The following is a 54,404-nucleotide window of genomic DNA, read 5'->3' on the forward strand; positions in this document are numbered from 1 at the left end:
CCGCGGCCAGGGAGAGGACGGTCAGCTCGCGTCTGGTGAGGGGGATCTCCGACGCCTGGAGGAAGCCGAAGCCGAGGGACTCGTCGATGTAGCGTTCGCCCTTCGCCACATGCCTTATTCCTTCCACCAGCCGGTCAGGGGAAGCGTTTTTGCTCAAGTACCCCAGGACCCGCTCCTCGTACGCCCGGCGCAGGGGCCCCGGGCGTTCGGCGGAGGCCAGGGCGAGCAGGGCGGGCGTGCCGCCGCCGTCGCCGGGGTCGTCGGACAGCCGTCGCAGGCCGTGCGGGCCGTCGGACGCGGGGCTGTCCATGTCGACCACGCAGACGTGCGGCAGTACCGCGCGGGACATGGTCGCCGCACGGGGCCAGGAGGATGCCGAGACCTCCAGATCGGGCTCTCTCGCGATCAGCGCCGCCAGGGCCGCGCGCAGCAGATGGATGTCGTGCACCAGTAGAACCCGGATCACGGTGTCTGCCCTCGCCCTCCCGCTCTCCCCGGACAGCGGGCGCTGTGCCGGGCGTCCACAAATTCATACCGGCGTGTGCCGCTGTCACGGGCGTGGATGACCGGGCTGCGGGGGGCGTAAGGGCGCACGTTTCTCGCCACGCGCGCCCCAAGTTCACTCGAACGCGCCCTCCGGAATCCCTTGCTGCCGGTGGGCGCGGGCGGGCATCAAGGGCGAAGCGGGGCAAGGTGGTTGACCGGCGCCGGGTTTGCGCTTGGCCTGCGGCTGCTCTGCGGCTGTTCTGCCGTTGCTCTGTGGTTGGTCAGTGGCGAGTGGTGGGGTTCGTGAGGCTGATGAGTCGGCAGACCGTCTCGATGTCGATCTTCACCTGGGCGATGGAGGCCCGCCCGGACAGCCAGGTGATCAGCGCCGAGTGCCAGGTGTGCTCGATGACGCGCACCGCGGAGAGCTGTTCGGGAGTGGCCGGGGCGGGAGGTCCGGCGGCCCCCGCCGGGCCCATCGCGTCCAGGATGATCGCCGTGGTCAGCCGGGAGACCGTGTCGACCTCGGAGCTCACCGACCGGTCGGCGAAGGTGAGGGCGCGCACCATCGCGTCCGCCAGGTGCGGCTCGCGCTGCATCGCGCGGAAGGCCCGCATCAGGGTCTGCGCCACGCGCGCCGCCGGGTCCTCGTCCGTCAACGGGCGCTTGCGCAGGGTCTCGTGGAGCTGCTGGAGCTGGTCCTGCATGGTGGCCACCAGCAGGTGGATCTTGGAGGGGAAGTAGCGGTAGAGCGTGCCGAGCGCGACGTCCGCCGACTCGGCGACCTCCCGCATCTGCACCGCGTCGAAGCCGCCGCGGGTCGCCAGCCGGGTGGTGGCCGTCAGGATGCGGCGCCGCCGGGCCTCCTGGCGTTCCGTCAGGACGGGCCCGGAAGGCCCCGACGGCGCGGACAGGCCGGCCGGCGCCGGCGAGCCCGCCGACTTGGAGTCCGTAGTCATATGTCCCATTCCGTGGCAATCCATCCAGCGGTGTCTGTACGGCCCGGACGGCACAGCATGGCAGGGGTCGGGCCGTGGCGCGAATCACCCGATCCGGCCCGCCCGACCGGCTGTCCGGCCGGTAGATTCGAGGCTTCCGGACAACCCAGTCTGAAACTTGTTCTAGATTAGCGCGACCGGTTACGCTCCGGCGGGACAGCAGCGAGAAGGAGGCCGGGAGTGACCGCTGAGGCCACGGAGGCAGCGCTCGCGTACGACAGCACCCTCGTGGACGGGGGCGGTGACCGCCCTCTGCGGATCGCACTGCTCACCTATAAGGGGAACCCGTTCTGCGGCGGCCAGGGTGTGTACGTCCGCCACCTCTCGCGGGAGCTCGCCCGCCTCGGGCACCACGTCGAGGTCATCGGCTCGCAGCCGTATCCCGTGCTCGACGGACTCGACGGTGCCGGCGGATTCGACGGTGCCGGTGGTGCCGGCGGCGCGGACGGCCGGGTGGGCGCGGGCCGGGTGAGTCTCACCGAGCTGCCCAGCCTCGACCTCTACCGCCAGCCCGACCCCTTCCGCACGCCCGGCCGCGACGAGTACCGCGACTGGATCGACGCGCTGGAGGTGGCCACCATGTGGACGGGCGGCTTCCCCGAGCCGCTCACCTTCAGCCTCCGGGCGCGCCGTCATCTCGCCGCGCAGCGCGGCCGGTTCGACGTCGTGCACGACAACCAGACCCTCGGCTACGGACTGCTGGGCGGGCCCGCGGTGCTCGGTGCGCCGCTGGTGACCACCATTCACCACCCCATCACCGTCGACCGGCAGCTCGACCTCGACGCCGCCGCCGACTGGAAGCGCCGGGCGTCCGTGCGCCGTTGGTACGGCTTCACCCGGATGCAGAAGCGGGTGGCGCGGCGGCTGCCGTCCGTGCTGACCGTCTCCGGCTCCTCGCGGCAGGAGATCGTCTCGCACCTGGGGGTGTCCCCGAGCCGGGTGCACGTCGTCCATATCGGCGCCGACACCGACCTGTTCTCGCCGGACCCGTCCGTCGCCGAGATCCCCGGCCGGATCGTCACCACCTCCAGCGCGGACGTCCCCCTCAAGGGCCTCATCCACCTCGTCGAGGCGCTGGCGGTGCTCCGCGCGCAGAACCCGGCCGCCCACCTCGTGGTCGTCGGCAAGCGCCCGGAGAGCGGACCGATCGCCACGGCCATCCGGCGGTGCGGGCTGGAGGGCGCCGTCGAGTTCGTCAAGGGCATCAGCGACGCGGAGCTCGTCGACCTGGTGCGCTCGGCGCAGATCTCCTGCGTCCCCTCGCTGTACGAAGGCTTCTCGCTGCCCGCGGCCGAGGCGATGGCCACGGGCACGCCGTTGGTGGCCACCACGGGCGGGGCGATCCCGGAGGTCGCCGGGCCCGACGGGGAGACCTGCCTGGCCGTGCCGCCGGGCGACCCCGGCGCGCTGGCCTCCGCCCTCAACCGGCTGCTCGGCGACGCCGAGTTGCGGCGCAAGCTGGGCGCGGCGGGGCGCGAGCGGGTGCTCGCCCGCTTCACCTGGCGGCAGGCGGCGATCGGCACGGCGGACCACTACCGCGCCGTGATCGCCACCGGCACGGCGGCCCGGACGGCCGGACGGCGAACCTGATGCCCCGCCCGGCCACCCCCGGGGCACAGCCCCGCACGGCCCCGCCCACTGACGGGGCCACGCCCCGTGCGCACCGAACGACGGGTGGAACCGCGCCCCGTACGGGGACTCCCGGGCCGTCGGGCCGGCGGGGCATCCGTGCCGACGGGGGTTCTTCCGGGGCCGTGCCCTGTACGGGCCTGGCTGTTGACAGGGTCAGGGCCCGTGCGGGCCTGGCTGTTCACGGGGCCGCGCCCCGTACGGGGGTTCCCGGGCTGTCGGCCCGGTGTGGCATCCGTGCCGACGGACGTTCTCCCGGGGCCGCGTCCTGCGTGTGCCCGGCCGCCGACGGGGCCGGGTCGCGTGCGGGCCGGGGCGTTCACGAGGCACCGCCCCGTCCGTGCCCGGCCGTTCACGGGGCGCCGACCCGTACGGGGACCTCCGGGCCGTCGGCCCGGCACCGTACCCCCGGGGCCGCGCCCCGTACCCGGTCTTCCGGGCCCCGGGCCCGGACCCGGTGGCGCGTCCACAGACCTTTCCCCGGGCGGCAGCCCGCCCGCTTCGACCCTCCTGTCCCGCCGGACGAAAGCAAATATTCGTGCTGACCGTCGATTTCTCCCGCTTTCCCCTCGCCGCAGGCGACCGCGTCCTCGATCTGGGCTGCGGCGCGGGCCGGCACGCCTTCGAGTGCTACCGGCGCGGTGCTCAGGTCGTCGCCCTCGACCGCAACGCCGAGGAGATACGCGAGGTCGCCAAGTGGTTCGCCGCCATGAAGGAGGCGGGTGAGGCGCCCGCGGGGGCGACCGCCACCGCCATGGAGGGGGACGCCCTGGCGCTGCCCTTCCCCGACGACAGCTTCGACGTCGTCATCATCTCCGAGGTCATGGAGCACATCCCCGACGACAAGGGAGTGCTCGCGGAGATGGTCCGCGTCCTCAGGCCCGGCGGCCGGATCGCCGTCACCGTGCCCCGCTACGGCCCGGAGAAGGTCTGCTGGACGCTCTCCGACGCCTACCACGAGGTCGAGGGCGGACACATCCGCATCTACCGCGCCGACGAACTCCTCGCCAAGATGCGCGAGGCGGGCCTGGTGCCGTACGGCACCCACCACGCGCACGGACTGCACAGCCCCTACTGGTGGCTCAAGTGCGCCTTCGGTGTGGACAACGACAAGGTGCTGCCCGTCCGCGCCTACCACAAGCTGCTGGTCTGGGACATCATGAAGAAGCCCAAGGCCACCCGGGTCGCCGAGCAGCTCCTCAACCCCGTCATCGGCAAGAGCTTCGTGGCGTACGCGACGAAGCCGCACGCGCCCGCCGGGGAGCACGCGTGACCAGAGCTGGCCGCAGGCCGGACCGTACCGAGCGCCTCGTCCTGCCCGGCGTGCTCACCGCCGAACAGGCCGCCCGCACGGTGGCGGGCATCGCCGCCGCGCAGCGCGAGGACGGCGCCATACCCTGGTTCCGGGGTCACCACCTCGACCCCTGGGACCACGTCGAGGCCGCCATGGCCCTGGACGCCGCCGGGGAACATGCCCGCGCCGAGGCGGCCTACCGCTGGCTCGCGGACCACCAGAACACCGACGGCTCCTGGTACGCCGCCTACGCGGACGGCGACGCCGCCGACCCCACCGACCGCGGCCGGGAGACCAACTTCGTCGCCTACGTCGCTGTCGGCGTCTGGCACCACTACCTCTCCACCGGCGACGACGCCTTCCTCGACCGCATGTGGCCGACCGTCTTCGCCGCGATCGAGTTCGTCCTCCGGCTCCAGCAGCCGGGCGGCCAGATCGGCTGGAAGCGGGAGGAGGACGGCACGGACGTCACCGATGCCCTCCTGACCGGCTCCTCCTCCGTCCACCAGGCGCTGCGCTGCGCCCTCGCGATCGCCGAGCACCGCGAGGAGCCGCAGCCGGACTGGGAACTGGCGGCCGGGCTGCTGGCGCACGCGATACGCAGGCACCCGGAGCGGTTCCTCGACAAGAGCCGCTACTCCATGGACTGGTACTACCCGGTGCTCGGCGGCGCGCTCACCGGCCCCGCCGCCAAGGAGCGCATCGAGGAGGGCTGGGACCGCTTCGTGGTGCCGGGCCTCGGCGTCCGCTGCGTGCTGCCCAACCCCTGGGTGACCGGCGGCGAGAGCTGCGAACTGGCCCTGGCCCTCTGGGTGATGGGGGAGTCCGACCGCGCGGTGCAGATCCTGCAGTGGATCCGGCACCTGCGGGCGGACAACGGCCTGTACTGGACCGGCTACGTCTTCGACGACGACGCGATCTGGCCGGAGGAACAGACGACGTGGACCGCCGGCTCCCTGCTGCTGGCCGTGGCGGCCCTCGGCGGGGACGAGGCCACGACGGCGGTCTTCGGCGGCGAGCGTCTGCCGACGGGCCTGGAGCCGGACTGCTGCTAGCCGGCGGCCCGCGGCGCCGGGTCCGGGTCCGGGGCCGGGGACTCGAACGGGTGCGCCCGGTGGCGAGCGGCAGGGGGGAGCGGTCAGGCTTGGCGGAGGAACACCGCGCCCCCACCGGAGGTCACCGTGCAGCGCCGTGCCGTCATCGCCGTCCCCCTTGTCTGTGGGCTCCTCCTCGTCGGTACGGGCTGCGGCGGGGGCGGCAAGAAGAAGGAGACGGAGGGCAGCGGCGCGTCGCCGACCAGTTCCGCCGAGAAGCAGAAGTTCGCGAAGACGCGGTTCGTCGCCAACGCAGGGCTCGCCTCGGGCGCGGCCTACCAGTGGATCATCAAGCCGTACCGGAACGGAGCCTTCAAGAAGGGCGCCGACGGCCGGACGGTCGCCCTGGTGAAGGCGGGCCTCGCGGGCACGTTCTCGTACAACCGGTTCAAGGCCGCGGTGAACAACGCGAAGGGCGACCCGACCCTGTCCAAGGCCGTCGCCCCGCTCAGCGCGGGCATCGACTCGCTCAAGGGGCTGACCACCAAGTTCCGCAAGGGCGACGCGACCGACAACGACGCCAACGCCTTCGACAAGGTCATCGGCAATGTGAAGGACGCGGGCAAGAGCGCGGGCGCCCCGGTCACCGACCAGGTGCCCTCGTACTCCGACATCCAGAAGGGCTGACCTCCGGAAGGGCTGACATCCGGAAGGATCGACGCCGTCCGGAAGGGCCGCCGCGCCGCTACGCGTTCAGGTCCGCCAGGACGCGCAGCGTCTCCCCGTCCGGCGCGATGACCAGCAGGTCGGTGACGGGGCCCGCGCGCCACAGCGCCAGGCGTTTCGCGATGCGGGACCGCGGTCCGACCAGGGAGATCTCGTCGGCGAACTCGTCCGGCACCGCGGCCACGGCCTCCTCCCGGCGTCCCGCGAGGAAGAGCCGGCGCACCCGCAGGGCGGCGTCGCCGAAGCCCATGCGGGCCATGAGGTCGGCGTGGAAGTTGCGGCGCGCGTGTCCCATCCCGCCGATGTAGAAGCCGAGCATCTCCTTCACCGGACGCAGTCCTTCCGCCACATCGGCGCAGACGCGCGCCTGGGCCAGCGGGGCCACCATGAAGCCCTCGGGCGCCTCGGCGAGCGCGGCCGCGTGCACGTCCGTACGCAGGGGCGACCAGTACAGCGGCAGCCAGCCGTCGGCGATGCGCACGGTCTGGGCGACGTTGCGGGGACCCTCGGCGCCGAGCAGCACCGGCACATCGGGGCGCAGGGGATGGGTGAGGGACTTGAGGGGTCTGCCGAGTCCGGTGGCGTCGGGGCCGTCGTAGGGGAGCGGGTGGTAGCGGCCGTCGAGGGTCACGGGCGCCCGGCGGCGCAGGACCCGCCGGACGATCTCCACGTACTCGCGGGTCGCCGTCAGCGGGCTCTCCGGGAAGGGCCGCCCGTACCAGCCCTCCACGACCTGTGGCCCCGACAGCCCCAGCCCGAGCAGCAGCCGGCCGCCGGAGAGGTGGTCGAGCGTGAGCGCGTGCATCGCCGTCGCCGTCGGGGCGCGGGCCGCCATCTGCGCCACCGCCGTGCCGAGCCGGATCCGCCGGGTGCGCGCGGCGATCCAGGTGAGCGGGGTGAAGGCGTCGGAGCCCCAGGACTCGGCGGTCCACACCGAGTCGTAGCCCAGCCGCTCGGCCTCGACGGCCAGTTCGGCGTGGCGGGGGTCGGGGCCGCGCCCCCAGTAGCCGAGCGCGATGCCGAGCCGCATGGCCACCCCCAGCCCGTAACTGACGAAGTGTCAGATCCGATCCAGGGGGACTGTACGGCCCCGCCCCGCGCCCGGCAAGACGAACGGCCCGCCGGGGAGAACCCGGCGGGCCGTCGGAGGAGCGGACAGCGCGTCAGCCGCGCTGGATGCCCGTGGTGTCCTGGAGCACGCCGCGGCGGCCGTCCTGCGTCTGCGCGACGAGCGCCTGACCGCGCTGGTCCACGGCCAGGTACCAGGTGCCGGGCGCGAGCTCGGCGACCGGCGTCGGCGAACCGTCCTCCGCGAACAGCGGGCGCGCCACCGGCACCGCGAACCAGAACGGGGCGAAGTCCCCGGCCGGAGCGGCGGGCTGGGCGGCGGCCTGCGGAGCGGCACCGCCCATGCCGTGGTCCTGCTGGGGCTGCTGCGGCTGGCCGCCGTACGACGGCTGGGCACCGTACGGGCCCGCGGCACCGGGCTGCATGCCGCCCGGACCGGGGTAGCCGTAGCCCGGGTTCGGGCCGGCGCCGTACGGACCCGGGGCCTGCGGACCCGGCGCGCCCATCAGCGGGGCCTTGAGGGCCGGGGTGCGCGGGGTGAGGATCACGGTCGCGGCGAGCGCCAGGTTGGCGATCAGACCCAGGATCTGGCCGACACCCGCGGACACCCCGGAGCCACCGCCGACGATCGTCCACAGCGAGGACCACGCGGCGAACACGGCGAGCGCCGTGCCCCACTGGTCCAGGCCCAGACCGGCGAGCTTGCGTCCCTCGGGCTGGAAGCGGGCGGCGACGGTGAACCCGGCGGCGATGATCCCGGCGAGGAAGATCGACGGCAGCACGGGGAACAGACCGGACTTCCAGCCGTTCGGCTCCGGCGGGCAGCCGATGGCCGACTGGCCGCAGTCGTACGAGTAGAAGCTCAGGAACGAGGCGATGAACAGCAGCACCGCTGCTCCGATCACCACGCCGTCGCCTCGAGTGAGGGAGCGGATGTTCACCTAAAATCCTTTGTCAGTGTTGATCGACGTTGATTGACGCTGATCGACGTCGTCGCTGTCGCCGGTGCACGGGATGCGAGGGGGGCGTCGGGCGGCCCCCATCGTACGGGTGAACCTATCGCCTGAGCGGTCGGGGCGTCTCCTTCGTATCACCCTCGTGACATGCCCGTGGCCTGGCAGTACTTACCCCCGCGCTTACCCCCGCGCTTACCTCCGCAGGAAGTCCGCGACGCCGTTCGCGATCCCCTGCGCCGCCTTCTCGCGCCATGCCCCGTCGGTCAGCAGGGCGGCGTCCTGGGGGTCGCGCATGTTGCCGCACTCGATGAACACCTTCGGGATCGTCGAGAGGTTGAGGCCGCCGAGGTCCCCGCGGGTGTCCAGTCCGGTGCCGCCGCCGATGTAGTTGGAAGGCGCGCTTCCGGTCGTCCGTACGAAGTTCCCCGCGATCCGCGCGCCCAGTTCCTTCGACGGCCCGACGATCGGGCCGGTGTCCGCCCGGCCGCCCTTCACCGAAGCGGGCAGGATCACATGGAAGCCGCGGTCGCCGACGGCCGCGCCGTCCGCGTGCACGGAGACGGCGGCGTCCGCGTGCGCCTCGTTGCCGATCCGGGCGCGCTCGTCCACGCACGGCCCGTACGGGCGGTCGCCGTCGTGGGTCAGCCGCACCGTGGCGCCCTGCTCCTGGAGGATTCTGCGGATCCGGTGCGAGACGTCGAGGCTGAACGCCGCCTCCGCGTAACCCGCGTCCGTGGACGTGCCGGTGGTGTCGCACTCCTTGCGGCCCGTGCCGATGTCGACGGAACGGTCGATCTCCGCGGTGTGCTCGCTGTTGTGGATGTTGTGGCCCGGGTCGATGACGACGACCTTGCCCTTGAGCGGGCCGTCGGCGCGCGGGGTGCCGTCGTCGGCCGGGGCCGGGGCCGCGGACGACGGCCGCTCCGGGGAGGGGGACACCGGGACGCCGGGCCCGGGGGACGGGCTCGTACGGGCGTCCGGCGTCCGGGAGGCGGACCGCGACGCGGCCGCGGGCCCCGCCGTGGCGGCCGCGGGGCGCTTGCCGTCGTCCCCCGAACCGCCGCCCCCGTCCCACAGCAGCCAGCCCAGAAGACCGGCGGGCAGTACCGCTGCCGCGGCTATCAGGAGCGGGGTGCCGCCCGGGAGGTGGCGCAGACGGCCGCCGCCCAGGGGGCCGGGCGTGCGGGGAAAGCTGCCTTTGGACACCCGGCGATGCTAACCCCGTGGCTCAGATCCCGGGGCCCGTCCGCCGCAGAACGTGCAGCGAGCGCGTTACCGAGACCTCGGTGAACGCGCCGGACTCCAGTGCCCTGCGATACACGCGGTACGGGGCCTGGCCGCCGTCCGCCGGGTCGGCGAACACGTCGTGGATGACGAGCAGTCCGCCCTCGGCGACGTGCGGCGCCCAGCCCTCGTAGTCGGCCGTGGCGTGCTCGTCCGTGTGCCCGCCGTCGATGAACACCAGCCCGAGCGGCGTCCCCCAGACCGCGGCGACCCGCGGCGACCGGCCGACGACCGCGATGACGTGGTCCTCCAGACCCGCCCGGTGGAGCGTGCGCCGGAAGGTCGGCAGCGTGTCCATCCGGCCCACCTCCGGGTCCACGACGGACGGGTCGTGGTACTCCCAGCCGGGCTGCTGCTCCTCGCTGCCGCGGTGGTGGTCGACGGTCACGGCCGTCGTACCGGCCTCGCGCGCGGCGGCGGCGAGCAGGATGGTGGAACGGCCGCAGTACGTGCCCACTTCGAGGAGCGGCAGCTTCCGGGACGCGGTGGCCTGCTCGGCGGCGGCGTACAGGGCGAGCCCTTCGTCGAGCGGCATGAATCCCTTCGCCGCTTCGAACGCGGCGAGGACGTCGGGCTTGGGGGGCATGTGTCGCTCCTGGCGGTGGGCTCGGGTACTGCGGGGTCATGCTGCCGCATGGGGGTGACGGTGGTGCGGGCGGGTGGCGCCGGGCGGCGGGCTTGTTCCCCAGCCCCGCCCCTTCCCGAACTGGGGGAGACCCCCAGACCCCCAAAGCGGCTGCGCCGCTTGTCCTCAATCGCCGGACGGGCTGAATTTGCGGGCGTAGTCCGCAGCCTGCGGGCCGCAGGCCAAAGAACCACGGTCCGCAAACTCAGCCCGTCCGGCGATTGAGGACGCGCCCGCAGGGCGCCCCCGCCGCTGGGGGCACCTCCCGGACGGAGTCTGGGGGAGGCAACGGACCCGCACCCAGCAGCCGCTACAACCATCCGTTCTGCCGCGCAGCCCGCACCGCTTCCATCCGGTTGCGGGTCGCGGTCTTGCCGATCGCCGCCGACAGGTAGTTGCGGACCGTCGCGGGCGACAGATGGACCTTCGCCGCGATGTCGGCGACCGTGGCGCCGTCGACGGCCGCGGCGAGGACGTCCTGTTCGCGTTGGGTGAGCGGGTTCGGGCCCGCGCTGAGCGCCGCCGCGGCGAGGGCGGGGTCGATGACGCGCTCGCCCGCGAGGATGCGCCGGATCGCCGCGGCGAGCTCCTCGACGGGGCCGTCCTTCACCAGGAACCCGGAGGCCCCGGCCTCCATCGCGCGGCGCAGATAGCCGGGTCTGCCGAAGGTGGTGAGGATCAGCACCCGGCACTCCGGCAGCCGCGCCCGCAGGTCCGCGGCCGCGTCCAGGCCGCTGCGGCCCGGGAGTTCGATGTCGAGGAGGGCGATGTCGGGGCGCGTCTCCAGCGCCTTCGGCAGGATCTCGTCGCCGTTGCCGACCTGGGCGACGATCTCGATGTCCTCCTCCAGACCGAGCAGCAGCGCGAGCGCGCCCCGCATCATGCCCTGGTCCTCGGCGAGCAGCAGTTTGATCATGATGTGCGGTCCTCCTCGGACTCCGAGTCCACCGGCAGTTCTGCGACGAGCCGGAAGCCCCGGCGCCCGTCCGGGCCGGTCGTCAGGGAACCGCCCGCGGCCGCGAGCCGTTCGGTCAGCCCCCGCAGCCCCGTACCGCCCCCCGCACCCGTACCGGCGCCGGACGAGGCCGAGCCTACGCCGCGGCCGTTGTCCGTGATCTCCAGGCGGACCTGGTCGGTCTCGCCGCGCACCTCGACCGTGCAGCGGTCGGCGCCGCTGTGCCGTACGACGTTGGTGATGCCCTCGCGCACCACCCAGCCGAGCAGCGCCGCGGTCTGCGGCGGCAGCGGCGGGCCCGACTGCCGGAACTCCGGAGCGATGGCGGAGGCCTCGAGGAGGGAACGCGCGCGGTCGAGCTCGGTGGTGAGGCTGCCCTCGCGGTAGCCGGTGACGGCCTCGCGTATCTCGGTGAGCGCCTGCCTGCCGACCGCCTCGATGTCGGAGGCGTGCCCGAGGGCCGCGTCCAGGTCGCGGGGCGCGAGGCGGCGTACGGCCTCCGCCTTGACCACGATCACGGACATGGTGTGCCCGAGCAGGTCGTGCAGATCCCGCGAGAAGCGCAGCCGTTCACGCTCGACCGCGGCACGGGCCAGCTCGTCGCGGGTGGCGCGGAGCTTGGCGACGGTCTCGAAGAGGGTGAGGATCGCGGCCGTGACGAAGCCGGAGAGCAAGGTGCCGTACCCGAGGGTCTGCGCGGCCGAGGCGCCGTCGGCGACACCGGCGATCACGCCCGCCGAGCCCGCGAAGAACAGTACGGCGGCGCCCAGTCGGCGGCCGTCGCCGTCGCTGCTCCGGAGCACGATCCCGGTGGCCAGGGACAGCGTCGGGAAGCACATCAGCCAGTCCGCGTGGGAGCCGTCGGCACACAGGCCGTAACCGATGGTCAGCGCGTAGGTCACGGCCGCGAGACCGGCGAGCGCGAGGAGCGGCGCTAGGGTGCCGCGCCGTCGCTCGTCGAACCCGAGGAAGACCGCCGCGGTGTACAGCGCCGCGAAGGCCAGCACTCCCGCCCCGCCCAGCCAGGGCAGCGGCATGCCCTGCTTGAACAGCCCCTGGACGTCCCCGGTGAGCATGAAGAGCCAGGGCAGGAAGGCGAATTTCCCCGGTGGCTTGTGCCGTTTGTCCCGCGGGTCCGGGTAGGTGCTGTCGGTCATGTCCAGACCCTATGAAAAACCCCGGTGACCTGGGCAGATGTAAATGTGTACGGCTTCCCGTGACATTCGTCCCAGTCGCCTGACGCGGCGTCAGTTCTACGGTCCGCGGCCTTCCCGTCCCCACGGCCTTCGGCTATACATGGGTGCCTACGGATCGACTGGAACGTGTTCTACGTCGCCGCGAAGGAGCCCTGCCCCGATGCCCATCGACGCAGCGCAGGCGGTCGCCGCCGAGCCCCGTACCACCGGGCTCACCTGGGACCACAAGGACGTCCAGCTCTACCACTTGGGCCTCGGCGCGGGCACCCCCGCGACCGACCCCGGCGAGCTCCGCTACACCCTGGAGAGCAGGCTCCATGTGCTCCCCAGCTTCGCGACCGTCGCCGGCGGCGGCATGGCCCTGGCGGGCGGCCTGTCCGCGCCCGGCATCGACGTCGACCTCGCGCGGGTCCTGCACGGCGGACAGCGCGTCGAACTGCACCGGCCCATCCCGGTCCGCGGCTCCGCCACCCACACGTCCCGCGTCGCCGCCGTCCACGACAAGGGCAAGGCCGCCGTCATCGTGCTGCGTTCGGACGTCGCGGACGCCGACGGACCGCTGTGGGCGAGCGAGAGCGAGATCTATGTGAAGGGCGAGGGCGGCTTCGGCGGCGAACGCGGCACGACCACCCGGCTCGACCTGCCGGACGCTCCCCCCTCCCACACCGTCGAACGCCCCGTACGCGAGGACCAGGCCCTCCTCTACCGCCTCTCCGGCGACTGGAACCCCCTGCACGCGGACCCCGAGTTCGCGGCACTGGCGGGCTTCGACCGGCCGATCCTGCACGGCCTGTGCTCCTACGGCATGGCGCTCAAGGCCGTCGTCGACACGGTGCTGGACGGTGACGTCGGCCGGGTGCGGTCGTACGCGACCCGCTTTGCCGGGGTCTGCTACCCCGGGGAGACGCTGCGCGTACGGATGTGGGCGACGGCGCTGCCGGGCCGGATCCAGGTGTCGGTGACGGCGGTCGAACGGGGGGATGCGGCCGTGCTGGCCGACACGGTTGTGGCTTACGCCTAGCCGTCATGGTGCGGGCCGGTTCGCCGCCTGCGGCGGGGGCGTCCCCCAGACTCCGTCCGGGGGTGCCCCCAGCGGCCGCGTCCTCAATCGCCGGACGGGCTGAATTTGCCCGCAGGCCGTGGACTACGATCCGCGAAGGGAGCCCGATAAAGATGCGCGCAGCCGTGCTGCGAGAGACCGGCCAGGACAAGCTCGAAGTCCTCGACGGAGTCGAGACGGCGGAAGCGACCCCCGGCAAAGTGCGAATCCGCCTGCGCGCCGCAGGCGTATGCCATTCCGACCTCTCCGCCATGTCCGGCGTCCTGCCGCAGCCCGCCCCCTTCGTCCCGGGGCACGAAGGCGCGGGGGACGTCGTCGACGTCGGCGAGGGCGTCACCGGGCTCCGGCCCGGCGACCGCGTCCTCGTCTGCTGGCTGCCGCCCTGCGGCGGCTGCCCGGCCTGCCGGCGCGGCCAGCCCCAGCTGTGCCTGGCGGGCTTCATGAACTCCGGCACCCCCAACTTCCGGCACGGGAACACCGACGTCTTCGGATTCGCGGGCACCGGCACCTTCGCCGAGGAACTCGTGGTCGACGCGGGCTGCGCCGTCCCCATCCCCGACGACCTGCCCTACGACATCGCCGCGCTCATCGGCTGCGGTGTCACCACCGGCCTCGGCGCGGTCCTCAACACGGCCCGGGTGACGGCGGGTTCGACGGTCGCCGTCCTCGGCTGCGGCGGCGTCGGGATCTGCGCCGTGCAGGGCGCCCGGCTCTCCGGGGCCGCGCGGATCGTCGCCGTCGACCCCGTCGAGTCCCGGCGCGAGGCCGCGCTGCGCTTCGGCGCGACCGAGGCGGTCCACCCGGACGCCCTCGGCGAGGCCGTCGTCCGGAACGCCGGCGGCGAGGGCTTCGACTACGTCTTCGAGGTCGTCGGCAAGTCCGCCACCGCCCGCGCCGCGTACGGGGCGACACGGCGCGGTGGCACGCTCTGCGTCGTCGGGGCGGGCGCGACGGACGACCACTTCCGGCTCAACATGTTCGAGCTGTTCTTCGACGAGAAGCGGATCCTGCCGTCCCTGTACGGCGGCGGCGACGTCCTGCGCGCCTACGAACGGGCCGTCACCCTCTGGCGGGCGGGCCGGATCGACCTCGCCGGACTGATCACCCACCGGGTCCCGCTCGCCGGGATCAACGACGCCGTCGACCTGATGCGCACCGGCGAGGCGCTGCGCACCTGCGTGGAGATCTGAGGGCCGTACAGAGGGACCGTACAGAGGGAGGGGAACCGTGCCGATATCCCTGGCGGGCAGGACCGCGGTCGTCACCGGCGCCGGGCGCGGCCTGGGCCGCGCCGAGGCCCTCGAACTGGCCCGGCTCGGCGCGCACGTCATCGTCAACGACTACGGACAGCCGGGCCGCGACGGCTCCGGCGCGGCGTCCCCCGGGCCCGCGGCGGAGGTCGTCGCCGAGATCCGGGCGGCCGGCGGCCTGGCCACCGCCCACGCCGGCGACGTGGCCGACTTCGAGCAGGCCCGGGAGCTGATCCGGCTGGCCGTCGACACCGGCGGCTCGCTCGACATCCTCGTCAACAACGCGGGCATCCTCCGCGACCGGATGGTCTTCTCCATGACCGAGGACGAGTGGGACTCCGTCATCAGGGTGCATCTCAAAGGCCACTTCAACACCACGCGCTTTGCCGCCGCGCACTGGCGGGAACGCTCGAAGACCGCCGGCCGCGCGGTGTACGGACGGATCGTCAACACCTCCTCGGAGGCGTTCCTCGCCGGGTCGGCGGGACAGCCGAACTACGCGGCCGCGAAGGGCGGCATCGTCGGCCTCACCACCTCGACGGCGGAGGCGCTCCGCAAGTACGGGGTCACCGTCAACGCCATCTGCCCGCGGGCCAGGACCCGGATGACGGAGGAAGTCTTCCCCGGGGCGCCGGAGGAGGGCGGGCCCGACGCGCTCGCCCCCGGGCACGTCTCACCGCTCGTCGCCTACCTCGCCTCCCCGGCGGCCGCGGGGGTGAACGGGCAGGTGTTCGTGGTGCACGGCGGGATGGTGGCGGTCGTCGAGCGGCCCCGGATCGCGGTGAAGTTCGACGCCTCGGGGGTGGAGGAGGTGGACGGCGCGCTCACTCCGTACTTCGCGGGGCGGCCGCTGGGCGAGACGTTCGCCGCGCCGGAGGTGCTGGGCCTGAAGCGAGGGTCGTGAAGCACGCCGGGCGGGCTGCGTCGCGCAGCCCGCCCGGCGGGTCAGGAAGCAGAGCGGTTACGGCCTCTCGGGGCGGCGGTGCTTGCCATGGGTGGGGGCGCTGTTCTCGTCCGGGGATTCCGGACCGCGGTGCCTGCCGGAGCCGGTGGCTGCGGCCTGGGCGGACACCTCAAGGGGGCGCGCCTCGGTCGTGTCGGTTCGGGCGTCGGGCATGGAAAAAGTCACTCCGTCGGATGGGATTGCGGTGCCTGCGCTCGGGGGCGTGGCAGCGGCGCGCGACGTCGACGGAAGTCAACACGCTATCCGCGCACGACCGTCCGGCTCACCTTGATGCCCGTCCAGTACGGCTGCGCAGCCCCCGCCCGATACTAACGGGACCTTGATCCACCGGGCCACCCGATCCGACGGCGAGTCGCCCGGCTCAGGGATGCGGATTCCCTCCGAACGGCGCTTGCTGCAGGGGCACCGGCCGGGAGGCGTCGGGCGGCTGCGCGTGCCCCTGGACGGGGTGCGCGGTCCGCGCGGCGGCGGACCACGCGTCCGGCATCGCCGCCGGGCGCCCGGGACAGTCGGAGGGCGGCACCGCCGTCCAGACCCCGGAGGTCCGGTCGTCGGCCTCCACCATCGGCACCGACCCGAGCACGGGCCCCTGCGGCGCACAACGGGAGGGCGCCGACGCCTGCGGCGGTACGGGCGTGAGCACTTGGGCGGGCTGCGGGGACGTCTGCGGCGGCGGGTACGACGTGTGCGGGTGGGGGTGCACCGGGGGCTGCGTGGTGGCGTGGAGCGGCGCGTGCGCCTCCGGCGGTTGCGCGGCGGCGCGGGGCGGCGACGTCCGCGCCGGGGGCGGTGCCTGCGGGGGTACGGAGGCGCGGGGGGCGGCCGGTGCCGGAGCGGGGGCCTGGCCCCGTACGGGTTCCGGCGCCGGGCCGGAAGCCTGTGCGTCAGGGACCGCCCATACGGCGCCGGAATTCTGGGCGCCCGGCACCGTCCGGCCAGGCGCCGGCGCCTGGCCGGAGGCCTGGGGGACCGGGGGCGTCCACGCGGGTCCGGGCGTCCGTCCGTCCGGGGCTGTCCGGCCGGGTGTTGGCGGTGCGGTGGGTGTCACCCGTACCGGGCCGGAAGCCCGAGCGTCCGGGGCCGTCCACGTGATGCCGGACGCCGGAGCGACCGGTGCCGCCTGCACCGGGCCGGAGACCTGGGCGTGCGGGGCGGCCCAGGGGGCGCCGCAACTCTGGGTGCCCGGGGCCGGCCGGTCGGGTGTTGGGGCGGGGGGTGGCGCTTGTGCCGGGCTGGAGGTCTGGGTGACCGGGGTTGTCCATGTGGGTCCGGGTGTCTGCTGGCTCGGGGTTGCTCTGCTGGGTGTTGGGGCGGGGGGTGGCGCTTGTGCCGGGCTGGAGGTCTGGGTGACCGGGGTTGTCCATGTGGGTCCGGGTGTCTGCTGGCCCGGGGTTGCCCTGCTGGGTGTCGGGGCGGGGGGTGGCGCTTGCGCCGGGTCGGAAACCCGAGCGTTCGGGACCGTCCACGCGGGTCCGGGCGTCCGTACGTCTGGTGCTGGCCGGTCGGGTGTTGTGGCAGTGGGTGGCGCTTGGGCCTGGCCGGAGGCTTGGGGGGCCGGGGTTGTCCATGCGGGTCCGGGTGTCTGCTCGTTCGGGGCTGCCCTACCGGGGGCCGGGGCGGTGGGTGGCGCTTGCGCCGGGTCGGAAACCCGAGCGTTCGGGACCGTCCACGCGGGTCCGGGCGTCCGTACATCTGACGCTGGCCGGTCGGGCGTTGCGGCGGTGGGTGTCGCCTGTGCGGGGGCGGGAGGCCGAGTGTTCGGGGGTGTCCATGCGGGGGCGGGACTCCGGGCGTCCGGCGTGGTTCTGCCGGATTCCGGGGTAGCGGGTGCCACCCGTACGGGGTCGGGAGTCCGGGCCTCCGGTGCCGTTCGCGCGGGGGCGGGTGGCGGATCCGCCGGAGCGACCCGCGCAGGGGCGGGAGCCGGGCCGCTCGGTGGCGTCCCTGCCGGGCCGGGTGTCGGAGCGACCGCCGTCACCCGCTCCGGGCCTGAGGCCGCTACCGGCCGCGCCGGGCCCGGGGGTTGTGCCCGTACGGGATCCGGTGGGGCCGGGGGGATGCGCAGTTGCCCCCCGGAGGGCGTCGCTTCCGTGCGGTCCGGGTCGGCGAGAGGCCGCCGTGCCGGAGGCGCCGTCACCGGTGCAGCGGCCGGCCGCTGTGGTGAGGCGTCCGGCATCGGCCCCGTATCCCGGCCCTCGCCCCGTTCCCGGTCGCGGTCCGAGTCGGGGAGGCGCAGCCGGGCCAGCCCGCAGCGGACGTACGGCGTCACGTACGGCAGGCGCAGCTCGCCGCCGGTGGTCCACAGGCCCGCGCCGACCAGCCAGCCCGCAGGGGCGGGGAACTGCTGGAGCCTGCGCTCGGCGGCCCGCCACACCCCCACCCAGCTGCCGGTCGGCCCCTCGATGCGGAACGCCACCGCGCACCCCTCGGGCACCAGCTCCTGGCCGGGCTGCGCGGCGAAGGGCGTCAGCCTGGCGTTGGGCAGCCGCAGGCACTCGGGGAAGCGCACCGGCCGGGTCGAACCCAGCACCCCCCACCCCAGCCGGTCCTCGCCGGGGGCGTCCGACCGGACGAGCAGCAGACCGCTGTAGGGGTCGGCCAGCAGCAGCCGGTCGTTGCTCTCCTCGGTGATCTGGAGCAGCGGGCTGGTCTCGCCGCCGCGCCCCAGGTCGACGACCACGGTCTTCGTACGGCCCTCCAGCTCGCGGTCGAGGGCCAGCAGCCGCCCCGTGCGGTCCAGCCAGGCGCCGCCCGCGCAGTGCCCCGCCACCTCCACGATCTGCTCCGGGCCGAACGCGCCGCCGTGCAGCAGCCACAGCGCGGTGGACCGCTCGCGGTGCACCAGCCCGTAGGCCACCGAGCCGCCGGGTGCCGGGGGCAGCAGGGACAGCCGGGCGCACTCCACCGAGCCGACCTGCAGTTCGCCCGTGCTGGGGCCGGTGGGGTAGAGCAGCGCGAGCGCGTGCCGGTCGGCGACCCGGCGCCGGATCAGGACCCGGCCGTCGGCCATCGGCAGCACTTCGCTGTCGGGCTCCTCGGGCTGGGTGCCGGGCAGCGGCACGGCGTACGGTTCGGGGCCGTCGAGCGTCCAGCGCTCCGGAAACCAGCCACCCGTTCCCGCGTCGAGAGCCAGCCGCGCGGCGTAGGAACCGCCCGCCGTGACCGTGAACGCCGCGCGTCTCATGTCCATCGGGGCGCTCCGCGGGGTGCTCTGTGGAGTGCTCTGGGGGGCACAGACCGTCATGAGAAACGTCACCTCCGGCACTGAACGTAGTTATCGCACTACCTGCCGAACAATGAGAGCGGGTCCGCTTCACGCGTAAGGGTGGCGGATGTCCGATTCGCCTGAGCGATGAGGGGTGGGTGTGCTTCGCTCACTCCCGTCCGATTAAGGTAAGGCGAGCCTAAGTGGCCTGGCGGGCCCCCTTGACCGCCGCCGCTCGACGTGCGTCCCCACCTCTCTTCCTCCCAGGAGTACGCGATGTCCCTCCGCCGCCGCGGCACCGCCGCCGTCACCCTGTCCCTCGCCGCCGCCCTGTCCCTCGCGGCCTGCGGCTCCTCCGACGGCGGCGGGGACAAGGCGGGCAAGGACGGCGGGAACGGCTCCAAGGCCGTCGCCGAGGGCGGCAAGGACTTCGGCAAGGCGGGCGAGCAGACGAAGAAGATGGGCACCGACGCCGCGCCCGGACAGTTCCCGCGCACCGTCACCCACGCCCTCGGCACCACGGAGATCAAGGAGCGGCCCAAGCGGGTCGTCGTCCTCGACGTCGGCGAGCTCGACAACGTCGTGTCCCTCGGGCTGCAGCCGGTCGGCTGGGCGCCCACCGAAGGCAGCCAGGAGATACCCGGCTACCTCAAGAAGGACGCCGGGGAGCCCAAGAACGTCGGCACGGTCAACAACCTGAACATGGAGGCCATCAACGACCTCCACCCCGACCTGATCCTCGGCAGCAAGCTCCGCGCGGAGAAGAGCTACAAGGACCTGTCGAAGATCGCCCCGACCGTGTTCTCCGTCCGCCCCGGCTTCACCTGGAAGGAGAACTACCTCCTCAACGCGGCCGCCCTGGACCGCACCGCCGAGGCGAAGAAGAACCTCGACGCCTACGAGGCCAAGGCGAAGAAGCTCGGCGAGGACGTCGGCGGGAAGAAGCCGACGATCACCATGCTCCGCTACATGCCGCAGTTCACCCGCCTCTACGCGGGCCAGTCGTTCATCGGCACCATCCTCAAGGACGCCGGGCTGCCGCGCCCGAAGAACCAGCAGGGCGACAAGCTCGCCGAGCAGATCAGCCCCGAGAACATCGACCAGGCCGACGCCGACTGGATCTTCACCGGTGTCTACGGCGACCCCGACAGGACCAAGCGCGACAGCGCCCAGGACAACCCGCTCTGGAAGAACCTGAAGGCGGTCAAGGACGGCCACGCCAAGGACGTCAAGGACGAGACCTGGTACCTCGGGCTCGGCGTGACCGCCGCGAACAGCGTCCTCGACGATCTCCGCGGCTTCCTCGTGAAGTAGGCCCCGGCCCGCACGATGGCCGCTAGGGCACGGCAGGAAGGTAGCCTTTCCCCCGTGCCCGCACTGTCTGAAGTCATCGCCGCCCTCGACGCCCTGTGGCCCCCGGAGCGGGCCGAGCAGTGGGACGCCGTCGGCACGGTCTGCGGCGACCCCGGAGCCACCGTCGGCCGGGTCCTGTTCGCCGTCGACCCCGTACAGGAGGTCGTCGACGAGGCCGTGCAGCTCGGCGCCGACCTGCTGGTCACCCACCACCCGCTCTACCTGCGGGGGACGACCACGGTCGCCGCCTCCACCTTCAAGGGCCGGGCCGTGCACACCCTCATCAAGCACGACATCGCCCTGCACGTCGCGCACACCAACGCCGACCGCGCCGACCCCGGCGTCTCCGACGCCCTCGCCGGCGCCCTCGACCTGCGGGTCACGGGCCCCCTGGTGCCCGACCCGACCGACCCCGCGGGCCGCCGCGGCCTCGGGCGGATCTGCGAGCTCGACCCGCCGGTGAAGCTCGCCGAATTCGCCGAGCGCGCCGCCAAGCGGCTGCCTGCCACCGCGCAGGGCATCCGCGTCGCGGGCGACCCGGACCGCACCATCCGCACGGTCGCCGTCTGCGGCGGCTCCGGCGACTCCCTCTTCGACGAGGTACGGGCCGCGGGCGTGGACGCCTACGTCACCGCCGACCTGCGCCACCACCCCGCGTCCGAGGCGCAGCAGCACAGCCCGCTCGCCCTGGTCGACGCCGCGCACTGGGCCACCGAGTGGCCCTGGACCGAGCAGGCCGCCGCCCAGCTCGACGAGATCTCCGACCGCCACGGGTGGGACCTGCGCACCCACGTCTCCCGTACGGTCACCGACCCCTGGACCGCCCACGCGGCGTCCGCCTTCCCGCACAAGTAACCCAACAGGAGCCCCCAACTGAACGCCGCGCCCGCCGACCAGATCCGCCTCCTCGACCTCCAGGCCCTGGACATCCGCCTCGGACAGCTCGCGCACAAGCGCAGGAGCCTGCCCGAGCACGCCGAGATCGCCGCCCTGGAGGCCGACCTCACCCAGCACCGCGACCTGCTCGTCGCCGCGCAGACCGAGGAGAGCGACACCGCCCGCGAGCAGACCAAGGCGGAGCAGGACGTCGACCAGGTGCGCCAGCGCGCCGCCCGCGACCAGCAGCGCCTGGACACCGGCGTCGGCCTGTCCGCCAAGGACCTGGAGAACCTCCAGCGCGAGGTCGCCTCGCTCGCCAAGCGCCAGGGCGACCTGGAGGACGTCGTCCTCGAGGTCATGGAGCGCCGCGAGTCCGCGCAGGAGCGGGCCACCGAGCTCACCGCCCGCGTCGGGTCCGTCCAGGCCAAGGTCGACGACGCCGTCGCGCGCCGCGACGCCGCCACCGCGGAGCTCGACGCCGAGACCGCCTCCGTCACCAAGGAGCGCGAGATCGTCGCCGGCTCCGTCCCGGCGGACCTGCTCAAGCTCTACGACAAGCTGCGGATCAAGGAGGGCGGCGTCGGCGCGGCCCGCCTCTACCAGCGCCGCTGCGAGGGCTGCCGCGTGGAGCTCGACATCACCGCGTTCAACGAGGTGCGGGCCGCCGCCCCGGACACGGTCGTCCGCTGCGAGAACTGCACCCGCATCCTGGTCCGCACCTCCGAGTCGGGCCTGTAGCACCCATGGCGAATCGCTTCGTCGTCGAGGCGGACGGCGGCTCCCGGGGCAACCCGGGGCCCGCCGGCTACGGCGCCGTCGTCCTGGACCCGGCGACGGGCGAGGCGCTCGCCGAGGCCGCCGAGTACATCGGCACGGCCACCAACAACGTCGCCGAGTACAAGGGCCTCATCGCGGGCCTCAAGGCGGCCAGGGCCCTCGACCCGGAAGCGGCCGTCCTGGTCCGGATGGACTCCAAGCTCGTCGTGGAGCAGATGTCCGGCCGCTGGAAGATCAAGCACCCGGACATGAAGCCGCTGGCCGCCGAGGCCCGTACGGTCCTCCCGGCCGGCCGGGTCGACTACGAGTGGATCCCGCGCGAGCAGAACAAGCACGCGGACCGGCTCGCCAACGAGGCCATGGACGCGGGCCGTCAGGGCAGGCAGTGGGAGCCCGGCGCCTCCACCGCGGCCGTACGCTCCGCCTCCCGGCCCGCCCCGCGGAGCACCGCGGCCGACGGGGCCCCGCTCGCGGAGCCGAAGGCCGCGCCCGTCGGCTGGGCGGCACCGGCCGACCTCGGCACCCCCACCACCTTCGTCCTGCTACGGCACGGCGAGACCGCGCTGACCCCGCAGAAGCGGTTCTCCGGCAGCGCCGGCGCCGACCCCGAACTCTCGCCCGCCGGGCGCCGCCAGGCGGAGGCCGCCGCGGCCGCCCTCGCCGCGCGCGGCACGATCCAGGCCGTCGTGACCTCGCCGCTGCGCCGCTGCCGCGAGACGGCCGCCGCCGTGGCCGCGCGCCTCGGCCTGGAGGTCCGCGTCGAGGAAGGGCTGCGCGAGACCGACTTCGGCGCCTGGGAGGGCCTGACCTTCGCCGAGGTCAAGGAGCGCTGGCCCGACGACCTCGACGCCTGGCTCGCCTCCTCCAAGGCCGCCCCGACCGGCGGCGGCGAGAGCTTCGCCACGGTCGCCCGCCGCGTCGCCCAGACCCGCGACCGCCTCCTCACCCGGTACGCGGGCCGGACGGTCCTGCTCGTCACCCATGTGACCCCCGTCAAGACCCTCGTCCGCCTCGCGCTGGGCGCCCCGCCGGAGTCCCTCTTCCGCATGGAACTCTCCGCGGCGTCGCTCTCCGCGGTGGCGTACTACGCGGACGGCAACGCGTCGCTGCGCCTGCTGAACGAGACGTCCCACTTGCGGTAGCCGTTCGGCGGGAGCGTCCCCCAGTGGGGTGGGGGTCACTGCTCCGCCGCGCGCAGCGCCATGGCATCGTCCAGGGCCGCCAGGGCGGCCATCCGCTGGCGTTCGCGGTCCTCGATGTCCTGGGCGCTCTCACCGGTGGCCGCGACCCGCGGACACGTCGGGCACTGCCAGCGGTCCGGCGCGCCCATCGGCGGCGGGGTCATGGCGACATCGCAGTGGGGACACTTCACGACTACTCCTTCCACATGGCCGCACGACGCGCAGACCCATACGGGCCCCTCGGTGTCGTGCTGCCGCCACGCGGTCCTGAGACAGCGCGGGCAACCGGTGGTGACGATCCCGGCGCGGCTCATGACGGGCGGCTCCGGGGTGGTGTCCGCGTATTCGATGATCCGCGCCCTGATCCGGGCGTCCGTGGTGTTGGCCATCCTGAGCAGGTGTGCGACTCGCGAGCGGGCCTCGTCAACGAAATCGTTCATGGCGAGCAGCAGATTACGCGGAAGGGGTGCGGGTCAGAGCCGGAAATCCCGGCGGACGGCGGCCGGTTCGAGCCCGCCGTCGTCCGCCGATGCAGGTACGGCGGGGGGAGTGGCGTTCGATGGCGTTCCATGGCGCGTTTCGCAGATTGACCCTTTCGGACGACACGACATCGGTGGGGTGAGATGACCGCTGAGTGACGGCATGGACGGCATGGGCGCACGGACGGCACGGGGTCAGCCGCGCAGGGCCGCCGCGCCGCGCGCGAGTCCGGTCACCCGCGCCCAGTCCCGGCGCGCGACCGCGTCGGCGGGCAGCATCCACGTACCGCCCACGCAGCCCACGTTGGGCAGGGCGAGGTAGGCCGGGGCGGAGCCGGGGCCGATGCCGCCCGTGGGGCAGAAACGGGCCGACGGCAGGGGCCCGGCGAGGGACTTCAGGAAGGCCACCCCGCCCGCCGCCTCCGCCGGGAAGAACTTCATCTCGCGTACGTCCCGCTCCAGGAGCGTCATGACCTCCGACGCGGTGGACACCCCCGGCAGGAACGGCACGCCCGTGCCGCGCACCGTCCCCAGCAGCCGCTCGGTCCACCCGGGACTCACCAGGAACCGGGCCCCGGCGTCCACGGCCGTCACGGCCTGATGAGGCGTCAGTACAGTGCCGGCGCCGACGACCGCCTCCGGCACCTCCGCCGCGATGGCCCGTATCGCCTCCAGCGCCCCTGCGCTCCGCAACGTCACCTCGACCGCACGCAGCCCCCCGGCGACCAGCGCCCGCGCGAGCGGCACGGCGTCGGCGACATCGGACACCACGACGACGGGAAGCACGGGGGCGAGGTCCAGCGGGGATTCCGGCGGGGATTCCAGCGGTGAGGGGGTCACGCGGGCATCCTGTCGCGGGGGAGCGGGGTACGCAATGGTCGTTGCGCGGTGTGCAACGGGGCGGGGTTCCGCGGTTCTCTCCGCCGGGCGGGGGTGCGTGATTAGTGTGGGGTGGGCACGGTCGGATGCCAGTTACGGTCTTGAGAGGAAGGGCGCCACATGACCGCACAACCCGCCGAACCACCTGCCGGTGGGGAACTCATCCCGCGGCCCGCCGCCACTTTTCCCGCGCTACGCACCGCTCTCGCTCGCGTCGCCCCCACGCGTCTGCCCGAGTTCCTGGCCGACCGCGACATGGTGTTCACCAAAGCCACCGAGTCCGGGGCGTTCGGCCCGATCAAGGGCTTCCAGCTGAAATGGGCAACGGTCATCGAGATCGAACGGCGCCCCGACCTCGCTCACCGCATGCGGCAGGCGCAGCACCGCATCCATACCCTCGACCGCGACGACCCCGAGTGGCGCGCGGCAATGGACGAAAGCCTCGCGGTCCACAACGAGGCCCGCGCGGCGGTGACCGGTGGCTGATTGGAGCTGGGAATACGATCCGGATGCCCAGCACGTCATCGGCGGTCTCGACGACCTCGCTTTCATCGCCTGTGTCGAGGAGCGAGCCGACGAACTGGTGCGCGCCGCGGCTACCCATTACCTGGACGGCACCACTTATCAGGGGCAGTCACCCGCCATGCGCGAAGAAGTCGTCGACGACGGGATGTTCGTCTACCAGGTGGTGCCCCGGCATGAACGCGTCTACATCCGGCAGGTCACTCCGTGGTGAGCCTGTGACCCGGTCGGCCGGTTCGGCCCCGTCCGCGCACGCGGTGGACGGCGGTGATGAGTCGGTCATCGAACGCCCGGAGAGAACCGTGTCCGCACTCAGAGAAGCCCTCGCACGTGTGGCCCCGTCGCTGCTTCCCCGGATGGAGTCCGAGCGGGACGAGGTGCTCACCCTGGCAGCGGCGACCCAGTCCGTCGGGCCTGTCGACGGATTCCTGCTGCGCTGGGCAGTGGCGGTCGAGATCGAACGTCACCCCGCAACGGCCCGCCGCCTGCGCGAAGCCGAGGCCCGGGTCCGGGCGGCCTCGGACGAGGAGCCGATGCGGACCGCGGCACGCGAGGTGGCACGCATCAAGGCGGCGGCGCGGCGGGCGGTCGAAGAGTGAGCGATGGCTGGGCCTGGGAGTACTGGTGGCCGGAGACGGAGCCTTTTGCGCCGGCGCGTTGACCGGACGCCCTAGCCCAGCGGGCAGGGCAGTTCGGGTTCGGCACGGTTCGGGGAGCACGTCACCAGTGCCAATGACAGGAACAAGGTCCCTCTCAGGTAGAACCCGAGCGAGACATCTCCACCGAGCGTCAGACGTTCAGCGGTGGAGGCGACGAGGGCGACCATCCTCGTCGTGCCTTGGTCGTACTCCGAGGTGAACCGGGGCGCGTGCTCGGCGAGTTGCTGACCCAGCCAGTCGGCTGCCTCCTTCGGCTCGTCCCAGGTGCCTCGGATCAGACGGGCTGGCTTCAGCAACCAGTGGGCCGTTTCGATCGGCGGGACATTCGTGGTCTTCCACTCCGTGACGGCTTCCCGGTACCGCTCCGCCACGTCGGCGGGGCTCGTGGAAGTCGGCGCTACCGACGGCGGCGGGCGACGGATGCTCTCCTTGTCGAACGCCGCCTTGTCGCCGGTCCAGAGGTACCCGTGAACGTGCAACTGGATCCTTCCCGTTCCAGAGCAAAGGAAAGGCGGCCTCCGTCCTCTCCGGGGAGCGGAGGCCGCCAGTCGACGAGCGGCCGGTGTGGCCGTGGGTCAGCCCGTGAGGCCGAAGCGGGCCGGGTCGATACCGGCCGCGTCCAGCTCGGCCGTGGTGAACCTCAGCGGCTCGGCGCCGGGCCGCTTGCTGTCGCCCATGGCCCAGACGTTGTCATCGATGCGGGCGAGGGTCACGCATGCTTCGCCGTCGGGGTGAGTGTTGCCTCCGCACGCCTTGGAGAACTGGGCGCCGTCGAGGGTGAGGTTGTACAGGTCGGTCATGACGATCCTTCCTGATGGGCGGGTAGGGACACCTCTCGTCAGCCGTCGTGGTCACGGCCGACGTCACGATCCCGCCGGCACCGCTTCTCCAACTCCGCGTGGATCAGGGCGTCGATCAGCTTGCGGGCCGTCGGCAACGGCACCGTCCCCAGGAACACGGACGGCTCACCACTGAGGGACGCGCGGCCCTTCAACAGCGGCCACGAGTCCGTGTCCCCGACCCTGATGCCCATCTCCGCCAGCACTCGACCCAGCATGAAAGCCACGTCGTCGGCTTTCTTCTTGCCTGCCAGGAAGGCGTCGGCTTGCTGTGCGGCTGCTTCGATGTCCGTGGTCATGCCCAAGACGCTAGAGACGGGCGCTTCCGGGGCTCAACAGAGTTCTATGAAGTTGCGGACCCTACTCCAGGGAATCGATCGCAGAGGTGATGCGCGTCCGCGCGTTGGACCCGTACACGGCCAGGCGTTGCAGCCCTTTGAAGGCTCGCAGATACATCCGGACCTCGCTCGGGGAGGTCACGGTGACCCGGGCCGTCAGCAGCTCGACCCCCACTTGCCGGTCGTCGTAGACGCTGAACGTCTCGACCGCCCACATGTCCCGCTCTCCCCGAAATGGGATGACGCCTAGAGATATGGACGGCAACGACATGACCTCCAGCAGGTAGCCGAGTTGTCCAGCCATGACCGCCGAGTCTCCGACCTGGTGGTACAGCGCGGCTTCTTCGACGAGGAGCACGGCGCGGCGTCGTGGTTCGCGGATCACGTGTGACCGGCGTACACGAGCCGCTGCGGCCTCTTCGAAGTCTGGCTTCGTCTTGTGGAAGCCGCCGTACATCTTCAGCATGGCCGCCGCGTAGCTGTGGGTCTGGAGGAGACCGGGCACGAGATGCGAGCAGTACACACGGAACAGCTGGGTCTGCTCGAAGAGCGGGGCGATTTCCTCTTGGAGCTGCCGCAGACCGCTGCGCTGGAGCCGCTTCCACTCCACGTACATGGACTCGACGGTCCTGGTGGCCGCGATCAGGTCGTCAGTGTGTTCTTCGGCGCCGCAGGCTTGACACCACTTGCGGATGGCGTCATCCGATGGAGGCGTGCGAGCGTTCTCCAGCCGGGACACCTTGGACTTGTGCCAGCCGCAGAGATCGGCCACCTCACGCGACTGGAGACCGGCGTTCTTGCGGATATCGACCAGACGCTCCGCGAGGGCTTCGCGGGCGGCCTGTACGGCAGACGACGGCGTATTCGTGGGCATGAGGTGGCTCTTGTACGTCAGACCTTGAACTCCTTGTGCGGGACTGCCCGGTCCCACACCGTCTCGAACGCGGTTGTGCAGAGCCGTGCCACGGCGGGGTCTTCGGAGTACTGCCCTTCCAGGCCTGCGCCGTCACCGGAGAACAGGTTGAAGCGAACCGCCTTGTTGTCGAGCAGCCAGAAGTCGTTGCCGGGGAGCGCGATGTCCGACGCTTCGCTCCGAGGCAGCCAACGCGATTCCTCGCCGGCTTGATCGGTCAGGTAGGTGCTGGCGTGTTCGAAGCGGATGTAGTCGGTGACCGGTTCGGAGACGATTCGGACCCGCCTTACCGCGACACCCCGGGCCACGGTCTCACGGATGAGGTCGAGCCAGGGCTTCCAGTGGTCGGACTCGGGGTCGAGGTTCTGAACCCCGGTCGCCCGCCACCGCTCGAAGTCGGCAGCCTCCTCAGCGACACCGTAGGAGTCGCGCATTTCCAGGTGGACAGCCGACTGCCGTGCCGACCTCAGCAGCTCACTGAAGTCGGGCACGTTGTTCTGCCACATCGCATGCCTTCCTGATCGCTGGCACCATGCGTGCCGGAATACGGATCACTGTCTCGTGGTCAGGGATGGGTCCCGTTTCCTGGCACTCGTCCTGGGTCGTCTCATCGGCCTTCCACCCCTGGAACACCATGTCGGCGTTGTCCTCGTCCACCCATGCCGTCGGGCTCTGTCCTGTCTGGGTGTTTGGATCTTTCGCGATGAACCGTAGTGCCATGACTGCCTCCCGTGCCGAGCCAGTTGCGCTTGGTTGCACGACCCTCGTCCTTGGGGCGCCACGGCGTCAAGAGGGCCTGCAGCAGGGGCTGTCAGAGGCCCGGCCGGCGGCTTCCGTCGCCGCCACGACATCGCCACATGACACCCGGAAAGAGGCCGGAACAGCTATGACCACTCCGAGACGGCGAGGACGGTGATCTGACGGCAAAAAGCCCCCTGGCCTGCCGTTTTGGCAGATCAGAGGGCCTTGCTTCAGATGGTCGACGGACGAGTCGGCCTGTACGCCGGGTTCTGTCTCCCGGAAGCCTCGCGGCCTTCGGGGAGGCGGCCATCCATCTAGGCCTGCCGTTGCCGGCAGGCTCGTGCGGTCTACCCGCGGACTCGGGCGGGCAGCCCTCGGTCGTCCGCGCAGGGTCGCCGTGCGGCGGCCCCTCTTGACCTTGCTCCGGGTGGGGTTTACCTAGCCGTCCAGGTCACCCTGGACGCTGGTGGTCTCTTACACCACCGTTTCACCCTTACCGGAAGCCTCGCGGCCTCCGGCGGTCTGTTTTCTGTGGCACTGTCCCGCGGGTCACCCCGGGTGGGCGTTACCCACCACCCTGCCGTGTGGAGCCCGGACGTTCCTCGGGGGATCCGAAGATCCCACGCGGCCGCCCGGCCGGCTCGTCCGCCGTGCTGACCATGCTACCTGCCGTGCACGCGGGCCCTTGACCTTGTCCAGGGGGCGACGTTTCTACTGGTCCCATGAGGCTCTTACGCGCGTGGTCCGTGCACGAGGCGAGGACGTGGACCGGTCTCGCGCTGTGGCTGACGCGGCGCCGCGACGGGGTCGGCGACGGTGTGCGGGGCTTCGGGTACGCCCGTGCCCAGGCGTCGACGATGTACGCCCTGGTCTTCGTGTGCCTGGTCGAGACCGTGGGGATGACCTTCTGGACGGCGGCCATGGGGATACCCGTCCTGCACTGGACGGTGCTGGCGGCGGATGTCTACACCGTGCTGCTCGCCCTCGGCTACCACGCCGGGAACGTCGTCCGCCCGCACACGGTCGGCCCGGACGGGCTGCGCGTCCGCCACGGCGGTGCGCTGGACGTACGGATACCGGCCCGTCTCCTCGTGGACGCCCGCCCCGAACTGCGGTTCCCCAGTGGCGGCGAGACGCCCGACGGCGTCCTGGACCTCCCCGTCGCGGGGCAGACCTCGCTCACGGTGGAGCTGTCGGGGCCCGCCACCGTCACGCGGCCGCTCGGGCGGCGCCGGGAGGTCCGTACGGTCCACTGCCACGCCGACGACCCGCGGGCCGCCGTGGCCGCGATCCGGGAGCTGATCGCGGGGGCCGGGCTCACGCCGGGGCGAACCACACCTTGTCCCGGCCCGGATCGGCCTCGATGACGCGGACGCGCATGCGGTGCCCGAGCGGCAGCGGCGGGCCGTCGGCGTCGCCCTCGACGTGGCCGACCACCGCGGGCTCGTAGAGGTGGACCGTGCCCGCGGTGGGCCGCTGTTCCTGGACGTCCACGACGTAGGCGTCGAAGACCTGGCCGATGCGGTCCCGCAGCAGCGCCGCCTCGACGAGGTCCACGCACTCCCGCTCGATCCGGGCGGCCCGCCGGGTACCCGTCGCCATCTCGTCCGGCAGCGCGTCGAGGGCGACCCGCACCCACTCCGGGGGTTCGGTGCCCGCGGCCGCCGCCAGGCACAGCTCGCCCGCGTAGCGGTCGACGAGACGGCGCAGCGGGGCCGTGCAGTGGGCGTACGGGGCGGCGAGCGCGGCGTGGGTGACGGCGGCCGGGTCGGCGGGGACGGGGAGGGCGGCCGGGCGGTCGCGGTCGAAGGCGGTGTAGCCCGCGCCGCGCAGGAGGGCGGTGCACTCCTGGAGGAAGGCCGCGTGCTGGGTGTGGGTGGGGTCGAGGGCGCGGACGACGACGGCGTACGGCATGTTCTCGGGCCAGTTGACGCCGAGGGCGCGGGCGACCCGGCGCAGCCTGGTGACCGCGGGCTCGGGCGCGGCCGGGAGGGTGCGCAGGATGCCGGTGCCCGCGCGGAGCATCAGGTCGGCGGCGGCCATGCCGGTCATCAGGGATATCTGGGCGTTCCAGCCGTCGGCGGGCAGCGGGGCGCGGTATTCGAGCGCGTAGTGGCGGCCGCGGTGGATGATCTCCTGCTCGGGCACGTGCAGCGAGACGCCGCCGCGGGTGCGCTCCAGTTCCTCGCGGCGCAGGCCGATCTCGCGCAGCAGCGACAGCGGTTCCTCGGCGGTGCCGGAGTCGACGGCGCGCTGGACGCCCGCGTAGTCGAGCTTGGCGCGGCTGCGGACGAGGGCGCGGCGCACGTCCGTCCGGACGACCCGGCCGTCCGTGTCGAGGTCGAACTCCCAGAGCAGCGCGGGCCGGGTGTGGTCGGGCAGCAGGCTGGCGGCGCCCTCGCCGAGCACGTCGGGGTGCAGGGGGACGCGCCCGTCGGGGTAGTAGAGGGTCATCACGCGCCGGTGTGCCTCGGCGTCCAGGGCGAGGCCGGGGCGGACGAAGGCGGACACGTCGGCGATCGCGTAGTGCACGCGGAAGCCGCCCGTGGCGCGGCGGGCGAGGAACATGGCCTGGTCGAGGTCCATCGACGCGGGCGGGTCGATGGTGAAGAGCGGCAGGTCGGTGGCGTCGTGGGCGGGCGGCCGGGGCGGGCGGCGCGCGGCGGCCTCCGCCTCCGCGAGGACGTCGGGCGGGAACGCCGGGGGCGCGCCCGTCCGTACCCGCAACTCGCGCAGGGCGGCCCGCAAGGGCGTGCCGTCCGCGTCGGTGACGTGCAGTTCCCGGCGGGGCATGGTTCCGAGCGTAGGCGCGCCGGGGGCGGGCGGCGCGGTGAGCGTGCCCGCCGGGGGCCGGGTCCGGCGCGGTTTCGGCATAGGCTGCCACGGGCCCGTACCGCAGAACCGCTGGAGGAGATCGACCGTGCTCGTGCTGTTGCCGCCGTCCGAGGGGAAGGCCACGGCCGTCGAAGGCGGGGCCGCGCTGGACGTCGGCGCGCTCTCGCTGCCGGGGCTGACCGGAGCCCGGGAAGCCGTGCTCGCGGAGCTGGTGGAGCTGTGCGCGGGCGACGAGGAGAAGGCCGCGGAGGTCCTCGGGCTGTCGCAGGGGCTGCGCGGCGAGATCGCGAAGAACGCGGGCCTGCGGACGGCGGGCACGCGCCCGGCCGGCGAGGTCTACACGGGCGTGCTGTACGACGCACTGGGGCTCGCGACCCTGGACGCGGCGGCGCGGCGCCGGGCGGAGCGCTCGCTGCTGGTCTTCTCGGGCCTGTGGGGCGCGGTGCGGGTGGGCGACCCGATCCCGTCGTACCGCTGCTCGATGGGTGTGCGGCTGCCGGGGCTCGGCGCGCTCGGCGCGTACTGGCGCGGCGCGATGGAGGCGCACCTGCCCGAGGCGGCGGGGGACGGGCTGGTGCTCGACCTGCGCTCGGCGGCCTACGCGACGGCGTGGAAGCCGAAGGGGGCCGTCGCGGAGCGGACGGCGACGGTCCGGGTGCTCCACTCGAAGGTCGTGGACGGGGTCGAGAAGCGGTCCGTGGTGAGCCACTTCAACAAGGCGACCAAGGGGCGCCTGGTCCGCGACCTGCTGACGGCGGGCGCCGACCCGGCGGACCCGGCGGAACTGACGGCGGCGCTGCGCGACCTGGGGTACGCGGTGGAGGACACGGCACCGGCGAAGGCGGGCCGGGCGTGGGCGCTGGACGTCGTGGTGACGGATCTCTGAGCGGACTTTCGACCGGCGGGCTTCCGTCACATCGGGTAAGGCCGGCCCGGGTAAGGCCGATCGTCCGCGACGGTCATGACAACATGGTTGATCCGACAACAACCGTGGAGCGCGACCCATGACGGACCCCGGCAGCGGCATCGCCGAACCCCAGACGGACCGGCCGGCCCCCGTCGTCGACCGGATGGCCGGGGCCCGGCGCACGGGCCTGCTCGTCACCCTCGTGCTCGGCGGGCTCACCGCCCTGCCGCCGCTCTCCATGGACATGTACCTCCCGGCCCTGCCGGAGGTCACCGACGCGCTGCACCGCCCGGCCGCGACCGTCCAGCTCACCCTCACCGCCTGCCTGCTGGGCATGGCGCTCGGACAGCTCGTCGTCGGCCCCATGAGCGACAAGTGGGGGCGCCGCCGCCCGCTCCTCGCGGGCATGGTGGTCTACGTCCTCGCCACCGCGGTGTGCGCCCTCGCGCCCACCGCCGAGCTGCTGGTCGGCTTCCGGCTGCTGCAGGGTCTCGCGGGCGCGGCGGGCATCGTCATCGCGCGGGCCGTGGTCCGCGACCTCTACGACGGCGTCGCCATGGCCCGCTTCTTCTCCACCCTCATGCTGATCTCCGGGGTCGCCCCGGTGGTCGCCCCGCTGATAGGCGGGCAGGTGCTGCGGCTCACCGACTGGCGCGGCGTCTTCGTCGTCCTGACCGTCGTCGGGCTGCTCCTCACGCTCCTGGTGTGGCGCGTCCTCGACGAGACGCTGCCGCCCGGCCGACGGCAGCCGGGCGGGCTCGGCGCGGCCCTGCGCGCGATGGGCGCCCTGCTGGGCGACCGGGTCTTCACCGGCTACATGCTCTCCGGCGGCTTCGCCTTCGCCGCGCTCTTCGCGTACATCTCGGCGTCGCCCTTCGTGATCCAGGACATCTACGGGGCGTCCCCGCAGACCTTCAGCCTGCTCTTCGGGCTCAACTCGGTCGGCCTGGTCCTGGTCGGCCAGCTCAACGGCAAGTTCCTCATCGGGCGCGTCAGCCTCGACAAGGTCCTCGGCGCAGGGCTGGTCGTCGTCCTCCTCGCGGCCGCGGCCCTGCTGGTGCTGACCTCCGGGGCCCTCGGCGAGCCGGGCCTGGCGCCCGTCGCCGCCGGGCTCTTCGTCCTGATGTCCGCCATGGGCCTCGCCATGCCGAACACCAACGCGCAGGCCCTGATGCGCTCGAAGGACGCGGCGGGCTCGGCGTCCGCCCTGCTGGGCACGACGACGTTCGCCCTCGGGGCCCTGGTGTCACCACTGGTGGGCATCGCGGGGGAACGGACGGCCGTGCCGATGGCGGTGGTCCAGCTCGGGTGCGCGGCGCTGGCGCTGGTGTGCTTCCTGGGGCTGTGCAGGCCGTGGCGGCGCTAGCGGGCCGCGGGGGCACAGGGGACGCATAGGCCCCTGGCACGGGCGAATAAACTTCGCTCCATGCACGCCCCCCACTCCTTCTCCACCGGCGAGAACCTGCGCGCCTCGCTCGCCGCGGTCCTCGACGGGCTGCCGCCGCGGCAGGCGAGCCAGGCCGTCGAGCGGCTGATCGCCAACTACCGGGGGCGCACCCCGACGCACACGCCGGTGCTGCGCGACCGCTCCGACGTGGTCGCGTACGCCGCGTACCGGATGCCCGCGACCTTCGAGGCCGTGCGGTCCGTGCTGGAGGCGTTCCGGGACCGGCTGCCGGAGTGGGTGCCCGCCACGCACGTGGATGTCGGCGGCGGCACGGGCGCCGCGAGCTGGGCGGTGGCCGCCGCCTGGGCGGGGCACGAGCGGCGGACCACCGTGTTCGACTGGGCGGAGCCCGCCCTCGCGCTCGGTGCCGAGCTGGCCCGGGGCGCGGAGGACGAGGCGCTGCGCGCCGCCGAGTGGCGGCGGCAGACCATCGGCGGTGCGCTCACGATCCCCGACGGCACGGACCTGGTGACCGTCTCCTACGTGCTGGGCGAGCTCACCGACGCGGACCGCCGGGCCGTGACGGACGAGGCGGCCCGCGCCGCCCGCGCCGTCGTCCTGATCGAACCGGGCACCCCGGACGGCTACCTCCGCGTCATCGAGGCCCGCGACCGGCTGGTCGCGGCCGGCTTCCGGGTGGTCGCCCCCTGCCCGCACAGCGCCGCCTGCCCGATCGAACCGGGCGCGGACTGGTGCCACTTCTCCGCCCGGGTGAGCCGCTCCTCGCTGCACCGGCAGGTCAAGGGCGGCTCACTGCCGTACGAGGACGAGAAGTTCTCGTACGTGGCCGCGGTGCGCGACGCCGACGTGCCGGCCGCGCCCGCCCGGGTCGTGCGCAAGCCGCAGATCCGCAAGGGGCAGGTCCTCCTGGACCTGTGTGTCCCCGAGGGCGGACTGACCCGCGAGACGGTGACCAAGCGGCACGGCCCGCTCTACCGGACGGCGCGCGACACGGACTGGGGCGACACCTGGCCGCCCGAGGAGGGCTGACCCCCCTAACTCGGGGGATTCCCCGGCCGGTTCAGCGCAGCTCCTGGGTGCAGCACTTCACGCTGCCGCCCCCCTTGAGCAGCTCCCCGAGGTCCAGCCCGACCGGCTCGAAGCCCCGGGCCCGCAGCGGCGCGAAGAGGCCCACGGCCGCCTGCGGCAGCAGCACATGGCGGCCGTCGGACACCGCGTTCAGCCCCAGCGCCGAGGCGTCCTCCTCGGTGGCGACGAGCGCGTCCGGGAAGAGCCGTTCCAGCACGGCCCGGCTGCCGGGGGAGAAGGCGCCGGGGTAGTACATGACCTCGTCGCCGTCGAGCACGGACAGGGCGGTGTCCAGGTGGTAGTAGCGGGGGTCGACGAGATCGAGCCCGATCACCGGGCGCCCGAAGAACTCCTGGGCCTCGGGGTGCGAGAGCGGGCTGCTGCGGAAGCCGCGCCCGGCGAGCAGCCAGGAGGCGGTGACGGCGAAGTCCCCCTCGCCCTCGTTGATGTGCTCCGGTTCGAGCACGTCCCGGTAGCCGTGCGCGCGGAACCACTCCGCGTGGACGGCGGCCTCGGCGGCCCGCTCGGGATGCGCGAACCGGGCGCCCAGCACCCGGCCGCCGACGACGGTGGCGCCGTTCGCCGCGTAGACCATGTCGGGGAGGCCGGGCCGTGGGTCCAGCACCTCGACGGTGTGCCCGAGGGCGAGGTACCGGTCGCGCAGATCCTCCCACTGGGCGAGGGCGAGGGGCAGGTCGACCGGCTTGGCGGGATCCATCCAGGGGTTGATGGAGTAGGTGACCCTGAAGTGCACCGGCGGGCACATCAGATAGCGCCGCGGGGTGACGGTCCGCCGCGCGACGGCAGCGGCAGGTGGTGCGGTACGCAAGGAAGGCTCCTCACGGTGGAGAAGGGCACGTGCGGGGTACCGCACGTGCCCAAATCGTCCTCGCTCCAAGGGGGTTGGCGCATGAACCGTACGGGTGGTTTACCCGTGACCCTCTGCAGCGCCGGTGGCCCGGGGCCGTCCCTCGGTCCCCTCACGCGCCGTTGGTCCCGCTCCGTCCTTCGCGCAACTTCCGCAGCAGTTCCCGCTTCTGGGCGTTCGGGTCCGTGCCGCTTCCGGCGCGGCCCGCGCGGTCGCCGCGGAGGGCGGCGCGGGAGAGGTTGCTGCGGGTGCCGCCGACCCCGAGCATGCCGCCCGTATTGCCTCGGCTCATGGGGTTCTCCTCCCGATTTGGCGAGACGCTGCGTCTCGCTTCACTCGTAAGGCTGAACGAGACGCGACGTCTTGTCAAGACGATACGTCTCGCCTTGTTCCTCGCTAGGATGCGGCCATGTCCCAGCAGACACCCGCCCCGAAGAGCCCCGACGTCAGCCGCCGCAGCGAGCGCTCCCGCCGCGCGATCCTCGACGCGGCCCTCGAACTGGTCGGGGAAGTCGGATTCGGCAAGCTCACCATCGAGGCCATCGCCGCCCGCGCGGGCGTCGGCAAGCAGACGATCTACCGCTGGTGGCCCTCCAAGGCGGCGGTGCTTTTCGAGGCCTGCGTGCCCGACGGCGTCGACAGCGCCGACGAGGTCGAACTCCCCGACACCGGCGACCTCGAAGCCGACCTCAAGACCGTGCTGCGGGCCACCGTGGACGAACTCGTCGACGAGCGCCTCGCCGCCGCGACCCGCGCCCTGTCCGCCGAGACGCAGAACGACCCCGAACTCGGCCGGGCGCTCGTCGAGAAGGTCCTCGAACCCCAGCTCCAGGCGTACGTCCGCAGGCTGCGGGCGGCACAGCGGGCCGGGCAGGTCGCCGAGGACGTCGACCTCCGCATCGCCCTCGAACTCCTCGTCGGCCCCCTCTTCCACCGCTGGCACAACCGCACCCTGCCGCTCACCCACGCCTATGCGGACACCGTGGTCGAGCTCGCGCTGCGCGGCCTCGCCCCGCGCTGAACGCGCAGGACACGGCGCCGCCGACAGCGTGAGCGGCCCGTCTCACACCACCTGGATAGGTCCGACGGTCACACCAGGCGCAGGATGGTGGCAGCATTGAGCGGAGACCGCGGTCGAAGTGAGGGGATAGATGGAACGCAAGAGCAGGTTCTCCCAGTGGCTGCGTCGCCCCAGGAGCGGAGCGGGCGGCGATACGGGTACCGGAGCGGCCTCGGCGGCCGCCCGCGAAGAACTGCTCCTGGCCGCGGCTGCGGCGGGCTTCCCGCTGGCCCCGGCCGCGCACCCCTCGGGGTACGGCTGTTCCTGTGAGCGCATCGGCTGTCCGACGCCGGCCCGCCACCCCATCTCCTTCGCCTGGCAGACCCTCGCCACCACCGACGCGGAACAGGTCACCAAGTGGCTGCGCGCCCAGCCTGAGGCCAACTTCATCACCGCCACCGGCATCGCGCACGACGTCCTCGACGTACCGGCGGAAGCGGGCCGCAAGGCCCTGGACCGGCTGGAGGCGGCCGGGGTCGAGGTCGGCCCGGTCGCCACGGTCACCCCCGACCGCATGCTCTTCTTCACGGCCACGCGCGGCACGCCCGACGACGAGGACGAGTGGTGGCCGTGCGAGCTGGACTGCCACCCCGAGACGCTGGACGAGCATCCCGGGCTGCGGTGGCACTGCCGCGGCAGCTATGTACTGCTGCCGCCGGCGCGGCTGCCCGCCGACGGGCAGGTGGCCTGGCTGTACGGGGCGGAGCGGGCGTTGCCGGATCCGCTGTCGCTGCTTGAAGCTCTTACGGATGCGTGTGCGCAGGTTGCGCACCATGAGTCGGAGGCGTGGCCGATCGGCCGCTGACCGCGTCGCCTGCGGCGGGCTTGTTCCCCTCCCCGCCCCTTCCCGAACTGGGGGCAAGCCCCCAGCCCCCCTGTTCGGGGCTGCGCCCCGGACCCCGCAACACGGCTTCGCCGCGTTGTCCTCAAACGCCGGACGGGCTGAATTTCGCGGACCGTGGTTCTTTGTCCTGCGGCCCGCAGGCTTGCGGCCCGCAGGTTGCGGGCTACGCCTGCAAATCCAGCCCGTCCGGCGTTTGAGGACGCGGCCGCAGGCCGCCCCCGCCGCTGGGGGTCCCCCCGGCCGAAGGCTGGGGGAGGCCACGGGCCCGCACCCATAGGGGTGGGATCAATCGGCCTTCACGGCCGTCACGCTCTCGATGCGGTTGAGGAAGACGACCCGGTCGTCCGACGTGGCGGGCGGTATGCGGACCGCCGACTCCGAGACCTTCGTGTACGTCACCGACCGGTTGAGGTCGCCCGTCAGCAGGGCCTTCATCCGGGGGTCCGTGACGGCGGGCCGCAGGCCCTGTGCCATCGTGCGCCGTTCGCGGTGGTGCGCGGAGAAGAACGCCAGCGCGCCACCGCCCTCGACGCGCAGCGCCACCGCGGGGAAGCCGTCGGCCGGCTCGGGGGTGTCGATGAACTCCGTCCAGAACGTCGGCGTCCGCTTGAGCTTGTCGCGCTCCTCGCGCATCCCCGTGGTCCGGGGACCCGGCGCGAAGGCCGAACCGCCGCCGGTCCGCAGGAAGTCGGTGTACGCGGCGCTCACCGCGTCCGGCGCCAGGGCCAGTTCAGGGTCCTGGCCCTTGCCCTTGGCGGCCGGCACGGCCTCCGCGTAGCCGTCCTTGTCGGTGACGAACGCCGGCACCTTGTCGGGGCTGAGGATCGACAGATAGCCCGCCCGCCAGGGCTCCTTCACCCCGTCCCGCAGGAACACCACGAACCAGCGGTTGCCGTCGCGGTTGCTGCGGGTGTCGGCCACGAAGAACTTGGGCCAGCCCGCCTGCTTGGGGATGGTGAACCGGGCGTCGTCGAGAACGAGCGGCGGATACTTCGGGTTGCCGCCCGGCGTCACCGCGTTCTGCGTGGTCATGTCGGCGTTGCCGATCTCGGCGAGCGGACCGCTCTCGACCTTGGCGATGACGCCCCGGTCGAGCTTGCGGTACGCCTCGTTGTAGCCCTCCGTGAACTTCCGGAGGACCTTGGGGGCCTCAGCCCTGTCCACCGACGGGATGATCTCCCGTTCCCCGTGCACCGTCATGCACCCGGTCGCCGTCAGCAGCAGCGCGGACACCGTCAGCACTGCCGGAACGGTCGGCGGCCGATGGGACTGCCGGCGTCTCATGGGGCTTCGACTCCTTGGTGGCTGCTCGGTTCGGCGCCACCCTACCCGGGGCGAAGAAGACCAGGAGGGTGGGTACCAGATACAGCGCCCACACCGCGACCTGGAGCCAGGTCGGGTCCGGCTGGAAGTTGAACACGCCCTTGAGCAGGGTGCCGTACCAGCTGTCGACCGGGATCTGCTCGCTGACGTCGAACGCCTTGTTCCCCAGACCGGGCAGGACGTCGGCCTCCTGCAGGTCGTGGAAGCCGTACGCGAGCACGCCCGCCGCCACCACGATCAGCATGCCGCCGGTCCAGGTGAAGAACTTCGCCAGGTTGATCTTCAGTGCGCCCCGGTAGAACAGCCAGCCGAGGACCACCGCGGTGAGCAGCCCGAGGAGCGCCCCGACCAGCGGTCGCACCCCGTCGTCGGTGGCCTGCACGGCCGTCCAGATGAACAGCGCGGTCTCCAGGCCCTCCCGGCCCACCGCCAGGAACGCCGTGACGACCAGGGCCGTCGTGCCCATGGCGAGGGCCGCGTCGAGCTTGCCGTGCAGCTCCGTCCTCAGGTGCCGTGCGGTGCGCCGCATCCAGAAGACCATCCACGTCACCAGGCCGACGGCGATGACGGACAGCGAGCCGCCCAGCATCTCCTGCGACTTGAACGTCATGCTCCGCGAGCCGAACTGCAGCAGCGCGCCGAAGCCCATGCTCAGCAGGACGGCCACGGCGATGCCGAGCCACACGGGGCGCAGCGCGTCCCGGCGCCCCGTCTTGACCAGATAGGCGACGAGGATGCAGACGACCAGGCTGGCCTCCAGCCCCTCGCGCAGGCCGATCAGGTAGTTGCCGAACATACGGCGTCCCCTCCTGTGTCTGTTTCTGTCTCTGCCGAAACGTCGATCACGCGAAGAGCGCCTTGCCCCACCAGTCGTCCTTGCCGCGGACGCCCGGAGGGACGGCGAAGACCGCCGAACCCACGTGCTGGATGTACTCGTTGAGGGCGTCCTTGCCCGCGAGCCGCGTCTGGAGCGGCACGAAGCCGTCCCGTACGTCCTTCTGGTACGCGATGAAGAACAGGCCCGCGTCCAGCCGGCCCAGGCCGTCCGTGCCGTCCGTGAAGGAGTAGCCGCGGCGCAGGATCGTCACGCCGTTGTTGCTGTCCGGGTGGGCCAGCCGCACATGGGCGGTGTCCTTCATGGCCCTGAGGTCGGGCTCGTCGTGCTCGCGCTGCTTGCCCTGCGGCGCGCCCTCCGCCTTGTCGCGGCCGAAGACGTCCTCCTGCTCCTTGAGCGAGGTGCGGTCCCAGGTCTCGATGTGCATGCGGATGCGGCGGGCGACGAGGTAGGAGCCGCCGACCATCCAGTCGGGGCCGTCCTTCTCGCCGACCCAGACGTACTTGCCGAGCCGGTCGGTCTCGGTGCCCGCGATGTTCCGGGTGCCGTCCTTGAAGCCCAGCATGTTGCGCGGTGTCTGGGCGTCGGGCGTCGTCGAGGACGTCTTGCCGAAGCCGAGCTGCGACCAGCGGATCGCGACCCGGCCCATGCCGATGCGGGCGAGGTTGCGGATCGCGTGCACGGCGACCTGGGGGTCGTCCGCGCAGGCCTGGACGCAGAGGTCGCCGCCGCTGCGGGCCGGGTCGAGGTTGTCGCCGGGGAAGGCGGGCAGGTCGATCAGGGCCTTGGGGCGGCGGGACTTGAGGCCGAAGCGGTCCTTGCCGTCCTTCTCGAAGAGGCCGGGGCCGACGCCGAAGGTCAGGGTCAGCCGGGAGGGCTTGAGCCCGAGGGCCTCGCCGGTGTCGTCCGGCGGCAGCTCGTCGTTGTCGCCGATCGCGCCGTCGCCGACCTCGTGGCCCGCGGTCATCCGCGCGGCGGCGGCCGTCCACTCCTGGAGCAGCTTGACCAGCGCGGCACGGTCGGTGGTGGTCACGTCGAAGGACGCGAAGTGCAGCCGGTCCTGCACGGCGGTGGAGATGCCCGCCTGGTGGTCGCCGTGGAACGGCACCGCGTCGCCCGCGGCGGCCGCCGGAGCGGCGTCGTCCTTGCGCATCACGGCCGCGGTGGTGCCACCGGCCACGGCCGCGCCGAGCGCGAGCCCGGCACCGCCCCAGCCCAGCACGGACCGGCGCGAGGGCGCGGCGGCCTTCTGCTCGTCCGGGGTCTTCAGCTCTTCGGTCTTCTTGTCTTCCATGGATCTTTCCCCGGTTACTTCGCGACGGCCGCGGCGAGCTTGGACAGCGGCTCGGAGAGGGCGTTGACGACGTCGGACAGCTTCTTGCGGTCGTCCTTGCCGACGGTGTCGTACGACTTGAAGCCGTCGCCCTCGCGGTAGTCGCCGAGCGTCTTCTTGACCGCCTCGAACTGCTTGTCCAGCTCCTTGACGAGCTCCGGGTCGTGCTTGGCGGCGACCGGCTTCAGCAGGCCGTACGCCTTCTCGGCGCCGTCGACGTTGCCCTCGAAGTCGACCAGGTCGGTGTGGCTGTAGCGCTCCTCCTCACCGGTGATCTTGTTCCGGTACACCTCGTCGAGCAGTTCCTTGGCGCCGTTGGCCATGCTGGTCGGGGTGATCTCGGCGGTGCCGACGCGCTTCTGCCAGTCCTTCAGGTCGGTCATCAGCTGGTCGGCCAGCTTCTTGTCGTCATCGGTGATCTTCTTGTCGTCCCAGAGGGACTTCTCCAGCTTGTGCCAGCCGGTCCACTTCTGGTCCTTCTCCAGGCCGTCCTCGCGGACGTCCACCTTCGGGTCGATGTCACCGAAGGACTCCGCGACCGGCTCGGTGCGCTCCCAGCCGACGCGGGAGGCGGCGTAGGTCTTCTTGGCCTCGTCGAGGTCGCCGCTCTTCACCGCGTCCGCGAACTTCTGCGCCGCCGGGATCGTCTCGTCGGCCTGCTGCTGCGCGTACTTGCGGTACTCGGCGACCGCCTTGTCGAGCTCCGGGTCGCTCTTCTTCTCCGCGCCGCCGCCGGTCACGGTGATCTTCTGCCGGATGCCGTCGCCCTTCATGCCGGGCTTGCAGGCGATCTCGTAGGAACCGGCCTTGATGGTGGCGGTGATCTCCGCCTTGGTGCCGGGGCCTATGTTCTCGCGCTCCGTCACGATCCGGTCGTCCGGGGTGTAGACGTACACCTCGGTGACCTTGGAGCCCTTGTTCTGGACGTTGATCTTGACGTGCCCGGCCGGGAAGGACGTCCTGGAGACCTCGCACTTGTCGTCGGAGGCGGTGACGTTGACGGCGTCCGAGCCCTTGCTGTCCGACTTCTCGGCACAGCCGGACACGGCGGTCAGGGCTGCTGCCGCCGCGACGGCGGTGACGGCGGAGGAGCGGAGGACTCGCATACGGGGCTCCAGGCTTACGGAGGGGACGGAACGGGACGTGGCCCAATATGGCCGAAACATTTCGGTTAATTAGGCCGCCCTAACTTATCTGAGGCTTGCCTACCCTGTTCCCCAACCGGTGCGTGATTCTGCTCTCACAGGGACTCACAGGGACTCATAGGGAAAACCCGTGGCCCTCCCGTCTCGGGATCACCAGAGGCTCTCCCGTGCGCGGATGGTCGATGACCTCCACCGGCTGCAGGTAGACGCGGCTGAGCAGTTCCGCGTCGAAGACCCGGTCCGGCGGACCCTCCGCCGCGATCCGCCCCTCGTGCAGCACGGCGACCCGGTCCGCGTACGCGCCGGCGAGCCCCAGGTCGTGCAGGACGACCACGACCGCGTCGCCCGCCGCGGCGCGCTGCCGGCAGATCCGCAGCACCAGTTCCTGGTGGCGCAGGTCCAGTGCGGCGGTCGGCTCGTCGAGCAGCAGCAGCGAAGTGCGCTGCGCGAGGACGCGGGCCAGCGCGACCCGGGCCCGCTCGCCGCCGGACAGCGCGGCGAACGGCCGGGCGGCGAACCCGGACACCTCGGTGGCGGCCATGGCGGCCCGTACGGCCTCGTCGTCCTCGTCCTCCGCGTCGGTCCCGGCCCAGGGCGCGCGCCCCATCCGGACGACGTCCTCGACGGGAAAGGGGAACGACAGCTCCGCCGACTGCGGCAGCACGGCCCGGCGCAGCGCGAGTTCGCCGGGCGTCCAGGCGGCGGCCGGGCGCCCGTCGATCCACACCTCGCCGGACTCGGCGGGCAGGTCGCAGGCGAGCGCGGCGAGCAGGGTGGACTTCCCGGCGCCGTTCGGCCCGACGAGCGCGAGCACTTCGCCCCCGGCGACGGACAGCTCCACCTCGGACAGGACGGTACGGGCCCCGAGCCGCACCCGCAGGGCACGGGCCTCGGCACGCACGGTCCCGATGGGCGAGGGCAACGGCAGATGCCGCGTACGCGACCGGAACAACGACCACATCAGGCCCAACCTCCTTGCTTGCGGCGGGTCCTGCGCAGCAACCAGAAGAAGAACGGACTGCCGAAGAGTGCCGTCAGCACGCCCAGGGGGAGTTCCGCGGGCTGGGCGACCGTGCGGGCGGCGAGGTCGGCGGCGACCAGGACGAGCGCGCCGCCCAGGGCGCTGCCCGGTACGAGGAAGCGGTGCCCCGGACCCGCGGCCATGCGCAGCAGATGCGGTACCAGCAGCCCCACGAAGGTGATGATCCCGGCGACGGCCACCGCGGCCGCCGTCAGCAGGGCGACCACCAGCACCAGCGTGCCGCGCAACCGCTCGACGTCCACCCCGAGATGGCGCGCGGGGCGCTCGCCGAGGGCGAGCAGGTCCAGCTGCCGGGCGTACCAGGGCGCGACGGCCAGCCCGGCCAGGGCGCACGGCAGGACGGCGATCACTTTCGGCCACGTCGCCTGGGAGAGCGAGCCGAGCTGCCAGAAGGTGATCTGGGTGATCTGCGCGTTGTCGGCGAAGAAGATGCACAGACCGATGAGGGCACCGGCGAACGCGTTCACGGCGATGCCGGTGAGGATGAGGGTGACCACCTCGGTACGGCCGCCGGACCGCGACAGCAGATAGACCAGCAGAACGGTCAGCAGCCCGCCCGCGAACGCGCCGACGGTGACCGTCCAGTTGCCGAGGAAGCTCAGCCCGAAGGCGATCGAGGCGACCGCCCCGACGGCCGCGCCCGCCGAGATGCCGATGACGCCGGGCTCGGCGAGCGGGTTGCCGAACACGCCCTGCATCAGCGCGCCCGCGCAGCCCAGCGACGCGCCGACGAGCAGCGCGAGCACGACGCGCGGCAGCCGTACGTTCCACAGCACGCTCTCGCCGACCCGGTCCAGCGCGCTGCCGCCGAGGCCGGCGCGGTGGAGCACCGAGCCCAGGACGTCCCCGATCGGGATGTCGTACGCGCCGATGCCAGCCGAGAGCAGGCACAGGACGAGGAGGGCCGCGGCCATGCCGACGGTGAGGAGCGCGCCGGCGCGGCGCCGGGGCGCGGGCCGCTCCTCGGCGGCGGACCGGAGCCCGGGGGGCTTGGTCAACAGCGCCATGTCACGCGCCCTTCGGGTGGATCTGCTCGATCAGGGAGGCGAGCACGGTGTCGGTGCGCGGCCCGAAGTTCAGCAGGACGCCGTCGTCGACGGAAGCGATCCGGCGGTCCAGCCCGGCGGGGGTCTGGGCGACGCCCGGGATCTTCAGCAGGCCGTCCACGCCGCCGACCGAGTCGAGGCCCTTGCTCATCACGAGGACGACGTCCGGCGCGGCCTTCGCCAGTGCCTCGCTGGTGATGGGCGTGAAGTCCTTCTTCAGCCCGGACTCCTCGCCCGCGTCGACGCCGCCCGCCGCCTCCATCAGGGAATCGGCCCCGGAGCCCGCGCCGCCGAGGAGATAAACGGACGCCGAGCCGCGCAGGTAGAGGAAGGCGACCCGCGGCTTCTTCCCGTCCTGCGGGATGCCCTTCTCGGCTGTGATGACGCGCTGTTCGGTACGGCGGCGCAGCTCGTCACCGGCTGCGCGGACGCCGAGGGCGGCGGCCACCTTGTCGATGCGCGGGCCGACGTCGGCCAGCTTCTTCGCCGGGTCGAGCACGACGAGGGGGATCCCGGCGGCCCGTATCTGGTCGATCGCCGTGGCGGGCCCGGTGGTGGTCTCCGCGAGGACGAGGGTGGGCTTGAGCGAGAGCACGCTCTCCGCCGAGACGTCGTGCGCGCGGGTCACGACGGGGAGTTTCCGTGCCTGCTCGAAGGTGGCCGTGATGTCCCGCGCGACGACGCGCTCGCCGAGCCCGAGGGTGAACACGATCTCGGACAGCGCCCCGGTGAGCGGAACGATCCGGTCCGTGGCGTTCACGGTCACGTCACGGCCGTCGGCCGACCGTACGGTGACGGGGAGTTGGGGGCGGGGCGTGCCGGTGAGGGGTTCGACGCGGTCGGGAGCCGAAGGCTTCGGCGGGGTGCCGCCGCCGTCCTTCGAGCAAGCGGTGAGGCCCGTGAGAACGGCGAAAAGTGTGAGCAGGGCGACGAGTACGCCCACGCGGCGCGGGGTACGTATCGACCTGCCCGCCGACTGCCGTTGAAGCACGGTTCCGCCTTTCGCTCCGGCCGGGGGTTTCCGACCTGATGGGATGTAGCTTAGGTTAGCCTTACCTAAATCGCCATGCGTTGCTGTCTGTGCGCGGCGAAATGTGCCGACCTGCCCGGAAGGGGCCCCTCCATGCTGCCGCCCAGAACTGCCCGCGCCCCGGTCGCCGCCCTCCTCGCGACGCTGCTGGCAGCCCTGATCCCGACGGCTGTGGCACACGCGGCAGAGACCCGCGAGGTATCCGGGGGACGGCTGGACTGGGGCATCAAGTCCTCCTTCCAGAGCTATGTCACCGGGCCGATCGCGCAGGGCAGTTGGGAGCTCCAGGGCGGGGCCGCCACGGTGGGAGGAAGCCAGTTCCGCTTCCACTCCGCCAAGGGCTCGTACGACTCCGGCAGCGGTGCCTTCGACGCGGCGTTCCAGGGCGGGGTGCACTTCGTCGGGCACAAGAAGCCCGACGGCTCCCACGAACTCGACCTCACCTTCAGCCGCCCGGCCGTCCGCGTCTCCGGCGGCAGCGGCACGCTCTACGCCGATGTGTTCAGCAAGGCCAAGGGCACGGGCGAGGTCACCGACGCCAAGCAGGTGCCCTTCGCGTCCCTGAACCTCGCGGGAATCGACCTGCGCGGCGGCGGCAGCGCCGTCACGCTCAACAACATCCCCGCCACGCTCACCGCCCAGGGCGAGAAGGCGTTCGCCGGCTACTACAAGGCCGGTACGGCTCTCGACCCCCTGAGCCTGGCGGCCGACGTGGTGTCCGCGGCCGGCCCCTCGCCCAGCGCCACGCCCTCTGTGAAGGCGGAGGAATCGTCCCCACCCAAGGGCGAGTTCACGGAGGCCGCCGTCGACTGGGGCGTGCGGCGCACCTTCCGGGAGTACGTCACCGGCTCGATCGCCCAGGGCTCCTGGAAACTGACCGACGGCGCCCAGGACGGCGGCGCACTCTTCCGCTTCCCCAAGGGCAAGGGCGCCTACGACGCGGAGAAGAAGGCGCTTGACGCGTCCTTCGAGGGCACCCTCCGCTTCACCGGCAAGGACCTCGACCTCGCGCTCGGCGCGGTCAAGGTGGCGGTGAAGGACGGCAAGGGCACGCTGTCGGCCGATGTGACCGGCAACGGGAACGGCACGGGCAAGGGCCTCCCCCTCGTCACCTTCGATGCGTCCGGCCTGACCGAGAAGGACGGCCTCGCCGCCGTCACCGAGGCCCCGACGAAGCTGACCGCCGAGGGCGCGAAGGCGTTCGGCGGCGTCTATCAGGAGGGCGCGGACATGGACCCGGTCTCGCTCGCGGTCCCTCTCGACGGCAAGGCCAAGTTGCCGCCGCTGCCGGACCTGGGCAAGGCCGCCCCGTCGGCGGCCCCGTCGGCCGCGTCCGAGTCGGCCGCCCCCGTTGCCTCTCCGTCGGACTCGTCGGGATCCTTCCCGGTGCTTCCGGTTGCCGCCACGGGTGTTGCTGTCCTGGTGGCCGCGGCCGCCGCGCTCCTGGTGCTCCGCAAGCGGCGGGCGGCGGGCGCGACTTCCGAATCTGATTCCATTTCAGCGGACTGACCGCCCGCCTCGGCGTCATCCGTGCCGTACCCCCACGCGGCACGGCCGACCCGGCCCTTTCCTGGCTCCCTGCCACCTGATGTCATGGATGCCGCACTCTCATCCCAGTTACCTCAATTTCCACTAGGAGAACCCACATGACCGTCACCGCACGCCGGGCCGCACTCGCGGCACTGGCCACGGCGACTGCCCTCGGGGCGACGGCGCTGTCCGCTCCCGCGTTCGCGGTGGAGGCACCGCAGACGGAGGGGGCGCAGCAACTGGTAGTCAAGAGCGGCACTCTCAAGTGGGGTGTGAAGGAATCGTTCCGGAGCTACGTCGGCAAGTCCGGCGGAGAGATCAAGGTGGACGATGGCGCCAAGCAGGCCCCCAAGAACGGCCCCTTCACCTTCGTGAAGGGCGAGGGATCGTACGACACCGCTCACCACGCCGCCTCCACGACGTTCAAGGGAAGCGTGCGCTTCCTTGGGCACGGAGGGGAGCTCGACCTCAAGTTCTCCGACTTGAAGGTCAAGATTGCGGAGGGCGGCGAGAAGGGCAGCATCACCGCCGACGTCACGTCCGGGGACGAGACCCGGGACGACGTCGCGATCGCGGCAATCGACATGAAGGGTGTCCGGGCCACCGATAAGGCTGGCACGATGACCTTCGCGAAGATACCTGTGAAGGTGACCGCCGAGGGCGCGAAGGTCTTCTCGTACAAGGGCAGCTCCTTCTACAAGGAGGGCGAGCAGTTCGACGACGCGACCCTCGCGCTGAAGACGGCCCCGGCCGAGCCGAAGAAGGACGAAGGCAAGGAGACGAAGGATCAGGGCACCCAGACCGACGGGGACACGAGCACGAAGGACCAGGGCACCCAGACCAGCGGGGGTGCGGGCGGGAAGGACCAGGGCACTGGCCAGACCGGCGGGGACGCGACGGGTGGCGCCCAGCAGCCCGCCCCCGGCAAGCTCGTCGACGGCAATCTCGACTGGGGCCTGAAGGAGTCCTTCCGCAAGTACATCGACCGGACGAGCGGAAAAGCCGAGGTCTCCGACGGCGCGAAGTCCTTCAAGGGGGGCTACCGCTTCCCGAAGGGGAAGGGCGAGTACAACGCCGAGAAGTCGTCGCTCGACGTCAAGTTCGAGGGCGCGGTCCGCTTCACGGCCCACGGGGGCGACCTGGACCTGAAGTTCTCCGCTTTCCACGTCAATGTGGCCAGCAGGACCGGAAAGATCATCGCCGACGTCACGTCCAACGGCAAGCTCACCTCGAACGTCGAGCTCGCCACCTTTGAGGTCACCGATTCCCTGAAGCCCAAGGACAGCGTGGTGGCGCTGTCGGCTGCCCCGGCGAAGCTGACGGAGGCCGGTACGAAGGCATTCGTCTACAAGCAGGACTCGTTCTACAAGGCGGGCGACAGCCTGGACCCGGTGACGGTCGCCGTCGCCACCGATGACAAGGCCAAGCTCCCTGACGTCCCGTCGGACGCCGGTTCTGAGACGGGCACGACGGGCGGCACCACCAGCACGACCACGACTGCCACCAACACCGCGGCCTCCACGGGGGGTTCCACCACGGGTGGGTCCACCACCGGCGGCACGGCCACCGACACCACCGCCTCCGGCTCGCTGGCCTCCACCGGCGCCGACGTGCCCACCGGCCCGATCCTGGGCGGGGCTGCCGCCCTCGTCGTCGCGGGCGGCGCGGCCGTCTACGCGACGCGCCGCCGCCGGACGGCGACGGCTCAGAACTGACGCATGCACAAAAAGCGCCGGGCGAGCTGAAGTTCAGCCCGCCCGGCGCTCTCTTGCGCAGATCGGCCCGCGCAATCCAGCCCGTCCGGCGATTGAGGACGCGGCCGCAGGCCGCTCCCGCCGTAGGCGGCAACGGACCCACGCGTACGCACACCGTACGCACCCGCACCCGGCAACGACTACGCGCTCAGCGGGAACTCCCGCCCCAGCGCATGGAACACCTCGGTGTTCAGCGCGAAAGCGCGCTTGCATTCATCAATCACCCGCTGCTTCTCCAGATCATCGACCGGCAGCGCATCCAGCAACTCGCGATACTCCCGCTTGAACGCGGCCGGGTTCCCGATGCCCTCGAAGACATAGAAACGCACGCCGTCGCCCTTGCGGGCGAAGCCCCAGGTCTTTTCGGCGGTACCGCGGATGATCTGGCCGCCGGAGAGGTCGCCCAGGTAGCGGGTGTAGTGGTGGGCGACGTAGCCGGCGGGCCAGTCGCGGGCGCACTCCTCGACGCGGGCGGCGTACGCGGCGGTCGCGGGCAGCGGCGCGAGGCCCGTACGCCAGTCGGGGCCGCCGATGTGGGCGAGGTCGCGCTCCAGCTCGGCGGTGCGGGCCAGCTCGGGGCGTATGAAGGGGCCCGCCACCGGGTCGTCCGCCAGGGCGGCGGAGGCGGACTCCAAGGCGCTGTAGACGAACCAGAGCTGCTCGGTGTAGCGGCGGTAGGCGTTCACGCCGAGCCTGCCACCGAGCATGTCGCTCATGAACGAAGAGCTCTCGGCCTCCGTGTGCTGTTCGTGCGAGGCGGTGCGGATCAGCGTGGAGAACGGAGTGGTGGCGGGCGCGTCCAAAACGGACCTCCGGAGACCGAGGGGCGGGGGAGCGATGGGGAACGGGGACGCGGAGGCGTGCCGCCGTGCCCCGATTCTCTCTAGTTAGGCTTACCTAAGTCAATTGGTTCCCGACGTGCTGTCGGTAAAACCTTACCGCTCCGGACCGGCCTCCGTTCGATCGAAAAAGAAAATCCCCCTGCTCATGCAGGGGGATTCGTGATCACGATCGCGGTCACGGGGTCACGGGGTCACAGGGTCACGGACTACGGCAGGGTCAGGATCTCCGCCCCGCTGTCCGTCACCACCAGCGTGTGCTCGAACTGCGCGGTCCGCTTCCGGTCCTTGGTGACGACCGTCCAGCCGTCCTCCCACATGTCGTACTCGTGGGTCCCCAGGGTCAGCATCGGCTCGATGGTGAAGGTCATGCCGGGCTGGATCAGGGTGTCGTGGTGCGGGCTGTCGTAGTGCGGGACGATCAGGCCGGAGTGGAAGGACGAGTTGATGCCGTGGCCGGTGAAGTCGCGGACGACGCCGTAACCGAAACGCTTGGCGTAGGACTCGATGACCCGGCCGATGATGTTGACCCGGCGGCCGGGCTTGACCGCCTTGATCGCCCGGTTGAGCGCCTCGCGGGTCCGCTCGACCAGCAGACGTGACTCCTCGTCCACGTCACCGCACAGGTAGGTGGCGTTGTTGTCACCGTGCACGCCGCCGATGAAGGCCGTCACGTCGAGGTTGACGATGTCGCCGTCCCGCAGCACGGTCGAGTCCGGGATGCCGTGGCAGATCACCTCGTTCACCGAGGCGCACAGCGACTTCGGGAAGCCGCGGTAACCGAGGGTGGACGGGTAGGCGCCGTGGTCGCACATGTACTCGTGCGCGACGCGGTCCAGCTCGTCCGTCGTCACGCCCGGGGCGATGAGCTTGGCCGCCTCCTCCATCGCCCGCGCGGCGATGCGGCCCGCGATCCGCATCCGCTCGATCGTTTCGGCACTCTGGACCTCCGGGCCGTCGTACGGCGTCGGGGAGTCCTTGCCGACGTACTCGGGCCGCGGGATCGAGGCGGGCACGGAACGGAGGGGGGAGAGCGTCCCCGGCGTGAGAAGCGACTGGCCAGACATATCAGCGAGTGTATCCAGGGCCCGTCGGGGACCATGAGGGCGAGAGGCGACGAGCGAAGGAGACCCTGATGGCACTGTTCAAGAGGCGCCCGGCCGGCAAGGCGGGGGAGTGGTACTACTGCCTCAAGCACGGGGTGGTCGAGGAGGGACCGGAATGCCGGGCCGCCGACCGCATGGGCCCGTACGGGACACGGGAGGAGGCCTCCCACGCGATGGAGACGGCGCGCGAGCGCAACGAGGAGTGGCGGCAGGACCCGCGCTGGAACGACGACGAGTCCGGCCGCACGGCCGGGGAGTAGCCCTTCCCTACGGCTACGGAGCGTGAGAACGGGACCCCGCTGCGTCGGCGGGGTCCGGGGTCTGCCTCTGCTGCTGGTTACCTCACGAGGGTGGCTCGATAGAACCGGTGAATGATCGGCGGGGCTGCCGGTGCCGTTTCGGGGCCGATCGTCCAGCCGGCGAAACGGATCACGGTGTGTGCGCTCACGGACCCCACCGCCTCGATGCGTCGTTCGCGGCCTGGAGCTTGGCTCTCAGCTCTTCTCTGAGCGCTGCCGGACGCACATCCTCGGGCTTCGCCTCCCACTCAACTCCTCCTTGCGGTCTGCAGAGTTGGTAGTTGGGCCCTTCGTGCCCCGCCACTTGGGCGACCGTCTTTCGGGCCTCGTCGACGACGTACGAGCCGATGGCGATCTTCGGGGTAGCGCTCACCCGTCCACCTCCTGGGCCTCCGGTTGGCGGGGGACGAAGTTGAGACCGTGAGCCGTTGCGACCAGCACGTAGGTGCCGCCGCTCCGGGTCGGTTCCAGTTGGCGGCAGCCGCATCGGGGCTGGGGAGTCTGGGACGCCAAGGGCCTGACGATGCGCGGCATAGCGCGCGCACTCCACTACGATCCCGCGTACTTGTCCAGGGTGCTGAACGGAAAACAGCAGCCGTCCGAGCAACTGGTCGCCGCGCTGGAACGCCTTCTGGGCGCCGGGGATTCGTTGACTACCCCGGTGACGGGAGGTAGGCAGAGCTTCGTGAGCAACTGCGAGGCGGACATCCAGCACATCCGCGACACCATTGGCCACTTGCTCGAACACGACAACCGGTACGGCGGTGACGGCGTGGCATCAGCTGCCGTGCAGGTCTTGCGAGTTGGCAAGGGGAAGCTCGACAGTGGCGAAATCCCGGACGAGTCGCTCGTCGAGTATCTGGCTACCGTGGCCGAAATCGCAGAAATCGCCGGGTGGCTCCTTTTTGATGCCGACCAGCAGGAAGAGTCGCGCTCTGCGTTTCTCGAATCACACATGCTCGCACGCCATGCTGGAGACAAGCCTATGGCGTGGTTCGCTCTGGATATGCTGGCAATGCATGGAATTGAACACGGCAGGCCGGGTGAGGCTTTGCGAATTGCTGATGGGATCCTCTCCGATCCTCGCACCCCGCCGCGAGTGGCTCTGCTTGCGCGGATTCGTAGAGCCAGGGCGCTGGCGATCACGGGAGCGCGGCAGCCGTCCTTGAACGAGTTCGCCGCAGCGCGTAGTGCACTGGGGGAATCCATCACCACGCGTGATCCTTCGTGGACGTGGTGGGTCGACGACCGAGAACTGACGGGGCACGAGGGCGAGGCGCTGCTGGTTCGTGGAGAACCCAGTGCGGCCGTTCCGAAGTTGCAGCGTGCTCTGGAGCTCTCCGTCGCCAGCGATACCAATAGGCGGGTAAACCTCTATTACAGTGTCGCCCTGCTCACCGCGTACGCGTCAGCGCAGGCGTGGCGAGAATGTGAAACCACACTTCTCTCCATCTCGGCCATGTTGGAAATTGTGGCTTCTGGGCGTAGCCGCCACCGTCTGCGGTTGACGTTGCGTGAAATCATCCGGGCTCCCAGCGCGCCCTGCTGGCTGTCCGACCTGGCAAGAGAGATCGCGGCAACGCTGCAACTTTCCTGTCGGGGCGCCCATTAAAACGGGATTTGAGGGGTCTCCACGGTGGACGTTCGATGCCGCCCCGCCGGGTCCGGCGGCGCCATGGGGTGGCATCTACAGCAACCAAAGCGGTCAGCGCTACCCAGCGGCCCTGGGTAGCGGAAACAGTGAAACGCGACCGCAGTGCTACGCGGCCTCCGCCACCTCCGCCGCGCGCCTCGCTCGCAAGCGGACCGCGTGTTCGTCGGTGCGGCCGTCGTATGCCATCAGTTTCGGGAGGGCCAGGGCCAGCAGGCCCACCGAGGCGACGCATGCCACGCCGCCCGTCCAGACCGACGTACGCGCGTTGGTGAGGGAGGCCATGCCGCCCGCGCGGACCTGGCCGATCTGGGGGCCCAGGGAGTACGACAGCATCTCTATGCCCGCCAGTCGGCCGCGCAGTTCGTCGGGGATCGTCTGGTCCCAGATCGCCGAGCGGAAGAGGCCGCTCACCGTGTCGCAGCCGCCGGCCACCGCCAGGAACAGCAGCACCAGCCAGACGTTCGGCATCCCGCCCGCGACCGCCATGGCCGCGCCCCAGCCCAGTGCCGCGAACACCACCATCCGGCCGTGCCGGTGGATACGGGACACCCAGCCGCTGGTCAGGCTCACCGCCAGGGAGCCGACCGCGCCCGCCGCGTACATCAGACCCAGCGCCCAGGGCGCCCCCAGGTCGTCCGCGAGGAACGGGAAGATCGCGGTGGGGAACGCGAACAGCATGGCCGCCATGTCGATGGCGTACGTGCCGAGCAGTTCCTTGCGGCTCCACGCGTAGCGCGCGCCCTCCAGGATGCCGCTCAGCGACGGCTTGTCCGCCTCGTGCGCGGCGGGGGAGGGGGCCAGTCCCAGCAGCAGTGCGCCGGAGATCGCGTACGAGGCGATGTCCAGTCCGTATGCCCAGGGCAGGCCCGCGAACGCGATGATCAGGCCGGCCAGGGACGGGCCCGCGATCGCGCCGAGCTGCCAGCGCATCGAGTTCAGGGCGATGGCCGCGGGCAGTTGCTCGTGCGCGACGATGCGCGGCACGATCGCCTGCATCGCCGGGCGCTGGAGTCCGCTCAGCGCGCTGGTCAGCGCCGCCACCACGTACAGCGGCCAGATCATCGGCTCCGGCAGCAGCGTGTTGAGCAGCAGGATCGCCGACAGGACACCGAGCCCGGCCTCGGTCCAGAGGATCAGCTTGCGGCGGTCCATGGCGTCGGCGAGCGCGCCGCCGTACAGGCCGAAGACGATCAGCGGGACGAGCTCGACCGCGCCGACCGCGCCGACGGCGAGCGCCGAACCCGTCAGCTCCTTGAGCTGGAGCGGTACCGCGATGAAGGTCAGGAACGTGCCGAAGACCGTCACCAGCCCGGCCAGCCACATCCGGCGGAAGTCGCGGGAGGCGCGCCAGGGGGTCAGGTCGGGCAGCAGCGCACGCAGGCTGCGGCGGGGTACGGCGGGGCCCGTATGGCCGGGGGGATCGGAGGAGTCTTGCGAAGTCACGGGAGCCCATGGTCCATAAGTGGCGGATCAGGGGCAAACGATTTTCACCAGCGGGGCGGGGGCGGGGCCGTCAGCTGGTCCGCGAGCCGGGCCAGCCGGTCGCGGAAGCGGTGGCCGCGCGGCACGGGCGGAGCGTTCTCCCCGGCGGCGGCGCTGACCAGGTGCTGCACCGTGTCGAAGTCGAGCTCCGTGGCCGTCGAGGACGGGGACGGGGTCGCGGGCACCGACAGCCGGTCGTGCGCGAGGGCGCACAGCTCGGACTCCGCACCGTCCGAGGCGCCGTCCAGGGCCAGCACGGTCGCGCCGCCGCGCCGTACGTCGTGCACCCGCTCCAGCAGTTCCGCCTCCGGCACCCGCGCCGTCACCACCAGCAGCGTCTCGCCCCGCCGCGCGGCCGCCAGCCGGCCGAGCCCGACCGACAGGTGCGCCGGGACACCGGGCGGCACCCGGTGCCGGACGAGGGTGGGCGACAGCTCGGGCAGCCCGGACCAGGCGGCCTCGTCGTCCAAGTGCGCGGCCAGGTGCCAGGGTTCGTACTCCGCGGTCCCGACGAGCAGCAGGCCGCCGCGGTGGCGGGCCACCGAGGACCGCAGGGTGCCGGCGAAGCGGCGGGTCGACTGGAGCCATTCCGTTCCGGCGAGGACTTCGCGCAGCAGCGCGACGCGTACGGCATCCATGCGTCCGCAGGATGCCGTAGCGGCTGCCGCCTGGGGGTGGGGTACGGGGATTCTCACCCGAATGGTGT

General features: G+C 72.1%; 57 protein-coding genes and 1 other RNA gene (1 of these 58 running past the window's edge). 24 read left to right on the top strand and 34 right to left on the bottom strand.

From position 1 onward, the window contains the following. On the bottom strand, positions 1 to 466 hold the 5' portion of the coding sequence (locus ACWD4A_RS07355) for a LuxR C-terminal-related transcriptional regulator (protein WP_451190506.1). 146 nt of this gene lie to the left of the window's left edge; 466 of the gene's 612 nt are visible here — the first part of the coding sequence; its start codon is at positions 464 to 466; the stop codon falls past the left edge of the window. 301 nt (positions 467 to 767) lie between these two features. Next, a complete protein-coding gene (locus ACWD4A_RS07360; protein ID WP_451190509.1) occupies positions 768 to 1,445 on the bottom strand; it encodes a TetR family transcriptional regulator in 678 nt (225 codons plus the stop codon). A gap of 219 nt (positions 1,446 to 1,664) precedes the next feature. Between ACWD4A_RS07360 and ACWD4A_RS07365 the strand changes: the two genes are divergently transcribed. The 4 genes from ACWD4A_RS07365 (at position 1,665) to ACWD4A_RS07380 (ending at position 6,128) form a co-directional block, all read left to right on the top strand. Beyond that, a complete protein-coding gene (locus ACWD4A_RS07365; RefSeq protein ID WP_451190511.1) occupies positions 1,665 to 3,074 on the top strand; it encodes a glycosyltransferase family 4 protein in 1,410 nt (469 codons plus the stop codon). 577 nt (positions 3,075 to 3,651) lie between these two features. Beyond that, complete coding sequence (locus ACWD4A_RS07370; protein ID WP_451190514.1) at positions 3,652 to 4,386, top strand: class I SAM-dependent methyltransferase; 735 nt, start codon at positions 3,652 to 3,654, stop codon at positions 4,384 to 4,386. After that, complete coding sequence (locus tag ACWD4A_RS07375; protein ID WP_451190517.1) at positions 4,383 to 5,462, top strand: prenyltransferase; 1,080 nt, start codon at positions 4,383 to 4,385, stop codon at positions 5,460 to 5,462. The genes ACWD4A_RS07370 and ACWD4A_RS07375 overlap by 4 nt, the downstream gene beginning before the upstream one ends. Before the next feature lie 126 nt (positions 5,463 to 5,588). Further along, positions 5,589 to 6,128: a hypothetical protein gene (locus tag ACWD4A_RS07380; protein WP_451190519.1), complete on the top strand. Its 540-nt coding sequence runs from the start codon at positions 5,589 to 5,591 to the stop codon at positions 6,126 to 6,128. A 58-nt stretch (positions 6,129 to 6,186) separates the two neighbouring features. Here ACWD4A_RS07380 and ACWD4A_RS07385 read toward each other — a convergent pair whose 3' ends face one another. From ACWD4A_RS07385 to ACWD4A_RS07410, 6 genes are all read right to left on the bottom strand, one after another. Next, positions 6,187 to 7,197: an LLM class F420-dependent oxidoreductase gene (locus ACWD4A_RS07385; RefSeq protein WP_451190521.1), complete on the bottom strand. Its 1,011-nt coding sequence runs from the start codon at positions 7,195 to 7,197 to the stop codon at positions 6,187 to 6,189. Between the two features lie 133 nt (positions 7,198 to 7,330). Further along, positions 7,331 to 8,176, bottom strand: a complete 846-nt coding sequence (locus tag ACWD4A_RS07390) for a hypothetical protein (RefSeq protein ID WP_451190523.1) — start codon at positions 8,174 to 8,176, stop codon at positions 7,331 to 7,333. A gap of 207 nt (positions 8,177 to 8,383) precedes the next feature. Next, a complete protein-coding gene (locus ACWD4A_RS07395) occupies positions 8,384 to 9,397 on the bottom strand; it encodes an N-acetylmuramoyl-L-alanine amidase (RefSeq protein WP_451190525.1) in 1,014 nt (337 codons plus the stop codon). A 22-nt stretch (positions 9,398 to 9,419) separates the two neighbouring features. Next, positions 9,420 to 10,061 carry a class I SAM-dependent methyltransferase gene (locus tag ACWD4A_RS07400; RefSeq protein ID WP_451190527.1) on the bottom strand — a complete coding sequence of 214 codons (642 nt, stop codon included), beginning with the start codon at positions 10,059 to 10,061 and terminating at the stop codon, positions 9,420 to 9,422. 349 nt (positions 10,062 to 10,410) lie between these two features. Beyond that, positions 10,411 to 11,016 (bottom strand): response regulator transcription factor, encoded by a 606-nt coding sequence (locus tag ACWD4A_RS07405; protein ID WP_451190530.1) that lies wholly within the window; start codon positions 11,014 to 11,016, stop codon positions 10,411 to 10,413. After that, positions 11,013 to 12,212, bottom strand: a complete 1,200-nt coding sequence (locus ACWD4A_RS07410) for a sensor histidine kinase (RefSeq protein ID WP_451190532.1) — start codon at positions 12,210 to 12,212, stop codon at positions 11,013 to 11,015. The genes ACWD4A_RS07405 and ACWD4A_RS07410 overlap by 4 nt, the downstream gene beginning before the upstream one ends. 199 nt (positions 12,213 to 12,411) lie before the next feature. Here ACWD4A_RS07410 and ACWD4A_RS07415 point away from each other — a divergent pair, with 199 nt between their 5' ends. From ACWD4A_RS07415 to ACWD4A_RS07425, 3 genes are all read left to right on the top strand, one after another. Beyond that, positions 12,412 to 13,272, top strand: a complete 861-nt coding sequence (locus ACWD4A_RS07415; protein WP_451190534.1) for a MaoC/PaaZ C-terminal domain-containing protein — start codon at positions 12,412 to 12,414, stop codon at positions 13,270 to 13,272. A gap of 152 nt (positions 13,273 to 13,424) precedes the next feature. After that, complete coding sequence (locus tag ACWD4A_RS07420; RefSeq protein ID WP_451190536.1) at positions 13,425 to 14,501, top strand: Zn-dependent alcohol dehydrogenase; 1,077 nt, start codon at positions 13,425 to 13,427, stop codon at positions 14,499 to 14,501. Positions 14,502 to 14,544: 43 nt separating this feature from the next. After that, on the top strand, positions 14,545 to 15,465 hold the full coding sequence (locus ACWD4A_RS07425) for a 3-oxoacyl-ACP reductase (protein ID WP_451190650.1): 921 nt from the start codon (positions 14,545 to 14,547) through the stop codon (positions 15,463 to 15,465). A 57-nt stretch (positions 15,466 to 15,522) separates the two neighbouring features. Here ACWD4A_RS07425 and ACWD4A_RS07430 read toward each other — a convergent pair whose 3' ends face one another. Together ACWD4A_RS07430 and ACWD4A_RS07435 are read right to left on the bottom strand one after the other, a co-directional pair. Continuing rightward, complete coding sequence (locus ACWD4A_RS07430; RefSeq protein ID WP_451190538.1) at positions 15,523 to 15,678, bottom strand: hypothetical protein; 156 nt, start codon at positions 15,676 to 15,678, stop codon at positions 15,523 to 15,525. Positions 15,679 to 15,886: 208 nt separating this feature from the next. Then, positions 15,887 to 18,715 (bottom strand): hypothetical protein, encoded by a 2,829-nt coding sequence (locus ACWD4A_RS07435; RefSeq protein WP_451190540.1) that lies wholly within the window; start codon positions 18,713 to 18,715, stop codon positions 15,887 to 15,889. Between the two features lie 291 nt (positions 18,716 to 19,006). Here ACWD4A_RS07435 and ACWD4A_RS07440 point away from each other — a divergent pair, with 291 nt between their 5' ends. Genes ACWD4A_RS07440 through ACWD4A_RS07455 form a run of 4 tightly spaced genes read left to right on the top strand, consistent with a single transcriptional unit; the run spans position 19,007 to position 22,881 of the window. Then, complete coding sequence (locus ACWD4A_RS07440; RefSeq protein WP_451190542.1) at positions 19,007 to 20,044, top strand: ABC transporter substrate-binding protein; 1,038 nt, start codon at positions 19,007 to 19,009, stop codon at positions 20,042 to 20,044. A 54-nt stretch (positions 20,045 to 20,098) separates the two neighbouring features. Then, positions 20,099 to 20,938, top strand: coding sequence for a Nif3-like dinuclear metal center hexameric protein (locus ACWD4A_RS07445; protein ID WP_451190544.1), 840 nt, complete (start codon positions 20,099 to 20,101; stop codon positions 20,936 to 20,938). 18 nt (positions 20,939 to 20,956) lie between these two features. Beyond that, a complete protein-coding gene (locus ACWD4A_RS07450; protein WP_451190652.1) occupies positions 20,957 to 21,700 on the top strand; it encodes a zinc ribbon domain-containing protein in 744 nt (247 codons plus the stop codon). A 5-nt stretch (positions 21,701 to 21,705) separates the two neighbouring features. Next, positions 21,706 to 22,881 carry a bifunctional RNase H/acid phosphatase gene (locus ACWD4A_RS07455; protein WP_451190546.1) on the top strand — a complete coding sequence of 392 codons (1,176 nt, stop codon included), beginning with the start codon at positions 21,706 to 21,708 and terminating at the stop codon, positions 22,879 to 22,881. Positions 22,882 to 22,916: 35 nt separating this feature from the next. Here the strand turns inward: ACWD4A_RS07455 and ACWD4A_RS07460 are convergent, their stop codons facing one another. Further along, entirely contained in the window at positions 22,917 to 23,360 is a 444-nt protein-coding gene (locus ACWD4A_RS07460; RefSeq protein WP_451190548.1) for a hypothetical protein, read from the bottom strand. A gap of 234 nt (positions 23,361 to 23,594) precedes the next feature. Beyond that, entirely contained in the window at positions 23,595 to 24,239 is a 645-nt protein-coding gene (gene eda / locus ACWD4A_RS07465) for a bifunctional 4-hydroxy-2-oxoglutarate aldolase/2-dehydro-3-deoxy-phosphogluconate aldolase (RefSeq protein ID WP_451190550.1), read from the bottom strand. A gap of 159 nt (positions 24,240 to 24,398) precedes the next feature. On the opposite strand from eda, the gene ACWD4A_RS07470 reads away from it, so the two are divergent. From ACWD4A_RS07470 to ACWD4A_RS07480, 3 genes are all read left to right on the top strand, one after another. Further along, entirely contained in the window at positions 24,399 to 24,764 is a 366-nt protein-coding gene (locus tag ACWD4A_RS07470; RefSeq protein WP_451190551.1) for a hypothetical protein, read from the top strand. Continuing rightward, entirely contained in the window at positions 24,757 to 25,014 is a 258-nt protein-coding gene (locus ACWD4A_RS07475; protein ID WP_451190553.1) for a hypothetical protein, read from the top strand. The genes ACWD4A_RS07470 and ACWD4A_RS07475 overlap by 8 nt, the downstream gene beginning before the upstream one ends. A gap of 88 nt (positions 25,015 to 25,102) precedes the next feature. Continuing rightward, a complete protein-coding gene (locus ACWD4A_RS07480; RefSeq protein WP_451190556.1) occupies positions 25,103 to 25,399 on the top strand; it encodes a hypothetical protein in 297 nt (98 codons plus the stop codon). Between the two features lie 71 nt (positions 25,400 to 25,470). Here ACWD4A_RS07480 and ACWD4A_RS07485 read toward each other — a convergent pair whose 3' ends face one another. The 7 genes from ACWD4A_RS07485 to rnpB form a co-directional block, all read right to left on the bottom strand. Then, positions 25,471 to 25,938 (bottom strand): hypothetical protein, encoded by a 468-nt coding sequence (locus ACWD4A_RS07485; RefSeq protein WP_451190558.1) that lies wholly within the window; start codon positions 25,936 to 25,938, stop codon positions 25,471 to 25,473. A 96-nt stretch (positions 25,939 to 26,034) separates the two neighbouring features. Beyond that, positions 26,035 to 26,259: a DUF397 domain-containing protein gene (locus ACWD4A_RS07490; protein WP_451190561.1), complete on the bottom strand. Its 225-nt coding sequence runs from the start codon at positions 26,257 to 26,259 to the stop codon at positions 26,035 to 26,037. A 38-nt stretch (positions 26,260 to 26,297) separates the two neighbouring features. Then, positions 26,298 to 26,597 (bottom strand): hypothetical protein, encoded by a 300-nt coding sequence (locus ACWD4A_RS07495; protein WP_451190563.1) that lies wholly within the window; start codon positions 26,595 to 26,597, stop codon positions 26,298 to 26,300. A gap of 61 nt (positions 26,598 to 26,658) precedes the next feature. Then, complete coding sequence (locus tag ACWD4A_RS07500) at positions 26,659 to 27,510, bottom strand: helix-turn-helix domain-containing protein (RefSeq protein WP_451190564.1); 852 nt, start codon at positions 27,508 to 27,510, stop codon at positions 26,659 to 26,661. A 17-nt stretch (positions 27,511 to 27,527) separates the two neighbouring features. After that, entirely contained in the window at positions 27,528 to 27,983 is a 456-nt protein-coding gene (locus ACWD4A_RS07505; RefSeq protein ID WP_451190566.1) for a DUF6879 family protein, read from the bottom strand. Between the two features lie 40 nt (positions 27,984 to 28,023). Then, on the bottom strand, positions 28,024 to 28,269 hold the full coding sequence (locus ACWD4A_RS07510) for a hypothetical protein (RefSeq protein ID WP_451190568.1): 246 nt from the start codon (positions 28,267 to 28,269) through the stop codon (positions 28,024 to 28,026). A gap of 263 nt (positions 28,270 to 28,532) precedes the next feature. Further along, positions 28,533 to 28,934, bottom strand: an RNA gene (gene rnpB / locus ACWD4A_RS07515) — RNase P RNA component class A. 78 nt (positions 28,935 to 29,012) lie between these two features. Between rnpB and ACWD4A_RS07520 the strand changes: the two genes are divergently transcribed. Further along, a complete protein-coding gene (locus tag ACWD4A_RS07520; RefSeq protein ID WP_451190570.1) occupies positions 29,013 to 29,657 on the top strand; it encodes a hypothetical protein in 645 nt (214 codons plus the stop codon). Here the strand turns inward: ACWD4A_RS07520 and ACWD4A_RS07525 are convergent. After that, positions 29,608 to 31,083, bottom strand: coding sequence for an RNB domain-containing ribonuclease (locus tag ACWD4A_RS07525; protein WP_451190572.1), 1,476 nt, complete (start codon positions 31,081 to 31,083; stop codon positions 29,608 to 29,610). The two genes, ACWD4A_RS07520 and ACWD4A_RS07525, sit on opposite strands and share 50 nt — an antisense overlap. A gap of 127 nt (positions 31,084 to 31,210) precedes the next feature. Here ACWD4A_RS07525 and yaaA point away from each other — a divergent pair, with 127 nt between their 5' ends. The 3 genes from yaaA (at position 31,211) to ACWD4A_RS07540 (ending at position 34,469) form a co-directional block, all read left to right on the top strand. Next, a complete protein-coding gene (gene yaaA, locus ACWD4A_RS07530; RefSeq protein WP_451190574.1) occupies positions 31,211 to 32,011 on the top strand; it encodes a peroxide stress protein YaaA in 801 nt (266 codons plus the stop codon). Positions 32,012 to 32,129: 118 nt separating this feature from the next. Then, positions 32,130 to 33,398: a Bcr/CflA family multidrug efflux MFS transporter gene (locus ACWD4A_RS07535; RefSeq protein WP_451190576.1), complete on the top strand. Its 1,269-nt coding sequence runs from the start codon at positions 32,130 to 32,132 to the stop codon at positions 33,396 to 33,398. Between the two features lie 60 nt (positions 33,399 to 33,458). Further along, positions 33,459 to 34,469 carry a small ribosomal subunit Rsm22 family protein gene (locus ACWD4A_RS07540; protein ID WP_451190578.1) on the top strand — a complete coding sequence of 337 codons (1,011 nt, stop codon included), beginning with the start codon at positions 33,459 to 33,461 and terminating at the stop codon, positions 34,467 to 34,469. A 31-nt stretch (positions 34,470 to 34,500) separates the two neighbouring features. On the opposite strand, the gene ddaH is transcribed toward ACWD4A_RS07540, so the two are convergent. Together ddaH and ACWD4A_RS07550 are read right to left on the bottom strand one after the other, a co-directional pair. Next, the gene (gene ddaH / locus ACWD4A_RS07545) at positions 34,501 to 35,337 is read right to left on the bottom strand and encodes a dimethylargininase (protein WP_451190580.1); all 837 of its coding nucleotides are present in this window, start codon (positions 35,335 to 35,337) and stop codon (positions 34,501 to 34,503) included. A gap of 151 nt (positions 35,338 to 35,488) precedes the next feature. After that, entirely contained in the window at positions 35,489 to 35,668 is a 180-nt protein-coding gene (locus ACWD4A_RS07550; protein WP_451190581.1) for a DUF6243 family protein, read from the bottom strand. A gap of 117 nt (positions 35,669 to 35,785) precedes the next feature. Between ACWD4A_RS07550 and ACWD4A_RS07555 the strand changes: the two genes are divergently transcribed. Together ACWD4A_RS07555 and ACWD4A_RS07560 are read left to right on the top strand one after the other, a co-directional pair. After that, positions 35,786 to 36,397: a TetR/AcrR family transcriptional regulator gene (locus tag ACWD4A_RS07555; protein ID WP_451190583.1), complete on the top strand. Its 612-nt coding sequence runs from the start codon at positions 35,786 to 35,788 to the stop codon at positions 36,395 to 36,397. Between the two features lie 130 nt (positions 36,398 to 36,527). Further along, on the top strand, positions 36,528 to 37,241 hold the full coding sequence (locus ACWD4A_RS07560; protein ID WP_451190585.1) for a bifunctional DNA primase/polymerase: 714 nt from the start codon (positions 36,528 to 36,530) through the stop codon (positions 37,239 to 37,241). Positions 37,242 to 37,565: 324 nt separating this feature from the next. Here the strand turns inward: ACWD4A_RS07560 and ACWD4A_RS07565 are convergent, their stop codons facing one another. From ACWD4A_RS07565 to ACWD4A_RS07595, 7 genes are all read right to left on the bottom strand, one after another. Further along, positions 37,566 to 38,480: a hypothetical protein gene (locus ACWD4A_RS07565; RefSeq protein WP_451190654.1), complete on the bottom strand. Its 915-nt coding sequence runs from the start codon at positions 38,478 to 38,480 to the stop codon at positions 37,566 to 37,568. Continuing rightward, complete coding sequence (gene efeU, locus ACWD4A_RS07570) at positions 38,431 to 39,399, bottom strand: iron uptake transporter permease EfeU (RefSeq protein WP_451190586.1); 969 nt, start codon at positions 39,397 to 39,399, stop codon at positions 38,431 to 38,433. The genes ACWD4A_RS07565 and efeU overlap by 50 nt, the downstream gene beginning before the upstream one ends. Before the next feature lie 46 nt (positions 39,400 to 39,445). Continuing rightward, a complete protein-coding gene (gene efeB, locus ACWD4A_RS07575; RefSeq protein WP_451190588.1) occupies positions 39,446 to 40,732 on the bottom strand; it encodes an iron uptake transporter deferrochelatase/peroxidase subunit in 1,287 nt (428 codons plus the stop codon). A 14-nt stretch (positions 40,733 to 40,746) separates the two neighbouring features. After that, the gene (efeO, locus tag ACWD4A_RS07580) at positions 40,747 to 41,877 is read right to left on the bottom strand and encodes an iron uptake system protein EfeO (protein WP_451190590.1); all 1,131 of its coding nucleotides are present in this window, start codon (positions 41,875 to 41,877) and stop codon (positions 40,747 to 40,749) included. Between the two features lie 154 nt (positions 41,878 to 42,031). Then, positions 42,032 to 42,877 carry a heme ABC transporter ATP-binding protein gene (locus ACWD4A_RS07585; protein ID WP_451190592.1) on the bottom strand — a complete coding sequence of 282 codons (846 nt, stop codon included), beginning with the start codon at positions 42,875 to 42,877 and terminating at the stop codon, positions 42,032 to 42,034. Further along, the gene (locus tag ACWD4A_RS07590; RefSeq protein WP_451190594.1) at positions 42,877 to 43,956 is read right to left on the bottom strand and encodes a FecCD family ABC transporter permease; all 1,080 of its coding nucleotides are present in this window, start codon (positions 43,954 to 43,956) and stop codon (positions 42,877 to 42,879) included. The genes ACWD4A_RS07585 and ACWD4A_RS07590 overlap by 1 nt, the downstream gene beginning before the upstream one ends. A gap of 10 nt (positions 43,957 to 43,966) precedes the next feature. Further along, positions 43,967 to 44,995, bottom strand: a complete 1,029-nt coding sequence (locus tag ACWD4A_RS07595) for a heme/hemin ABC transporter substrate-binding protein (RefSeq protein WP_451190595.1) — start codon at positions 44,993 to 44,995, stop codon at positions 43,967 to 43,969. A 132-nt stretch (positions 44,996 to 45,127) separates the two neighbouring features. Between ACWD4A_RS07595 and ACWD4A_RS07600 the strand changes: the two genes are divergently transcribed. Further along, positions 45,128 to 46,543 carry an HtaA domain-containing protein gene (locus ACWD4A_RS07600; RefSeq protein ID WP_451190597.1) on the top strand — a complete coding sequence of 472 codons (1,416 nt, stop codon included), beginning with the start codon at positions 45,128 to 45,130 and terminating at the stop codon, positions 46,541 to 46,543. A gap of 137 nt (positions 46,544 to 46,680) precedes the next feature. Further along, positions 46,681 to 48,279 carry an HtaA domain-containing protein gene (locus ACWD4A_RS07605; RefSeq protein ID WP_451190600.1) on the top strand — a complete coding sequence of 533 codons (1,599 nt, stop codon included), beginning with the start codon at positions 46,681 to 46,683 and terminating at the stop codon, positions 48,277 to 48,279. Positions 48,280 to 48,458: 179 nt separating this feature from the next. Here ACWD4A_RS07605 and ACWD4A_RS07610 read toward each other — a convergent pair whose 3' ends face one another. Continuing rightward, on the bottom strand, positions 48,459 to 49,121 hold the full coding sequence (locus ACWD4A_RS07610; RefSeq protein ID WP_451190602.1) for a biliverdin-producing heme oxygenase: 663 nt from the start codon (positions 49,119 to 49,121) through the stop codon (positions 48,459 to 48,461). A gap of 245 nt (positions 49,122 to 49,366) precedes the next feature. Next, on the bottom strand, positions 49,367 to 50,224 hold the full coding sequence (gene map, locus ACWD4A_RS07615) for a type I methionyl aminopeptidase (RefSeq protein ID WP_451190604.1): 858 nt from the start codon (positions 50,222 to 50,224) through the stop codon (positions 49,367 to 49,369). A gap of 68 nt (positions 50,225 to 50,292) precedes the next feature. Here map and ACWD4A_RS07620 point away from each other — a divergent pair, with 68 nt between their 5' ends. Further along, positions 50,293 to 50,523 carry a hypothetical protein gene (locus ACWD4A_RS07620; RefSeq protein ID WP_451190606.1) on the top strand — a complete coding sequence of 77 codons (231 nt, stop codon included), beginning with the start codon at positions 50,293 to 50,295 and terminating at the stop codon, positions 50,521 to 50,523. Positions 50,524 to 50,707: 184 nt separating this feature from the next. Here the strand turns inward: ACWD4A_RS07620 and ACWD4A_RS07625 are convergent, their stop codons facing one another. Next, positions 50,708 to 50,935, bottom strand: a complete 228-nt coding sequence (locus tag ACWD4A_RS07625) for a hypothetical protein (protein ID WP_451190608.1) — start codon at positions 50,933 to 50,935, stop codon at positions 50,708 to 50,710. 72 nt (positions 50,936 to 51,007) lie between these two features. On the opposite strand from ACWD4A_RS07625, the gene ACWD4A_RS07630 reads away from it, so the two are divergent. Next, the gene (locus ACWD4A_RS07630) at positions 51,008 to 52,174 is read left to right on the top strand and encodes a helix-turn-helix domain-containing protein (protein WP_451190610.1); all 1,167 of its coding nucleotides are present in this window, start codon (positions 51,008 to 51,010) and stop codon (positions 52,172 to 52,174) included. A gap of 147 nt (positions 52,175 to 52,321) precedes the next feature. Here the strand turns inward: ACWD4A_RS07630 and ACWD4A_RS07635 are convergent, their stop codons facing one another. Both ACWD4A_RS07635 and ACWD4A_RS07640 read right to left on the bottom strand, forming a co-directional pair. Next, positions 52,322 to 53,659 (bottom strand): MFS transporter, encoded by a 1,338-nt coding sequence (locus ACWD4A_RS07635; RefSeq protein ID WP_451190612.1) that lies wholly within the window; start codon positions 53,657 to 53,659, stop codon positions 52,322 to 52,324. Between the two features lie 44 nt (positions 53,660 to 53,703). Continuing rightward, entirely contained in the window at positions 53,704 to 54,336 is a 633-nt protein-coding gene (locus ACWD4A_RS07640; RefSeq protein WP_451190615.1) for a hypothetical protein, read from the bottom strand. Between the last annotated feature and the right edge of the window lie 68 nt (positions 54,337 to 54,404).

The organism is Streptomyces sp. NPDC002537, assembly GCF_053594975.1.

Excerpts from the sequence above, each read along its gene's own strand:
- ACWD4A_RS07360 (WP_451190509.1), bottom strand. The coding sequence starts at position 1,445 with ATGACTACGGACTCCAAGTCGGCGGGCTCGCCGGCGCCGGCCGGCCTG.
- ACWD4A_RS07385 (WP_451190521.1), bottom strand. The coding sequence starts at position 7,197 with ATGCGGCTCGGCATCGCGCTCGGCTACTGGGGGCGCGGCCCCGACCCC.
- ACWD4A_RS07400 (WP_451190527.1), bottom strand. The coding sequence starts at position 10,061 with ATGCCCCCCAAGCCCGACGTCCTCGCCGCGTTCGAAGCGGCGAAGGGA.
- ACWD4A_RS07405 (WP_451190530.1), bottom strand. The coding sequence starts at position 11,016 with ATGATCAAACTGCTGCTCGCCGAGGACCAGGGCATGATGCGGGGCGCG.
- ACWD4A_RS07410 (WP_451190532.1), bottom strand. The coding sequence starts at position 12,212 with ATGACCGACAGCACCTACCCGGACCCGCGGGACAAACGGCACAAGCCA.
- ACWD4A_RS07415 (WP_451190534.1), top strand. The coding sequence starts at position 12,412 with ATGCCCATCGACGCAGCGCAGGCGGTCGCCGCCGAGCCCCGTACCACC.
- ACWD4A_RS07420 (WP_451190536.1), top strand. The coding sequence starts at position 13,425 with ATGCGCGCAGCCGTGCTGCGAGAGACCGGCCAGGACAAGCTCGAAGTC.
- ACWD4A_RS07430 (WP_451190538.1), bottom strand. The coding sequence starts at position 15,678 with ATGCCCGACGCCCGAACCGACACGACCGAGGCGCGCCCCCTTGAGGTG.
- ACWD4A_RS07435 (WP_451190540.1), bottom strand. The coding sequence starts at position 18,715 with ATGGACATGAGACGCGCGGCGTTCACGGTCACGGCGGGCGGTTCCTAC.
- ACWD4A_RS07440 (WP_451190542.1), top strand. The coding sequence starts at position 19,007 with ATGTCCCTCCGCCGCCGCGGCACCGCCGCCGTCACCCTGTCCCTCGCC.
- ACWD4A_RS07455 (WP_451190546.1), top strand. The coding sequence starts at position 21,706 with ATGGCGAATCGCTTCGTCGTCGAGGCGGACGGCGGCTCCCGGGGCAAC.
- ACWD4A_RS07460 (WP_451190548.1), bottom strand. The coding sequence starts at position 23,360 with ATGAACGATTTCGTTGACGAGGCCCGCTCGCGAGTCGCACACCTGCTC.
- ACWD4A_RS07470 (WP_451190551.1), top strand. The coding sequence starts at position 24,399 with ATGACCGCACAACCCGCCGAACCACCTGCCGGTGGGGAACTCATCCCG.
- ACWD4A_RS07490 (WP_451190561.1), bottom strand. The coding sequence starts at position 26,259 with ATGACCGACCTGTACAACCTCACCCTCGACGGCGCCCAGTTCTCCAAG.
- ACWD4A_RS07495 (WP_451190563.1), bottom strand. The coding sequence starts at position 26,597 with ATGACCACGGACATCGAAGCAGCCGCACAGCAAGCCGACGCCTTCCTG.
- ACWD4A_RS07500 (WP_451190564.1), bottom strand. The coding sequence starts at position 27,510 with ATGCCCACGAATACGCCGTCGTCTGCCGTACAGGCCGCCCGCGAAGCC.
- ACWD4A_RS07505 (WP_451190566.1), bottom strand. The coding sequence starts at position 27,983 with ATGCGCGACTCCTACGGTGTCGCTGAGGAGGCTGCCGACTTCGAGCGG.
- ACWD4A_RS07510 (WP_451190568.1), bottom strand. The coding sequence starts at position 28,269 with ATGGCACTACGGTTCATCGCGAAAGATCCAAACACCCAGACAGGACAG.
- ACWD4A_RS07520 (WP_451190570.1), top strand. The coding sequence starts at position 29,013 with ATGAGGCTCTTACGCGCGTGGTCCGTGCACGAGGCGAGGACGTGGACC.
- ACWD4A_RS07525 (WP_451190572.1), bottom strand. The coding sequence starts at position 31,083 with ATGCCCCGCCGGGAACTGCACGTCACCGACGCGGACGGCACGCCCTTG.
- ACWD4A_RS07535 (WP_451190576.1), top strand. The coding sequence starts at position 32,130 with ATGACGGACCCCGGCAGCGGCATCGCCGAACCCCAGACGGACCGGCCG.
- ACWD4A_RS07540 (WP_451190578.1), top strand. The coding sequence starts at position 33,459 with ATGCACGCCCCCCACTCCTTCTCCACCGGCGAGAACCTGCGCGCCTCG.
- ACWD4A_RS07550 (WP_451190581.1), bottom strand. The coding sequence starts at position 35,668 with ATGAGCCGAGGCAATACGGGCGGCATGCTCGGGGTCGGCGGCACCCGC.
- ACWD4A_RS07555 (WP_451190583.1), top strand. The coding sequence starts at position 35,786 with ATGTCCCAGCAGACACCCGCCCCGAAGAGCCCCGACGTCAGCCGCCGC.
- ACWD4A_RS07560 (WP_451190585.1), top strand. The coding sequence starts at position 36,528 with ATGGAACGCAAGAGCAGGTTCTCCCAGTGGCTGCGTCGCCCCAGGAGC.
- ACWD4A_RS07565 (WP_451190654.1), bottom strand. The coding sequence starts at position 38,480 with ATGACGGTGCACGGGGAACGGGAGATCATCCCGTCGGTGGACAGGGCT.
- efeU (WP_451190586.1), bottom strand. The coding sequence starts at position 39,399 with ATGTTCGGCAACTACCTGATCGGCCTGCGCGAGGGGCTGGAGGCCAGC.
- efeB (WP_451190588.1), bottom strand. The coding sequence starts at position 40,732 with ATGGAAGACAAGAAGACCGAAGAGCTGAAGACCCCGGACGAGCAGAAG.
- efeO (WP_451190590.1), bottom strand. The coding sequence starts at position 41,877 with ATGCGAGTCCTCCGCTCCTCCGCCGTCACCGCCGTCGCGGCGGCAGCA.
- ACWD4A_RS07585 (WP_451190592.1), bottom strand. The coding sequence starts at position 42,877 with ATGTGGTCGTTGTTCCGGTCGCGTACGCGGCATCTGCCGTTGCCCTCG.
- ACWD4A_RS07600 (WP_451190597.1), top strand. The coding sequence starts at position 45,128 with ATGCTGCCGCCCAGAACTGCCCGCGCCCCGGTCGCCGCCCTCCTCGCG.
- ACWD4A_RS07605 (WP_451190600.1), top strand. The coding sequence starts at position 46,681 with ATGACCGTCACCGCACGCCGGGCCGCACTCGCGGCACTGGCCACGGCG.
- map (WP_451190604.1), bottom strand. The coding sequence starts at position 50,224 with ATGTCTGGCCAGTCGCTTCTCACGCCGGGGACGCTCTCCCCCCTCCGT.
- ACWD4A_RS07620 (WP_451190606.1), top strand. The coding sequence starts at position 50,293 with ATGGCACTGTTCAAGAGGCGCCCGGCCGGCAAGGCGGGGGAGTGGTAC.
- ACWD4A_RS07640 (WP_451190615.1), bottom strand. The coding sequence starts at position 54,336 with ATGGATGCCGTACGCGTCGCGCTGCTGCGCGAAGTCCTCGCCGGAACG.